The organism is Streptomyces sp. NPDC056169 (genome assembly GCF_042268445.1).
Lineage (GTDB): Bacteria > Actinomycetota > Actinomycetes > Streptomycetales > Streptomycetaceae > Streptomyces.
Window position 1 is genome coordinate 112,144 of sequence record NZ_JBHJUO010000021.1, and the last position, 57,671, is coordinate 169,814.

Genomic DNA, 57,671 nt, shown 5'->3' on the forward strand with positions numbered 1-57,671 from the left:
TGGCGAGGCCCGCCGCCGTGACCGGATCCCGGCCGTTCATCAGCAGCTGCCGGTGCCGGGTGATCAGGAAGAGCGCGTAGTCGATGCCGACGCCGATGCCGATCATCGTGGCGAGGGTGGGAGAGACGGTCGCGAAGGTCCACACGGAGGCGAGGAGCCCCAGCACGGCGAGGCCGCAGACGGCCGCCACCAGGGCGGTGATCAGCGGAAGCACGGCGGCGATCAGGCTGCCGAAGCCGATGATCAGCACGATGATCGCGACGCTGAACCCGATCGCCTCGCTCGTCCGGTCGTCGGCCTCGGGCCGGGCCAGTTCACCCAGCGACCCGCCGTACTCGACCTGGACCCCGGCCGCGCGCAGGGGCTGCACGGCGCTGTCCACCCCGGTCAGATAGCCGTCGCCCAGGGTGCCGGGCTGGACGTCGAAGCGGACGGTGATGTAGCCGGTCTTCCCGTCGGTGGACAGCGGGCCGACGTTGGGGGTGCCCGCGGGAGGGGGAGTCGGCTGCGTGCCGGACGCCGGCAGCGGGCTCGTGGCGTTCAGGACGTGCGGGAGCTTCTTCAGCGCGTCCACGGCGGACGAGACCTGGTCACCGGCGTCCGTGAGCGGCTTGGCCCCGTCGTACAGCACCACCTGGGCGCTGTAGCCGCCGGCGGCGGGCTCGTGCGCACGCAGCACGTCGAGCCCCTCCTGGGACTGGGTGCCCGGCAGCGAGTAGTTGTCGGAGTACTCGCCTCCGTACGCGTGGTTCAGCCCCACCAGGGCGCCCAGGGCCACGACCCAGGCGGCCAGTACGACGACGAAGTGACGGGCGCACCATTCGCCCGTTCTCCGCAGCAGGCCCTTGCCGGAGTGCCGGCCGGCCGGCACGGGACCGCCCGGCGCCGAACCGTCCGGTGCGGGACCACCCGGCGACTGCGGAAACGGCATGGCTACTCCCGTGGCGAGGGCGATGTGACCGGGCTGGCGGAGGCCCATACGACCACGTGGGGACGGGCGAGCGAGGGAGGCCGCCGACCAGGCCGCCCGCCGTCCACCCGATCGGGCGCGCTCGCCCTGTGATGCAGGTCACGGTGAATCAGTGGCCCGAACCCGCGTAATGATCGGCGCCGACCCCGCTCTCTGCGGGTGGACAAGGTGTCCGCACGCAGGAGAAGGAGGCCGTTGGCCATGACTGGTTCGGGGGCGGCCAAGGCCGCAGTGGAATGGCTGGCGTCGGTGGCACCGGATCCCGAGGCCTGCCGGTGGGAGTGGGAGCGCAACCCGCACGGGGTCGCGCTGCTGCCCGCCGGCAGGCGCTGGGACGTGCTGATCCTGCCGGGGGAGCTCGGCTACCCCACGCTCGACGTGCTGAGCCGCCTGGTCGACCGGCCGGGACCGGTCCTCGCCGACTTCGGCGACGCGCGGATCGGCTTCTTCGTCCCGCCGGGCACCGTCGCCCGCTGGCTCGGCACCGGGGTGCGCGGCGCGGGCTCCGGCACCTGGATCGTCGTCCCGTACCCGGGTCGCGTGACCGGTGGCGTCCGCTGGCTGGTGGCGCCGGACGGGATGGGCACCCTCAACGACACCTCGCTCCTGGAGCTGGCGATGCACGAGGCGGCGGGCCGACTGGCCAGGGGAGAAGAGGGGGCGGCCGAGGTCTGACGCGAGCCGCGGGCAAGCTCCGCACGAGACAGAGGTCTTGACCACTTGATTGGTCTGGACCATGCTGTGGCGCGCTCCACCTCGATTCCCCCACCCCCGGAGGCAGTTGTGGACCGCACCAGACCCCTCACCCTGCTGTTGGCGGGCGCCCTCGCCGCCGGCGGGCTCATGGCGCTCACCCCCGTGGCCGCCCAGGCCGCCGACGCCGAACTCGCCCGCAACGGCGGCTTCGAGGCCGGCCTCGACGGCTGGACCTGCACGGCGGGCAGCGGCGCCGCCGTCTCGTCGCCCGTACACGGCGGGACCAAGGCGCTCCAGGCCACCCCGGCCGGCAGCGACAACGCCAAGTGCTCGCAGACCGTCACCGTCAAGCCCAACTCCTCGTACGAGCTGAGCGGCTGGGTCCGCGGCAGCTACGTCTACCTCGGCGCCTCCGGCACCGGCACCACCGACGTCTCCACCTGGACGGGCTCCGCCCCCGACTGGCAGCGCCTCTCGACCCGGTTCACCACCGGCGCCTCGACCACCTCGGTGACCATCTACACCCACGGCTGGTACGGCACCCCCGCCTACCAGGCCGACGACCTCTCCCTCTTCGGCCCCGGCGGCGACCCGGTCCAGCTCCCGGCCGCCCCCACCGGCCTCGCCGCCGGCTCCCCGACCTCCACCACCGTGCCGCTCACCTGGACCGCGGTCTCCGGCGCCACCTCGTACAACCTCTACCGGGGCACCACGAAGATCCAGACGGTCACCGGCACCTCGGCCACCGCGACCGGGCTCACGGCCTCCACCCCGTACACCTTCCAGGTCACCGCCGTGAACAGCGCCGGCGAGTCCCCGAAGTCGGCCGCCGTGACCGCCACCACGACCAGCGGCGGCGGGGGCGGCACCCCCGGCCTGCCCGCGCACGCCCTCGTCGGCTACCTCCACGCCAGCTTCGCCAACGGCTCCGGCTACACCCGCATGGCCGACGTCCCCGACTCCTGGGACGTCATCAACCTCGCCTTCGGCGAACCGACCTCCGTCACCTCCGGCGACATCCGCTTCAGCCTCTGCCCCGCCACCGAATGCCCGAACGTCGAATCCGCCGCGGACTTCAAGGCGGCGATCAAGGCCAAGCAGGCCGCGGGCAAGAAGGTCCTCATCTCCATCGGCGGCCAGAACGGCCAGGTCCAGCTCGCCACCACCGCCGCCCGCGACACCTTCGTCTCCTCCGTCTCGAAGATCATCGACGAGTACGGCCTCGACGGCCTCGACATCGACTTCGAGGGCCACTCCCTCTCGCTCCAGACCGGCGACACCGACTTCCGCAGCCCGACCAGCCCGGTCATCGTCAACCTGATCCAGGCGGTCAAGACCCTCAAGGCCAAGTACGGACAGAACTTCGTCCTGACGATGGCCCCGGAGACCTTCTTCGTCCAGCTCGGCTACCAGTACTACGGCTCCGGCCCCTGGGGCGGCCAGGACCCCCGCGCGGGCGCCTACCTCCCGGTCATCCACGCCCTGCGCGACGACCTCACCCTGCTCCACGTCCAGGACTACAACTCCGGCTCCATCATGGGCCTGGACAACCAGTACCACTCGATGGGCGGCGCCGACTTCCACATCGCCATGACCGACATGCTGCTCACCGGCTTCCCGGTCGCAGGCAACACCGAACGCTTCTTCCCGGCGCTCCGCCCCGAGCAGGTCGCCATCGGCCTCCCGGCCTCCACCCAGGCGGGCAACGGCCACACGGCCCCGGCCGAGGTGAACAAGGCCCTCAACTGCCTCACGAAGAAGACCGACTGCGGCACTTACCAGACCCACGGCACCTGGCCCGCGCTGCGCGGCCTGATGACCTGGTCGATCAACTGGGACCGCTACAACCAGTGGCAGTTCAGCCAGAACTTCGACGCGTACAAGTGGAGCTGAACCGGCCGAGGATCAGTTGAGCAGCTCGGTGAACAGCCGGGCCGCGGCCCGCGAGGGCCCCGGCCCGGCGAGCTCACCGAGCACCGCCCGCAGATCCACCGGCACTGCCCTCACCCGCCCCGCCACCGGCCCGTCGAGCTCGCGCACGGCCACCCGGACCCGCCCCGCCGGCCGGTCGCCCGGATGCAGCAGCACACAGACGGGCGGCTTCCCCCCGGGGCTCCTGCCGAGCGTCCGCGCGTACAGGAACGCCTGGTAGAGATCCGCTGGAGAGAGCTTCTTCGCGTCGTACAGCTTGTACTTCACGTCCACCGGCAGCCGGAACACCTCACCGTCCCGCCGCCCCGAGACCAGCAGATCCGGCCGCACCTCCCCGTGGCTCCGCCCCGCCCGCTCGTCGAACAGCACCCGCCGCTGCCCGGCCTGCGGGGTCACGAGCAGCCCGGAACCGGCCGCGCCCCACTCGACGAGCCGGGTCACGAACGACTCGAACAGGCTGTTCATGTCGACGAGGAAGGCCCGCGCCGCGAGCGGCCCCGAGGCGAACAGCCCGTCGAGACCGCCCCCGCACAGCAGCAGCCGGGCCCAGCGGTGCGCGGGCCGGTAGTGCTCGTTGTGCCGGTGGTACACGAGCCCGGACAGCAGCGCCCCGACGTCCCCCGGCGGAGTCGGGGCGTGCGCCGCGAACGCGGCGGCGGCGCGTCGCGCGCGGGCCCGCACCCCGGGCGCGCGGGCCGTACGGGCCGCGAGCGCGAGAGCGGCGGCGCACAGCCGGTTGTCGGCGATGTCGGCCTCGTGCTCGTCGAAACGGCAGGCCAGCCGGTCGAGCCGGCCGTGGTGCCTCAGCAGCTGCCGGTCCGGCAGCAGTCGGCCCCGTACCACCCGCAGGTCGTCCTCGACGGTCAGATAGTCGCGGCGCACCCCGTGCCGCAGCAGCCGCTCGCCGTGCTCGACGACCATCAGACAGACCAGATCGCGGAGGTTCGGCGGCCCCTCCCGGAACTCCTGGACGGTGGGCAGCGGGTCGCGGGCCGCGCCCCACGCCAGATCGATCATCCGCAGCACGTCGAGCTCGGTGCCGAGGTACTTCGGCCGGACCCGGATCTCGCAGCCGTCGAGCCGCAGCGTCCCCACGTACTGGGTGGCCGTCACCTCCAGCTTCCCGCCGGCGAGTTCGCGCACCCGCAGCCGCGAGGCCAGGGCGCCGTCGGCGAGGAGCCGTCGGTCGGCGTCCGTCAGGCGCACCCCGCCGAAGACCTTCGTCCCGTACTCGCACAGCTCGTGCGCCGGACCGCCGCCCACCCGCGCCGGACCGCTACTCACCCGCGCCGACCTGGAGCTCCTCGTACAGCAGGGTGACGAGCCGCTCGTCGGCGACGTCCCTCAGGGTGTGCGTCACCGGGTCGACGAGCTCCTCGCCCAGGAAGCCCGCGAGCAGGGTGTAGTCGTCGTACGCGTACTCCTGGAGCAGCGGCAGGATCTCGCCCCGGATCACCGCCGCGAACTCCGCCGGGTCGGCGATCGGCACGCCCTCGGGCAGGAAGAAGGCGTGTCCGATCTGCTTCTCGCGGTCGAGGGTGCTCCGGATGCGCCGGTTCAGCTCGTCGAGGAAGGCCGCGAGATGCAGCTCCCCGACCCGCCGGTCGAGCAACGGGCCGGAATCGGGGAGGAGTTCGAGGAAGGTGAAGCGGCGGCGGATCGCCGCGTCGAGCATCCGGATCGAGCGGTCGGCGGTGTTCATCGTGCCGAGGATCCGGACGTTGGACGGCACCCTGAAGGGCTCGCCGGTCAGCGGCAGGGTGACGGGCAGTCCGCGTTTGTCCTTCTCCAGTACGGTGACCAACTCGCCCAGGATGCGCGGCAGATTGCCCCGGTTGAGCTCGTCGACGACGACGAGGTGCAGGCGTCCGGGGTTCGCCGCGGCGGTCTCGCAGACCCGCTTGAAGACGCCCGGGGCCGGCTCCAGGGCGAGCCCGGCGGCGCCCTTGACGGGGCGCAGCCCCTCGACGAAGTCCTCGTACCCGTAACTCGGATGGAAGGTGACCATGGTCAGCCGCTGTGACGCGGTGAGTGCGTCGAGGGTCGCCCGGAAGGCGGGCGTGCCGGGTTCGGCGAGCGGATCCACCCCGGGCAGGTCGTCGGAGAGCTCGCCGAGCCGCCGTACGGCGTACCGCAGCGCGTGGTACGTCTTGCCGGTGCCGGGCGGCCCGAACAGGACGGCCTGCCCGCGCCGTTCGAGGGCGTCGTCGATCTGCTGGAGGTCGTCCTCCAGCGGAGGGATCTCCACCGGGTCGGCGCCGTTCTCCGCCTCGGCCGACTCCGGTCCGGCCCCGGTGACGCCCGGAGCGGTCGCCGGCGGGGCGGTGGCCGGCTTCTGGATCCGGCGCCACAGCGCGGACGGCACCTCCGTGACGGTCCGGCCCGCCCACTCGGCGACCGGCTGGTCGAGACTCCTCGCGGACGACTCGTCCCACTCCACGCCGACCGTGTGCCGGTGGTCGGGCAGCTCTCCCCGCCACTGGTACCCGTCCCCGACGACCCGGCCGACGGCGAGGACGTCGCTGCGGCCGGTGGCCGCCACGACGCGGTCGCCGACGCGCAGTTCGAGCAGCTGCCACAGGTCCGCCGCCCGCCCGGCGGCCCGCTCCGCCGGAACCCCGCTGTCGGCGACGGCCTCGGCGTACGCGGCCTTGAACTCGTCCAGGTCGGCGTACCCGTGCAGGTCACCGGCCTCCTCGGCGTCGACGCCGATGCGCCCCTCCGCGCGGAACCGCTCCCAGTGCGCGGGGTCCGACAGACCGATCCGGACGACCCGGGCCGCGGTCCTGCGGACCGGCGCCCACCAGTCGAGGAAGTACCAGACGAGCTGCGGCTCCCAGCCGGCGAACCGGGGATCCTTGTCCAGCAGGGACTTCAGGACTTCCTTGCGGGTGAACGGCTGAAGCACCGCCGAGGCGCCGGGGAACGCCAGCCGGTCGAGGTAGTGCTGCGTGAAACTGTCCGCGTAGATCGGCAGGATCGCCTCGGGGGCGTACACGCGCAGCGTCTTCGCGACGACGGTGATGCCGGAGCGCACGGCCGGAAGGTCGTCGATGTCCCGGACGCGGCCCTCGCGCGCGGCGGTGACCGCCTCCACGATCCCGGAACGGACCGCCGTCCAGGCCTCGTCGAGGCTGCCGTGGCCCTTGTCGTACCACCAGCCGTGGTCGCGGCGGCTGTAATAGACCAGGTGCTTCATCGCCGAGCCGCCGGTGATGCTGCCGAGCGCCTTGCTGCCGTACTCCAGGGCGTGGCTGTAGACCTGACCGTCGGCGTCCGGCTGCCCGAGGGCGTAGCGCTCGACCGGCAGCGTGGGCCACTCCTCCCAGGGGAAGGCCGCCCGGATCGCCGCCGCGTCCCGGTCCGCCGCCTCGACCGCGGCCTGGTGACGGCGGCGGTCGAAGACCTTCAGGGCGTCGTCGACCGGCCAGTACGCGAGGGTCTCGGCGTGCGTCTCGGTCACGGGGCGCAGCGCGCAGGAGCAGACTCCCGTGACCGGCCGGCCCTTGCCGTTGAACAGCCCGGCCTCCGCGGCGAAGGCCGCCGGATCCTCCGCGTCGAGCACGCGGCGCCAGAGCAGGCCGTCGGGATCGGGGTACCTCGGGAGCGCCGCGGAATCGGTGAGGTGGCCGCAGCCCGGGTCGTGGTGGAGCTTGCTTCCGTGGCCGGGGAGGATGACCTCGCCGCCCGACGGGATCAGCTCGTGGGCCCGTCCTCCGACCGTGACGGCGTACCGCTGGTCCGCGTCCCCCATGACCCCTCCCTCTGCCGGGCGCCCGGCGCGGCACGACCGTACCGCGCGGCGTACACCGGCCACCGGAGAAGAGGGAGACAGAGCGCGACGCTCGCGAGGACGTCCAGGGGCCAGTGGTAGCCGCGCAGGATCAGGCCGGTGCCCGTGATCGCCGTCAGGGCGACGGCGACGGGGATCAGCCGGTTCGAGACGAGGAAGGCCGCGCCGACGTAGGCGACCATGGCGGTCGCCGTGTGACCCGAGGGGTAGTAGCCGGCGGCCCAGGGCTCCAGGGGGCCGGGCCGGGCCGTCCACTCCTTCAACGCAACCACCAGCAGCGGTACGAGGGCCATGGCCAGCCCCGCGCACAGGGCGGCGGCCCGCCGGCCGCGCCACACCGCGTACGCCATCGCGCAGCCGAGGACCGGAAGGGCGACCGTCATGTTGCCGAGGTCGGCGGCGAGTTCGCTCAGGGGGCGGGGGACCGAGTCCACCAGGGAGCGGGACACCCGCTCGTCGAGCCTGGCCAAGGGGCCGTGGACGAGCACCTGCCAGGTCACGACGGCGAGGGCGACGAGCGCCGAGAAGAGAGCCGGCCGCCCTGGAACAGGGGGGGTGGTTCCAGGGCGGCCGAGGGGATCGGGCTGCCGCGCGCCCCGGGGGGTGTGGGGCGGGCGGCCATCCGATCGGTGAGGAGTCCCGGAGCGTGAAGCTCCAGCGGTGTGCGCCAAGGCACGGTGTGGGCGGGGCTGGGGAGGCTCCGCCCGGGGTGTTTCTCTCATCTGCAGAAACCGTACGCCAGAGAAGAGGGGGCCGACAGCGGGAAAGGCATCCCGCCATCGGCCCCCCACAGAGTCTTCACACGGTGTGTGAGAACCGGGCCCTTCGGACCCGCTCCGCTCAGATCTGGGCGAACGCGTTCTCGATGACGTCGAGGCCCTCGTTCAGGAGGTCCTCGCCGATGACCAGCGGCGGCAGGAAGCGCAGCACGTTGCCGTAGGTGCCACAGGTCAGGACCAGCACGCCCTCGGCGTGGCAGGCCTTCGCCAGGGCGCCCGCGGCCTCCGCGAACGGCTCCTTGGTCGCCGGGTCCTTCACGAGCTCGATGGCGATCATGGCGCCGCGGCCGCGGATGTCGCCGATGATCGGGAACTTCTCCTGCATGGCGGTGAGGCGGGCCTTCATGACCTCCTCGATGCGCTGCGCCTTGCCGTTGAGGTCGAGCTCCTTCATCGTCTCGATGGAGCCGAGCGCACCGGCGCAGGCGACCGGGTTGCCGCCGTAGGTGCCGCCGAGGCCGCCGCCGTGGACGGAGTCCATGATCTCGGCGCGACCGGTGACGGCGGCGAGCGGCAGACCGCCCGCGATGCCCTTGGCGGTGGTGATGAGGTCCGGGACGATGCCCTCGTCCTCACACGCGAACCACTGGCCCGTGCGGCAGAAGCCGGACTGGATCTCGTCGGCGACGAAGACGATGCCGTTGTCGTTGGCGAACTTCACGATCGCCGGCAGGAAGCCCTTGGCCGGCTCGATGAAGCCGCCCTCGCCGAGGACCGGCTCGATGATGATCGCGGCGACGTTGTCGGCGCCGATCTGCTTGCTGATCTGGTCGATCGCCTGGGCGGCGGCCTCGGGGCCGCAGTTCTCGGCACCGGTCAGCCAGCGGTAGCCGTAGGCCACCGGCACGCGGTAGACCTCGGGGGCGAACGGACCGAAGCCCTGCTTGTACGGCATGTTCTTCGAGGTCAGCGCCATCGTCAGGTTCGTACGGCCGTGGTAGCCGTGGTCGAAGACGACGACGGCCTGGCGCTTGGTGTACGAGCGGGCGATCTTCACCGCGTTCTCGACGGCCTCGGCGCCCGAGTTGAAGAGCGCGGACTTCTTGGCGTGGTCGCCCGGGGTCAGCTCGGCGAGCGCCTCGCAGACCTCCACGTAACCCTCGTACGGCGTCACCATGAAGCAGGTGTGCGTGAAGTCCTGGAGCTGCGCGGCGGCGCGGCGGACGACGGCCTCGGCGGAGGCGCCGACGGAGGTCACGGCGATGCCGGAGCCGAAGTCGATCAGACGGTTGCCGTCGACGTCCTCGATGATGCCGCCGCCGGCCCGCTTCGTGAAGACGGGGAGCGTCGAGCCGACGCCACCGGCGACCGTGTCGAGACGGCGGGCCTGAAGCTCCAGCGACTTCGGACCGGGGATGGCGGTGACGACGCGCCGCTCCTGCGGGACAGCGTTCATGCGGGGCTCCTGGGGGTGTTCTGGACGCACTTGCGGGTTTCCTCCGCAGGCTAGGCGCGGGGGAGGGGGTGCGGCATGCGCCGATCGGGAGTGGTGGCGGGTGTGCCGTTGTCCGGGTTGGACATGGCGACTCCGTTTCCACCCCCCAGGGTGACCGTTTCCGCCACTCGGCGGCGATCGGCCGTACGGGTGCGCGAAACCCCTCCGGGGCGCGCCCGGCCCACTAGATTGACGAGGGCACAGAGGCGGCGACCTGGCTGGTCAGGGGGCAGGGGTAGATGGAGACCGACGGCACGTACGAGTCACGCGACACCAAGGGGGGCGCGGTTCCCCGCCCGGCGGGCCCGCCACCCGCCTCGGCACCGGTGGTTCCCCCGACGCCCCCGACACCCCCGGCCTACCGTGTCCACCCCGCCGCGCCCGCCTCCCCGCCGGGCGTCCCGTCCCCGGCGAGCGTTCCGCCCCCGCCGAGCGTCCCGCCGTCCCGGGCTCCCGGGGTCGTGGGAGCACCGGCCTCCGCGGCCGTCGTCGAGTGGCTGGACGCGCCGCGCCCCAAGGCCGGACTCGGCATCTGGCGGTTCCGGCACGTGCCGCCGCCGCAGGCGACCGCGCGACTCGCACCGGTCACCTTCGTCGGCATGCTGATCCCCATGGCCGTCGGACTGGTCATCTGGTCGGCCTGGCGGAACAACACCCTCCCGTACGCGGACGTCCTGCTGCGGACCCTCACCCCGAACGACTGGTGGTACGCCCTCACCACCTCGCCGAAGGACTGGCAGGGCGTCGCGGCCCACAGCGTCTTCGACGGCGCCCTCTTCCTCGTCCTCGTGTGGGCGATCGGCGCCCTCGGCTCCTGGGGCAAGGTCACCCGCCACTACCTCGGCCGCTGCCGCCCGCCCGTGCGCGCCGCGCTCGCGGCAGCGGGAGCCCTGATCGTCCTGGGGTTCGTCTTCTCCGAGACCCTCGGCCTCGGCTGGCCCCCGCTGCCCCTCGTCGACCCGCTCGCCTGCCTCGCCGCCCTGGTCACCGGCGGCTGGGACATCCCCGGTTCGCCCTTCTTCGTCTACCCCATGCGCCTGCTGGTCACGGCGGCGGTCCTCTGGCCGTTCGCCCGGATCGGGGAATGGGCGGTCCTCTTCCGGCAGGCGCGCGCCCGGTCGGCCTCCGGCCCGACCCCGGCGCCGGCCGGCCCGGCCCCCACCGAGACCCCCCGCTCCCAATGGCCCGAGCTCAGGGACGCCGGCGAGCACCGCGCCGCCGACCTGCTCGCCGGCGAACTGGTCACCGGCCGGATGAACGACGTCGACTGCGCACGGGTGCGCCGCACCTGGCAGAACAGCGGCCGGGACGCCACCCGCCGCACCGCCCTCGTCGACGCCCTCCTCCGCCAGGGCGCCGCGGCGGGCGCGCATCCGTCCGGCGACCGCGACCTGCCCGGCCGCTCGGCCACCCACGACCTGCTCCTAGGGCAGGTCCGCGTGGGGCGCTTCACGGCCGCCGAGCGCACCCCGCACGCCTACCACGGCGCCGGTCTCGCGCTCGACCCCGGACTCCTCGGCACCTCCCTCCTCGCCGTGGGCCCCTCCGGCGCGGGCAAGACCCGCTCGCTCGTCGCGCCCGTCGTCGAGTCGCTCACCCTCCAGGCGCTCACCGGAGCCTGCGCCGTCGTCGCCGTCGGCGCGGCCGGGGCACCGCTCGGCCCCGACGAGGCGTACGACGTCGTGGTCCGCCTCGGCGACCCCTCCTCCCGGTACGACCTCGACCTGTACGCGGGGGCCACCGACCCCGACGAGGCCGCCGCCTTCCTCGCCGAAGGGCTCGTCGGCGACATGGAAGGAGGGGAGACCCGGCGCGCCGCCACCGTGCTCGCCCAGCTCATCGGCCCGTACCGGGCCGCGTACGGGCGCTTCCCGACCGTGCCGGTCCTGCGGGAACTGCTCGAAGCCCGCTCCGAGGTCCTGGCGGCGCTGCTCGACCTGCTGCCGGCCGACGGCGCGCAGGCCATGCGCCGCGAGCTGGAGTCCCGGATGCGTCAGGTCGGCACCGCGACCGACGTGGGCCCCGTCCTCGCCGACCGGCTCACCGCCCTCGACCGGCCCGTCTTCGCCGAGTTCTTCGGCGGCGGCCGCGACGCGCGGCCCTTCTCCCTCCGGGCCGTCGCCCAGCACCCGATGCGGGTGCGTATCTGCCTGCCGGAAGGCGGCCACGAGGAGGCCGCGCGGCTGCTCAACCGGATGCTGCTCGCCCAGTTCCAGCAGGTCACCCGGGACCGCGCAGGGAGCGGGCACTTCGCCTGCCTGGTGCTCGACGACGCGGCGGGCGCGCTCACGCCGGGCACCGTCCGGGCCTTCCAGCGGCTGCGCCCGCAGAACGCGGGCGTCGTGCTGGCTCTCCGTACCCTCGCGGAGGTGCCCGCGGCCCTCCACGGACCGCTCCTCGCCGGCGTCGGCTGCCGGATGGCCTTCGCCGGGCTCCCCACCTGGGACGGCCGCGCCTTCGCCGAGGCGTGGGGCACCGAACGGGTGGAGACGACCGAGGTGGCCCACCACACCGTCTTCGCCGACCAGCCGATGACCCGGGCCTTCCACGCCCTGCGCAAGCTGGTGACCGGCAAGGCCGTGACCACCGAGGCCGTGACCGTACGGGAGGTCGAGCGCGAGCGGTGGTCCGCCTCCGACCTCGCGCACGCCGTGCCCCCCGGCCACGCCGTCCTCTCCCTCACCCATGTGCGCGGCGAACACACCCCACCGCTCCTCGTCGAGCTCCGCGGCTGAGCGAGGCTCTTGCCGCCCTGGCACAATCGGGGGCGCCGCTCGGCTGAGCGGCGCCCCCTCGCTCAAAGGTCCGACGGTCCCCAATGCCGCCCACCCTCGCCTCGCTCGTGCAGCACTCCGCCCTCAAGCTGGTCGTCCGCGCGGGTGAGGACCGCCTCGACACCCCCGTCCGCTGGGCCCACGTCAGCGAACTGGCCGACCCCGTCCCGTACATGGAGGGCGGCGAGCTCCTGCTCACCACCGCGCTCACGCTGGACGCGGAGGACCTGGAGGCGATGCGCCGCTACGTGCGGCGGCTGCTCGGCGCGGGTGTCGTCGGCCTCGGGTTCGCCGTCGGCGTCAACTACGAGTCCATTCCGACGGCCCTGCTCGACGCGGCGCGCGAGGAGCACCTGCCGCTCCTGGAGGTGCCGCGCAGGACCCCGTTCCTGGCGATCAGCAAGGCGGTCTCCGCGGCCATCTCCGCCGACCAGTACCGGGCCGTCACCGCCGGATTCGAGGCCCAGCGCGAGCTGACCCGCGCCGCCCTCGCCGAGGGCCCGGAGGCCGTCGTCGCCCGGCTCGCCGCGCACGTCGACGGCTGGGCCGCGCTGTACGACACCTCCGGCACGGTCGTCGCCGTCTCACCCGAGTGGGCGGCCCGCCGCGCCGCCCGGCTCACCCCCGACGTGGAGCGGCTCCGGGACCGGCCCGCGCCCGCGAGCGCCGTCGTGGGCGGTACGGACGACCGGGTCGAGCTCCAGTCGCTGGGGACCGGGCGGCGCGTGCGGGGCGCGCTCGCGGTCGGCACGGGCGCCCCCCTCGGGACGGCCGAGCGGTACGCGGTGCACTCGGCGATCGCCCTGCTCACCCTCACGACGGAGCGTTCGCGCGCGCTCCAGGCCGCGGAGCACCGGCTCGGCGCGGCCGTCCTGCGCATGCTGCTCGCGGGCCAGCCGGACCACGCCCGCGCGGTCGCGGGGGACGTGTACGGCGGGCTGCTCGACGCCCCCTTCCGCCTGGTCGTCGCCGAGCCCGCCGCCGGCGAGCCCGCGGGGGAGGCCCCGCTGCCGGTTCTCGCCGAGACCCTGGAGACGGCCGCCGCCCGGGCGGGCGAGGCGGTGCTCACCGTCCCGGAGAGCGAGGGGCGGCTCGTCGTCCTGGCCGGGGACGGGGGCGCGGTCGCCGCCGCCTGCCACGGGTACGCGGACCGGGAGGCGGACGAGGCCGGGGTCTTCGTCGGACTCTCGGCCCCGGCCGGTCCGGTCGCCGCGGCAGTCGCGTACAAGCAGGCGGAGCAGGCCCTCGCGGTGGCCCGGCGGCGGGGCCGCGCGCTCGTCGAGCACGAGGAGCTGGCCGCAGGTTCCGTGCTGCCGCTCCTCGCCGACGACGCCGTCCGCGCCTTCGCCGACGGCATGCTCCGCGCGCTGCGGGAGCACGACGCGACGGGCCGCGGCGACCTGGTCGCCTCCCTGCGCGCCTGGCTCTCGCGGCACGGCCAGTGGGACGCGGCGGCGGCGGACCTGGGCGTCCACCGGCACACCCTGCGCTACCGGATGCGGCGCGTGGAGGAGATCCTGGGCCGCTCGCTGGACGACGCGGACGTACGGATGGAGCTGTGGCTGGCGCTGAAGGCGACGGGCGAGGACACCCCGTAGGTCCTGCTCGCCGAGGGTGCCGTCACTCGCCGAGGGCGCCGTCGTCGCCGTTGCCCTGCCGCGTGCGGCTCCGCCGCTGGTGGTCGCGGACCACTTCCCCGCCGAGCAGGGTCGCCATGGCCACCCCGCGCACCCAGCGCGGGCCGCCCCGCGACGCCCACACGACGCAGACGCACCCTCCGACGGCAAGCACCAGCACGCCGATCAGGACCATCAGGATCATGTTCTTCCCCCATTCGCGTACGCGGTCGGGATCATCCTGCCACCCCGGCACCGAAGGACCTTTACCCCGCCGCGACCGTCCGAATTCCGGGATTCCTGCCCGAATCCGGGCAGTTTTCTTGTCGATCACCTCCCGGACTCCCTACTCTCCTGCACATGACAAGCCCCGCCGTCGATCCGGCCCCCGAGACGCAGCAGGCCGCCCCCGAACCCCGTACCGCCAAGCCCGCCGCGGTGGTGTCCGCCCGCCGGATCACCGGCGCCGTCTGGGCCGCGCTCGGCATCGTGTACGTCGTCTGGGGATCGACCTACCTCGGCATCCGGATCGTCGTGGAGACCGTGCCGCCCTTCCTCTCCGGCGGCGCCCGCTTCGTCACCGCCGGACTGCTCCTCGTCGGGATCATCGCCTGGCGGCAGGGCCCCGCCGCCCTCAAGGTGACCCGCAGGGAGCTCGCCTCGGCCGTCCTCGTGGGCCTGCTCCTCATCCTCGGCGGCAACGGCCTGGTCGTCCTCGCCGAGACCTCCATCCCGTCCGGTCTCGCCGCGCTCCTCATCGCCGTCGTCCCCGCCTGGGTCGTCGTCCTCAAGGCCGTCTCCGGCGAGCGCCCCACCCTCGGCGGCACCGCCGGCGTCCTCCTCGGCCTCGCCGGCCTCGCGGTCCTGACCCTCCCCGGACTCAGCGGCGACGTGCGGATCGGCGGCGTCCTCCTCGTCGTCGCCGCGACCCTCTGCTGGTCCGTGGGCTCCTTCTCCTCCTCGCGCCTGCCGATGCCGGCCAACCCCTTCACCGCCAGCGCGTACGAGATGATCGCCGGCGGCATCGCGGGCCTCACCGTCGGCCTGGTCCGGGGCGAGCAGCACGGCTTCGCCCTCTCCGAGGTCTCCACCCGCTCCTGGGCCGCCCTCGCCTATCTGGTCGTCTTCGGCTCGCTGATCGCCTTCACCGCGTACGCCTGGCTCCTCCAGGCCGCCCCGATCTCCCTGGTGGCCACCTACGCGTACGTCAATCCCGTCGTCGCCGTCGCCCTGGGCGCCCTCGTCCTGAACGAGGCGCTGACCTGGCCCCTCCTCCTCGGCGGCGCGATCGTCGTGGCCGGCGTCTGTCTGATCGTCTCGACGGAACGGCGCAGGTAGCGGCGGGCGGCGGTGCGGGCGGTGGTGCGGGCGGCGGTGCGGGTGAGGACGGGCGCGGGTGCGGACGGGCCCGGCGGCTCTTCGGCCGAAGCGGACAGAGCCTCCACCCCACTACTCCATACCGGACAAGCCCGCGCCCGCCGCCCCGGCCCTAACGTGTGACGAGAGCGATCGCTCGCACCCCCGATACGGAAAGGGCCGGGACGCAATGACGACCACCCACGCCTTCTGGCTCGCCGGCCGCGAGGCCACCGGCGAGGCCACCTTCGACGTCACGAACTCCTTCGACGGACGTCTGGTCGGCAAGGTCAGCGTGCCCACCGAGGCCCAGGTCGAGGAGGCCGTCGCCGCCGCGCACGCCGTCGTCGACGAGTTCGCCGCGACCCCGGCGCACGTCCGCGCCGCCGCCCTCGACCACGTGTCGAAGCGGCTCGCCGAGCGCACCGAGGAGATCGCCCTCCTGATCTCGGCCGAGAACGGCAAGCCCGTCAAGTGGGCCCGCGGCGAGGTCGGCCGTGCCGTCTCCGTCTTCCGTTTCGCCGCCGAGGAGGCCCGCCGCTGGAACGCCGGCGAGGCCCAGCGCCTGGACACCGAGGCCGGCGGCGCGGGCCGCCTCGCCCTCACCCGCCGTATCCCCAAGGGCGTAGTCCTCGGCATCGCGCCGTTCAACTTCCCGCTGAACCTCAGCGCCCACAAGGTCGCCCCGGCCATCGCCGTCGGCGCCCCGATCATCCTCAAGCCGGCCCCGTCGACCCCGATCTCCTCCCTGATCCTGGGCGAGATCCTGGCCGAGACCGACCTGCCGGCCGGCTCCTGGTCGATCCTCACCGTGCCGAACGACCGCATGCCCGCCCTCGTCAAGGACGAGCGCCTCCCGGTCATCTCCTTCACCGGCTCGGACAAGGTCGGCTACGCCATCCAGGAGTCGGTGCCGCACAAGCACTGCACCCTGGAGCTCGGCGGCAACGCCGCGGCCGTGGTCCTGCCCGACTGGTCCTCCGAGGCCGACCTGGACTGGGCGGCGAGCCGTATCGCCACCTTCTCCAACTACCAGGGCGGCCAGTCCTGCATCTCCGTGCAGCGCGTGATCGCCGACGCCTCGGTCTACGACCGCCTGGTGCCGAAGATCGTCGCCGCCGTCGAGGCGCAGGTCACCGGTGACCCGTCCGACGCCGCCACCGACGTCGGCCCGCTCGTCGACGAGGCCGCCGCCCAGCGCGTCGAGTCCTGGGTCGACGAGGCCGTCGCGGCCGGCGCCAAGCTCCTCGCCGGCGGCAAGCGCGAGGGCGCCACGTACGCCCCGACCGTCCTCACCGACATCCCGGCCGGCGTCACCCTGGCCCGCGCCGAGATCTTCGGCCCGGTCCTGACGATCGCCAAGGTCGACGGCGAGGCCGAGGCCTTCGCCGCGGTCAACGACTCCGACTTCGGCCTCCAGGCGGGCGTCTTCACGCACGACCTGCAGACCGCCTTCCGCGCCCACCGCGCGCTGGAGGTCGGCGGCGTGATCGTCGGCGACGTCCCGTCCTACCGCGCCGACCAGATGCCGTACGGCGGCGTCAAGCGCTCCGGCGTCGGCCGCGAGGGCGTCAAGTACGCGATGGACGACTACACCTACGAGCGCGTCCTGGTCCTGACGGGCCTCGCGCTGTAAGTCGTACGCCACGGCGTACGCCACGAGGCCAGACGGCCCGAGCCCACTGTGCGGGGGCTCGGGCCGTCTTTCGCGTGTCGGTCGGGTGCGTCTCACCGGAAGGACGCCGAGGCCCCCGGGGCCGCTCCGCTCCTCTTTCCGAACCCGCGGAAATCGGGTACGACGGACAGGAAACCCGAGGAGGTGTCCATGTCCGCACCCACCCAGCGGCCCAAGGTCACCGAGCGCGAGGCCCGGCAGACCGCCGAGGCCGCGCGCGAGCAGGACTGGCACAAACCGAGCTTCGCCAAGGAACTCTTCCTCGGCCGGTTCCGCCTGGACCTCATCCACCCCCACCCGCTCCCCGCCGACGAGGACGTCCGGCGCGGGGAGGCCTTCCTCGCGACCCTCCGGACGTTCTGCGAGAACCGGATCGACGGCGCCCGCATCGAGCGCGAGGCCCGCATCCCCGACGAGACGATCACCGGGCTCAAGGAGATCGGCGCGCTCGGGATGAAGATCGACCCGGCGTACGGCGGTCTCGGCCTCACCCAGCTGTACTACAACCGCGCCCTGGCCCTCGTCGGCTCCGCGAGCCCCGCCGTCGGCGCCCTGCTCTCCGCGCATCAGTCGATCGGCGTACCGCAGCCGCTGAAACTCTTCGGCACCCAGGAGCAGAAGGACGCGTTCCTGCCCCGCCTCGCCCGTACCGACCTCTCCGCCTTCCTCCTCACCGAGCCCGACGTCGGCTCCGACCCGGCCCGCCTCGCCACCACCGCCGTGCCGGAGGACGGGGGCGACACGTACGTCCTCGACGGCGTGAAGCTGTGGACCACCAACGGCGTCGTCGCCGACCTCCTCGTCGTCATGGCCCGCGTGCCCGCCTCCGAGGGCCACCGCGGCGGCATCACCGCCTTCGTCGTCGAGGCCGACTCGCCCGGCATCACCGTCGAGCACCGCAACGCCTTCATGGGGCTGCGCGGCCTGGAGAACGGCGTCACCCGCTTCCACCGCGTCCGCGTCCCGGCCGGAAACCGCATCGGCCCCGAGGGCAGCGGCCTGAAGATCGCCCTCACCACCCTCAACACCGGCCGCCTCTCGCTCCCCGCGGCCTGCGCGGGCGCCGGCAAATGGTGTCTGAAGATCGCCCGCGAATGGTCGGGCGTCCGCGAGCAGTGGGGCAGGCCCGTCGCCCGCCACGAGGCCGTCGGCACCAAGATCTCCTTCATCGCGGCCACCACCTTCGCCCTGGAGGCCGTCGTCGACCTCGCCTCCCAGCTGGCCGACGAGGACCGCAACGACATCCGGATCGAGGCGGCCCTCGCCAAGCTGTACGGCTCCGAGATGGCCTGGCTCATCGCCGACGAACTGGTCCAGATCCGCGGCGGCCGGGGCTACGAGACCGCCGACTCCCTCGCCGCCCGCGGCGAGCGCGCGGTCCCCGCCGAGCAGCTCCTGCGCGACCTGAGGATCAACCGGATCTTCGAGGGCTCGACCGAGATCATGCACCTGCTGATCGCCCGCGAGGCGGTCGACGCCCACCTCTCCGTCGCCGGCGACCTCATCGACCCCGACACCTCCCTCGCCGACAAGGCCAGGGCCGGTGCGCGGGCCGGCGGCTTCTACGCCCGCTGGCTGCCCGGACTCGTCGCCGGGCCGGGGCAGCTGCCGGGGGCGTACGGAGAGTTCGGCGACCTCGCAGGACACCTCCGGTACGTCGAGCGGACCTCCCGCAAGCTCGCCCGCTCGACCTTCTACGCGATGTCCCGCTGGCAGGGCCGCATGGAGCTCAAGCAGGCCTTCCTCGGGCGGATCGTCGACATCGGCGCGGAGCTCTTCGCGATGAGCGCCGCCTGCGTACGGGCCGAACTCCTCCGCACCACCGGCGACCACGGCCGGGAGGCGCACGAGCTCGCGGACGCCTTCTGCCGGCAGGCCCGGCTGCGGACCGAGGAGCTCTTCGGCCGCCTCTGGTCCAACACCGACGACCTCGACCGGCGGATCGTCGACGGCGTCCTCGACGGCCGGTACACCTGGCTGGAGGCCGGCATCGTCGACCCCGGCGACGACGGCCCGTGGATCGCGGACGCCACCCCCGGCCCCGCGACGGGGGAGGACGTCCACCGCCGCATCCCCTGAGCGCCCCGCCCACGCCGTCTCCGGCGTCCCCGCCGACGCCCTGCCCGCGCCGTCTCCGGCGTCCCCGCCGACGCCCTGCCCGCGCCGTCTCCGGCGTCCCGCCGACGCCCCGCCCGCGCCGTCGCCGAGCCCCGCCCGCGTTCCGCCATGCGGAACGCGGGTCCGCCCGGCGGGGCGGAACGGCAGGATGAGGGGCGTGACCGTCATCGACATCCCCGGCTCCAAGTCCGTCACCGCCCGCGCGCTCTTCCTCGCCGCCGCGGCGGAGGGCACCACCACCCTCCTGCGGCCGCTCGTCTCCGACGACACCGAGGGCTTCGCCGAAGGCCTCACCGCCCTCGGGTACGCCGTCCGCCGCGAGCCCGACGCCTGGCACATCGAGGGCCGCCCCGCGGGCCCCGGCGCGGACACCGCCGAGGTCTACTGCCGCGACGGCGCCACCACCGCCCGCTTCCTGCCCACCCTCGCCGCCGCGGGCCGCGGCACGTACCGCTTCGACGCCTCCGCCCAGATGCGGCGGCGCCCCCTCGCCCCCCTGACGGAGGCCCTGCGGACCCTCGGCGTCGACCTCCGGCACGGCGAGCAGGAGGGCCACCACCCGCTCGACGTCCACGCCCGCGGCGTGAAGGGCGGCGCGCTCACCCTCGACGCCGGGCAGTCCTCCCAGTACCTGACGGCCCTGCTCATGCTGGGCCCGCTCACCGCCGAGGGCCTCGACATCACCGTCACCGACCTGGTCTCGGAGCCGTACGTCGAGATCACCCTCGCGATGATGCGGGCCTTCGGCGCCGACGTACGCCAGGACGGCCGTACGTACCGGGTCGCCCCCACCGGCTACCGGGCGAGGACGTACGGCATCGAGCCCGACGCCTCCACCGCCAGCTACTTCTTCGCCGCGGCCGCCCTCGAACCGGGCCGCTCCGTCACCGTCCCCGGCCTCGGCACCGGCGCCCTCCAGGGCGACCTCGCCTTCGTCGACGTCCTGCGCCGCATGGGCGCCGACGTCGAGGTCACCGACACCGGCACGACCGTCCGCTCCACCGGCACCCTGCGCGGACTTACCGTCAACATGCGGGACATCTCCGACACCATGCCGACCCTCGCCGCGCTCGCCCCCTTCGCCGACGGCCCCGTCCGCATCGAGGACGTCGCCAACACCCGGGTCAAGGAGTGCGACCGCCTCGACGCCTGCGCCGAGAACCTCCGCCGCCTCGGCATCACCGTCCACACCGGCCCCGACTGGATCGAGATCCACCCCGGCACCCCCACGGGACCCGTCGAGATCGCCACCCACGGCGACCACCGGATCGTCATGTCCTTCGCCGTCACCGCCCTGCGCACCCCCGGGATCACCTTCGACGACCCCGGCTGTGTGAAGAAGACGTTCCCCGACTTCCACCGGGTCTTCGACGCGTTTGTCCACACCCCGTGAAGTCCGCACAGCGTTTGGGGCAAGAATGGGGGGCATGAGCGACCGCCCCTCTCCTCTCGCCGATCCCCATATCGCCTTCGACGTGTCCGAAGGACGCCGGGACATCGTCGTCCTCGGCTCGACCGGGTCCATCGGCACGCAGGCCATCGACCTGGTGCTGCGCAACCCCGACCGTTTCCGGGTCACCGCCCTGGCCGCCTCCGGCGGCCGGGTCGGACTGCTCGCCGAGCAGGCGCACCGGTTGAAGGTCGCCGCGGTCGCGGTCGCCCGCGAGGAGGCGCTGCCCGAGCTGCGCGAGGCGCTGAAGGCGCTGTACGGCTCCGAGCCGCTGCCCGAGCTCCTGGCCGGGCCGGACGCGGCCACCCAGCTCGCCGCCTCCGCGTGCCACACCGTGCTCAACGGCATCACCGGCTCCATCGGTCTCGCGCCCACGCTCGCCGCGCTCGAAGCCGGCCGCACCCTCGCCCTCGCCAACAAGGAGTCGCTGATCGTCGGCGGCCCGCTGGTCAAGGCGCTCGCCAAGCCGGGTCAGATCATCCCGGTCGACTCCGAGCACGCGGCCCTCTTCCAGGCGCTCGCCGCCGGCACCCGCGCCGACGTCCGCAAGCTGGTCGTCACCGCCTCCGGCGGCCCCTTCCGCGGCCGTACGCGCGAGCAGCTGGCGCATGTCACCCGCGAGGACGCGCTGGCCCACCCGACCTGGGCCATGGGCCCGGTGATCACGGTGAACAGCGCCACCCTGGTGAACAAGGGCCTGGAGGTCATCGAGGCGCACCTGCTGTACGACATCCCCTTCGACCGCATCGAGGTCGTCGTGCACCCCCAGTCGTACGTGCACTCGATGGTGGAGTTCACGGACGGCTCGACGCTCGCCCAGGCGACCCCGCCCGACATGGGCGGCCCCATCGCCATCGGCATCGGCTGGCCCGAGCGCGTCCCGGACGCGGCGCCCGCCTTCGACTGGACCAAGGCCTCCACCTGGGAGTTCTTCCCGCTCGACACCGAGGCCTTCCCGTCGGTCGGCCTCGCCCGGCACGTCGGCACACTGGGCGGCACGGCCCCCGCCGTCTTCAACGCGGCGAACGAGGAGTGCGTCGAGGCGTTTCTCGCCGGTCGGCTGCCGTTCAACGGAATCATGGATACGGTCACAGCGGTCGTCGCGGAGCACGGTGTTCCCGGTACGGGAACCTCCCTCACCGTCCCGGACGTCCTCGAAGCGGAGACCTGGGCACGGGCCCGGGCCCGTGAACTCGCAGCGAAGGCAACGGCGGAGGCGCGCGCATGACCGAAGTGCTCTTGTACACGCTGGGCATCGTGCTGTTCGCCCTCGGCCTCCTCGTCTCCATCGCGTGGCACGAGCTGGGCCATCTCTCGACCGCCAAGCTCTTCGGCATCCGTGTGCCGCAGTACATGGTCGGCTTCGGCCCCACGATCTGGTCGAAGAAGCGGGGCGAGACCGAGTACGGCATCAAGGCCGTCCCGGCCGGCGGCTACATCCGCATGATCGGCATGTTCCCGCCGGGCGAGGACGGCAAGATCGAGGCCCGCTCCACCTCGCCCTGGCGCTCGATGATCGAGGACGCCCGGGAGGCCTCGTACGAGGAGCTCCAGCCGGGTGACGACTCGCGGCTCTTCTACACGCGCAAGCCGTGGAAGCGCGTGATCGTGATGTTCGCCGGACCGTTCATGAACCTGGTCCTGGCGGCGGCGCTCTTCTTCGGCTCGATGATGACGCTGGGCATCGAGGGCCAGACGACCAAGGTCGCCGGCGTCCAGAAGTGCGTCATCAAGCAGAGCGAGAAGCGCGAGACGTGCGTGGCGGGGGACCCCGTCTCCCCGGCCTTCCGGGCCGGCCTGAAGGAGGGCGACAAGATCGTCGCCTTCAACGGCGCGCCGGTGGCGGACTGGGACACGCTCTCGGACCGCATCCGCGACACCATCGGGGCGGCGACCATCACCGTCGAGCGGGGCGGCCAGCGCGTCGACCTGCACCCGACGCTCGTCTCCAACAAGGTGCCGATGAAGGACGAGGACGGCCAGGTCGTCCAGCCGCTCCAGTACATCGACGCCGGTTATCTCGGCTTCGCCTCGAAGACCGAGGTCGGCGCACTCACGTTCGGCGAGACCACCGAACGGATGTCCGACCTCCTGGAGAACGGCGTCCACTCGGTCGTCGCCCTTCCCGGCAAGATCCCCGGCCTCTGGGACGCCACCTTCGGCGACGGGGAGCGCGCCTCGGACTCCCCGGTCGGTGTCGTCGGCGCCGCCCGGCTCACCGGCGAGCTCATGACCGTCGACGCTCCGCCGGAGCGGATCCTCGTGATGTTCATGAACCTGCTGGTGTTCTTCAACGTCTCGTTGTTCCTGTTCAACATGCTCCCGCTGCTGCCGCTCGACGGCGGACACATCGCGGGCGCCCTGTGGGAGTCCGTCCGCCGGCACACGGCCCGGATCTTCAAGCGCCCCGACCCGGGTCCGTTCGACGTGGCCAAGCTGATGCCCGCCGCGTACGTGGTGGCCGGTGTCTTCGTCTGCTTCACGCTGCTCGTCCTCGCCGCCGACATCGTCAACCCGGTACGACTGACATAGCCGCGGACGGAGCTCCGCAGGCAGCTCCGCGAGCAGCTCCCCCGGGGGGCTCGGACCCGCTGGTGTCCGGCCCCCCACCCCAAGGGCGGTAACCTCGGAGACCTGAGACCGCCGACGCACAACCTTGAGGTTGCACAGAAGATGACCGCGATTGCTCTCGGTATCCCGACCGTCCCGACCCGGCTCGCCGAGCGGCGCAAGAGCCGGCAGATCCAGGTCGGCAGCGTGGCCGTCGGCGGTGACGCCCCCGTCTCCGTGCAGTCGATGACGACGACCCGCACGTCCGACATCGGCGCCACGCTCCAGCAGATCGCCGAGCTGACCGCCTCCGGCTGCCAGATCGTGCGCGTGGCCTGCCCCACGCAGGACGACGCGGACGCGCTCGCCACGATCGCCCGGAAGTCGTCGATCCCGGTCATCGCCGACATCCACTTCCAGCCGAAGTACGTGTTCGCCGCGATCGACGCGGGCTGTGCGGCCGTCCGCGTCAACCCGGGCAACATCAAGCAGTTCGACGACAAGGTCAAGGAGATCGCGAAGGCGGCCGGCGACGCCGGCACCCCGATCCGCATCGGCGTCAACGCCGGTTCGCTCGACGCGCGGCTCCTGAAGAAGTACGGCAAGGCCACTCCCGAGGCGCTCGTCGAGTCCGCCCTCTGGGAGGCGTCCCTCTTCGAGGAGCACGGCTTCCGCGACATCAAGATCTCGGTCAAGCACAACGACCCGGTCGTGATGGTCGAGGCCTACCGCCAGCTCGCCGCCCAGTCCGACTACCCGCTGCACCTCGGCGTCACCGAGGCGGGCCCGGCGTTCCAGGGCACGATCAAGTCGGCGGTCGCCTTCGGCGCCCTGCTCTCCCAGGGCATCGGCGACACGATCCGCGTCTCGCTCTCCGCGCCGCCGGTCGAGGAGATCAAGGTCGGCATCCAGATCCTGGAGTCGCTGAACCTGCGCCAGCGCCGCCTGGAGATCGTCTCCTGCCCGTCCTGCGGCCGCGCCCAGGTCGACGTCTACAAGCTCGCCGAGGAGGTCACCGCCGGCCTCGACGGCATGACCGTCCCGCTGCGCGTTGCCGTCATGGGCTGCGTCGTCAACGGCCCGGGCGAGGCCCGCGAGGCCGACCTCGGCGTCGCCTCCGGCAACGGCAAGGGCCAGATCTTCGTGAAGGGCGAGGTCATCAAGACCGTCCCCGAGTCGAAGATCGTCGAGACCCTCATCGAAGAGGCCCTCAAGATCGCCGAGCAGATGGAGAAGGACGGCGTCGCCAGCGGCGAGCCGACCGTCGCCATCGCGGGCTAGCACGCGGAACCATCCACGAAACCCCTCCGCCCCACCGGGCGGAGGGGTTTCGCGCGTCCGGGAGCCCGTCACCCCCGGGCCGGCGAGTGAGCCGAAGGGGCGCGCCGGGCTCACGGCCCCGAGCGCGCGGAGCCCCCGACGAAGGAGGGGGCGAGCACGGTCGGGGCCGTGAGCCCGGCTGAAGCGCCCCGGAGGCGAACCGAGCCCAAAAAAACGCCACAGGGGTAAAGTGCGGAGACCAGCAGATCCGTACCGTGAGGCCCCCTCGTGTTGACAGAGACCACCACCCGGGTCCTCGAACCCGCCGATCTCGGTGCCGCCCTGGCCGTCCTGGAGAGCGCCCCCGTCGAGAACGCGTTCGTGACCGCCCGCGTCCAGGTCGCCGGGCTCGATCCCTGGCGGCTCGGCGGCGAGATGTGGGGCTGGTACCACGAGGGCCGACTCCGCTCGCTCTGCTACTCCGGCGCCAATCTCGTCCCCCTCTGTGCCACCCCCGAGGCCGTCCGCGCCTTCGCCGACCGGGCCCGCAGGATCGGCCGCCGCTGCTCGTCCATCGTCGGCCCCGTCGAGCCCACCGCCGAGCTGTGGCGGCTCCTGGAGCCCAGCTGGGGCCCGGCGCGGGACGTCCGTGCCCGTCAGCCCGTGATGGTCACCGAGGAGCCGTCCGTCACGGTCGCCCCCGATCCGCTGGTCCGCCGCGTCCGCAAGAACGAGATGGACGCGATCATGCCCGCCTGCGTGGCGATGTTCACCGAGGAGGTCGGCGTCTCGCCGCTCGCCAACGACGGGGGACTGCTCTACCAGGCCCGGGTCGCCGAGCTCGTCGGCGCGGGCCGCTCCTTCGCCCGCATCGAGGACGGCAAGGTCGTCTTCAAGGCCGAGATCGGCGCCGCGACCCGCCTGGCGTGCCAGATCCAGGGCGTCTGGGTCGCCCCCGAGCACCGCGGCAAGGGCCTGTCGGAGACGGGCATGGCCGCCGTCCTCCAGTACGCCCTCGCCGACGTCGCACCCGTGGTCAGCCTGTACGTCAACGACTACAACACCCCCGCCAGGGCCTCGTACCGCCGCGTCGGCTTCCGGGAGACCGGCGCCTTCATGAGCGTGCTGTTCTGAGCCCCCAGCCGCTTGTAAGGTGCGCCGCATGGATGACGCACAGGTCGTGATCGGACCGGTCAATCTCGCCGCCCGGGTGGACGAGGCCCTCGCCGTGCAGGCGGTCGCCTTCGGCCTGGACCAGGACGAGGTCGCCGTACGCCGCCACATCGTGCTGCGCCACCTCATGAGCCCCGGCGCCCGCGCCTACGGGGCCCTGACACCGGACGGCCGGCTCGTCGGCTTCGTGTACGGCATGCCCAACGACCGTACGCACTGGTGGTCCACCGTCGTGGAGCCGTACCTGCGCGCCACGGGCTCCGCCGACTGGCTCGACGGCTCGTTCGTCATCACCGAGCTCCACGTCCACCCCCACTTCCAGGGCCGCGGCGTGGGCCGCGAACTGATCACCACGATCACCGACACGGCCGCCGAGCCGCGCTCGATCCTCTCCGCGATCGACACCGACTCCCCGGCGCGCGGGCTCTACCGCGCCCTCGGGTACGACGACCTCGCCCGCCAGGTGCGCTTCCCGAGCGCCGCCCGCCCCTACGCGGTGATGGGCGCACCGCTGCCCCTCCTGCGACGGAACTGATTTCTCCGAGGCGGGGCGGCCCGGCTAACCTCGGGCCATCATCCTTACCCCGGCAGGAGTACGAGAACCATGGCCAACGCACCGGTCCAGCGCATGTCGAAGTTGATGGCGAAGACGCTGCGCGACGACCCGGCGGACGCCGAGGTCCTCAGCCACAAGCTCCTCGTCCGCGCCGGCTACGTGCGCCGCACCGCCGCCGGCATCTGGAGCTGGCTGCCCCTCGGCAAGAAGGTCCTCGCCAACGTCGAGCGCATCGTCCGCGAGGAGATGGACGCCATCGGCGCGCAGGAGGTCACGCTGCCGGCCCTGCTGCCCCGCGAGCCCTACGAGGCGACGGGCCGCTGGGACGAGTACGGCGCCGAGCTCTTCCGCCTCCAGGACCGCAAGGGCGGCGACTACCTCCTCGGCCCGACCCACGAGGAGATCTTCACCCTGCTGGTGAAGGACCAGTGCTCGTCCTACAAGGACCTGCCGGTCATCCTGTACCAGATCCAGACCAAGTTCCGCGACGAGGCCCGTCCCCGCGCCGGCATCCTGCGCGGCCGCGAGTTCCTCATGAAGGACTCGTACTCCTTCGACACGGAGGACGAGGGCCTGGCCCAGTCCTACGCCCTGCACCGCCAGGCCTACCAGCGGGTCTTCGAGCGCCTCGGCCTCGACTACCGCATCGTCGCCGCCACCGCCGGCGCGATGGGCGGCTCGAAGTCCGAGGAGTTCCTCGCCCCGGCCGAGGCCGGCGAGGACACCTTCGCCGACTGCCCGAACTGCGACTTCGCGGCGAACACCGAGGCGATCTCGTACGAGCTCAAGCCGGTCGACGGCTCGGCCGTCGCGGCCGCCGAGGAGATCCCCACCCCGGACACCCCGACGATCGAGACCCTGGCCGCCTCCCTCGGCGTCCCGGCCTCCGCCACGCTGAAGAACCTCCTGGTGAAGGTCGACGGCGAGATCGTCGCCGTGGGTGTCCCCGGCGACCGCGAGGTCGACCTGGGCAAGGTCGAGGAGCACTTCGCGCCCGCGACCGTCGAGATGGTCACCGAGGCCGACTTCGCCGAGCGCGCGGACCTCGTGCGCGGCTACGTCGGCCCGCAGGGCCTGGAGAAGGTGACGTACATCGCCGACCCGCGCGTCGCGCCGGGCACGGCGTGGATCACCGGCGCCAACAAGGCCGGGACGCACGCGAAGAACGTCGTCGCGGGCCGTGACTTCGAGGTCGACGAGTACGTCGACGTCGTCGTCGTGCTGGAGGGCGACCCGTGCCCCAAGTGCGGCACCGGCCTGAAGCTGGACCGCGCCATCGAGATCGGCCACATCTTCCAGCTGGGCCGCAAGTACGCCGACGCCCTCAAGCTCGACGTCCTCGGCCAGCACGGCAAGCCGGTCCGCGTGACCATGGGCTCGTACGGCATCGGCGTCTCGCGCGCCGTGGCCGCGCTCGCCGAGCAGACCGCCGACGAGAAGGGCCTGTGCTGGTCCGCCGAGGTCGCCCCGGCCGACGTCCACGTCGTCGCCGCCGGCAAGGCCCTCCAGACCGAGCTGGCCCTGGAGGTCTCCGACAAGCTGGCCGCCGCCGGGCTGCGCGTCCTGGTCGACGACCGCGCGGGCGTCTCCCCGGGCGTCAAGTTCACCGACGCGGAGCTCATCGGCGTCCCGAAGATCCTGGTCGCGGGCCGCCGCTCCGGCGAGGGCGTCGTCGAGCTGAAGGACCGCCGCACGGGCGAGCGCGAGGAGCTCACGGTCGACGAGGCGATCGCCCGCCTCACCGCGTAGGACCCACGACGGAGCGGGGGGCGGAGCCTGGTCGGCCCCGCCCCCCGCTTCGCGTCGCCCGGGCTCAGACCGGGGTGTCGTCCGTCTTCGGGGACGGCTCCACCGACGCGCCGGTCAGATCCTCGACCGCCTCCGCCGCGTCCACCAGCCCCTTCAGGAACGCCTCGCCGAGCGGCAGCACGGGCTCCGCGTCCACCGGCTCCGCGTCCGCACCCGCGGCCACCGGCTCGGCGTCCGCCACCGGCTCCGCACGCGTGGCCGCCACCGGCTCCGTACCCGCGGTCACCGGCGGGGGAGCCGCCACCGCCCCGGCCGCCGGAGGCGCCGGCGCGGCGCGCTCCAGGAACCTCAGCAGTTCCACCGGGATCGGCAGCACCAGCGTCGAGTTCTTCTCCGCCGACACCGCCATCACCGTCTGCAGCAGCCTCAGCTGGAGCGCCGCCGGCTGCGCGGACATCACTCCCGCCGCCTCCGCCAGCTTCTTCGAGGCCTGGAGCTCCGCGTCCGCGTTGATCACCCGCGCCCGCCGCTCCCGGTCCGCCTCCGCCTGCCGCGCCATCGAGCGCTTCATCGTCTCCGGCAGCGACACGTCCTTGATCTCGACCCGGTCGATGGCGACGCCCCAGCCCATCGCCGGGCTGTCGAGCATCAGCTCAAGGCCCTGGTTGAGCTTCTCCCGGTTCGACAGCAGGTCGTCCAGATCGCTCTTGCCGATGATCGACCGCAGCGACGTCTGCGACATCTGCGAGACCGCGAACCGGTAGTCCTCCACCGCCACCAGCGCGTCCGCCGCGTCGACCACCTTGAAGTACACGACCGCGTCCACCCGCACCGTGACGTTGTCCCGGGTGATGCCCTCCTGCGCTGGCACCGGCATCGTGACGATCTGCATGTTGACCTTGTGGAGGCGCTCGGCGATCGGCAGGATCATCGTGAATCCGGGCGAGCGCACCTCGTCGCGCAGCCGGCCGAAGCGGAACACGACTCCGCGCTCGTACTGCTTCACCACCCGGGCCGCCGCGCCCGCGTACACCGCGACCGCCGCACACGCCCCGGCCGCCGCCACCAACAGCTCTTGGATCATCACGGCCCCCTGGAATCGAGCCGAACGCTACAAAAAGGGTATTCCCCTACAGCCAGCTCGCGAACTCCAGAAGCAGCTCGGCGTCCTGCCGCCGCCCCGCCGTGAGCGCCCGCGTCCCCGACTCGACCGCGCGGAACAGGGTCCAGCCGCGCAGCCGCTCCCGGTCCATGTCCAGGGAGTCCGCCAGCTTGTTCACCCGCCGCCGGGCCGTCGAGGCGCCCGCCGACGCGCCCACCAGGTCCTCCACCCGGTCGCGGACGAGCCGGGCCAGGTCGTACGCGCGCTCGCCGACGAGCGGCTCGGGCCCGACGGCCAGCCAGGGCGCCCGGTCGCCGGCCAGCACCTTGCCCTGGCGGAAGCAGCCGTGCAGCAGCAGCGCCTCCTCCGGGGCGGCCACCAGCTCCTCGCGCGCGGCGAGCGCCGCCGCCGTCAGCTCACCGGTCGCCGGGTCCGCCCGGTACGGCTCCATCGCCGCGGCCTGCCGCCCGGTCCGCTCGGCCACCGACTCGAAGCCGTGCCCGGCCGGCGGCTCCACCCACAGCTTCCGTACGGCCCCCGCCGCCTCCAGGAGCGCCTTGGCCTCCGGCAGGGAGCGCAGCGACACCTCGGGGTGCAGCCGTTCGAGGACGAGTCCGCCGTCGGCGGTCTCGTCGAGCAGCCGGACGGCGCCCCAGCCGTTCCAGTGCGCCAGCGCGTCCCGCTCCAGGTCGGGGCGGGCGAGCGGCGGCGCGATCTTGAGGGCGGCGGGGGAGTCGTCGGAGCGCCGTACGAGGAGGACCAGACTGCTCCGCCCACCGGGGGCCATCACCCGCTCGGCGCCGAGCGACGCCCGGTCGAGCGTGGTCCGCGCGTGCTCCGGCAGCGGACCGAGCCACTCGGTCGCCGCGGTGTCCCCGTACGTCTCGCCGAGCGCCCGTACGAGTCGCTCCGGCGGTTCGAAAGCCATGCGTGCGTTGTCCTTCTGACGTTCGGTGGGCCCCCGGTCGGGGATGGACTCACACCCGCTCGGCGAGCCCAGGAAAGGTTACGTCGCTGCCGCGCCAGCGGACCGCGCGTACCGCCGCCTCCCGCAGCGCGGCGGCCGCGTCGCGCCGCAGCGGGCCCTCGGAGGCCCTGACGAGGTCGGAGTAGACCCCGGCCACCCGGTCCTCCAGGACGGCCGCGAGGCGCACGGCGCCCGCCGCGTCGGCGACCCGGAACGGCAGCTCGTAGGCGGCCGCCGCGACCACCGGCGCGCCGCCGAGATCCCGCACGGTGCGGCGCAGGGCGTCCCGGCGGGCCCGGTGGGCCTCGTACGCGGCGGTGGCCTCCGCCTTGCGCTCCGTACCGATCCGGCCGCCGACGACCCCGTACCCGTAGACCGCCGCGTGTTCGGCGGCCAGGGCCGCCTGGGCGGCGTCGAGGGCGCTCATGCCGGTGCTCCTTCGGTCAGCAGGTAGGCGTGCGCGGCGCCCGCCGCCGCGACGGAGGCGAGCAGTCGCGCGTACTCGGGCGGGGCCGTGAGCAGGGCGTTCGTGTGCTGCTCGGAGGCCTTGCGCTCGGCCGCCGCGAGCTCCTTGAGCGCCGCGCGGGGGTCGGCCGCGACGGGTACGGCCGATACAGAAGCCGACGCGGACGCGGACGCCGATGCCGATACAGAAGCCGGTGCCGATGCCGATACAGAAGCCGACGCCGACGGCGGTGTCGACGGGGCGGCCGTCGCGGGCTTCGCCGTCGTACCGTCCTCGCCCAGGGCCTTCGCGTGCGCCGCCACCGAGCGCCGCAGCGGCGTCAGCCGGGGCGCGAGGGCGGGATGCGCCGCGAGCGCCGCGTCGTAACGTTCCAGCAGGTCCCGCGCGGCGGTCACCGAGCGGAGTCGCAGCGCCGCCTCGGCGCGCGCCACCCGTTCGGCCTCCAGTTCGGCGGCGCTCGGCTTCCGCGGAGCCTCGCCGCCGCCGGAGGAGGTGCAGCCCACGAGAGCCGTCGCTCCCGCCGCCGCGCCCGCCTGGAGGAGTGCGCGCCTGCCCGTCGTCGTCACGCTCTCTCCCTCGTCCGTCGTCCGTCGTCGAAGATCGTCGAGATCACCGCAGGCGAGCGTACCCGCGGGCCCCGGGGCGGTGGACGGCAACACCCTCCGGGACCGGATACCCTTTGGTCTGACACGCGACGACACGCGACGAAACCACAACAGCACACGCGGCCGAGGAGTCACCCGGATGAGCACCACCCAGAGCGACAGGCTGCGCGGACTCCTTGAGCCGCTCGTCCACGCGAAGGACCTGGATCTGGAAGAGATCGAGGTGTCCCGGGCCGGCCGTCGTGGACTGGTGCGCGTGGTCGTCGATTCGGAAGAGGGCGTGGAGCTGGACGTCTGCGCCGAGCTGAGCCGTGAGATCTCCGAGAAGCTCGACGAGACCGACGTGATGGGCGAGGGCGAGTACGTCCTCGAAGTCAGCTCCCCCGGCGCCGACCGCCCCCTGACCGAGCACCGCCACTACGTGCGGGCGACCGGTCGGCTGGCCAAGCTCCAGCTCGTCGAGGGCGACGAACTCGTCGCCCGGATCCTCGCCGTGGACGAGGACGGCCTCGACCTCGAAGTGCCGGGTGTGAAGGGGCGCAAGCCCACCGCCCGCCGGGTCGAGTTCGCCGAGATCGCCAAGGCGCGTGTCGAGATCGAGTTCAACCGCAAGGACAAGAAGGAAGAGGAGGCGTAGCCGTGGACATCGACGTGAAGCTGCTCAAGGGCTTGGCGAATGAGAAGGAGATCTCCTTCGACCTGCTGGTCGAGGCGATCGAGTCGGCCCTCCTCATCGCGTACCACCGCACCCCCGACGCCCGCCGCCACGCGCGTGTGGAGCTGAACCGGCAGACCGGTCACGTGACGGTGTGGGCGAAGGAGGACCCCTCCGAGCTGGAGGAGGGCCAGGAGCCCAAGGACTTCGACGACACCCCGTCGGACTTCGGCCGGATCGCGGCGAGCACCGCCCGCCAGGTGATCCAGCAGCGACTGCGGGACGCCGAGAACGACGTGACGTTCGGCGAGTACGCGCGCCGCGAGGGCGACGTCGTCGCCGGTGTGGTGCAGCAGGGCAAGGACCCGAAGAACGTCCTCGTCCGTCTCGACGACAAGCTGGAGGCCATCCTCCCGGTGCAGGAGCAGGTGCCCGGCGAGGACTACGCGCACGGTCTGCGACTGCGCACGTACGTCGTCCGGGTGGCTCGCGGTGTCCGCGGTCCGTCCGTCACCCTCTCGCGCACGCACCCCAATCTGGTGAAGAAGCTCTTCGCGCTGGAGGTGCCGGAGATCGCCGACGGTTCCGTCGAGATCTCGGCCATCGCCCGTGAGGCGGGTCACCGCACCAAGATCGCCGTGCGGTCCACCCGTTCGGGCCTCAACGCCAAGGGCGCCTGCATCGGCCCGATGGGCAGCCGCGTCCGCAACGTGATGGCGGAGCTGCTCGGCGAGAAGATCGACATCGTCGACTGGTCGGACGACCCGGCCGACATGGTGGCGAACGCGCTCTCCCCGGCGCGGGTCTCCAGGGTCGAGATCGTCGACCTGGCCGCCCGGTCCGCGCGCGTGACGGTGCCCGACTACCAGCTGTCGCTGGCGATCGGCAAGGAGGGCCAGAACGCCCGCCTCGCCGCGCGCCTCACCGGCTGGCGGATCGACATCCGTCCGGACACGGAGCCGACCGGTCCGCAGGACTGAGACCGTTTTTGGCCAACAGCTGTTCGATTCTTGCCCCGAACGGGTGAGGTCGGTACGGGGAGGTAGACTTAATCGTGTCTGGCCGGACGCAAGCCCGCGTATGCCCTGAACGAACCTGTGTGGGATGTCGGGAGCGAGCGGCCAAGAGCGATCTACTGCGGATCGTGGTGAATAAGGACGAGTGTGTTCCGGATCATCGCGGTACGCTGCCCGGCCGGGGTGCGTACCTGCACCCCGCCGTGGTCTGTCTCGACCTGGCGGTCCGCCGCCGAGCGTTCCCGAGGGCCTTCAAGGTCCAGGGCCCGCTCGAAACCGCGGAACTCCGTCACCACGTCGAGCGGTCGGCACCGCAGTGAAGAAGTACGGCACGGATCACCGTGCGGTCAGGTACCTCGCGAGTTGGAAGTAGGTCGAGATTGCGATGAGCACTCGATGAGTACGCGATGAGTACGCCCATGAAGTAGCGACGGTCCGGCGGTAACCGGACCTAAAAGGAGCGATGTGGCTAAGGTCCGGGTATACGAACTCGCCAAGGAGTTCGGCGTAGAGAGCAAGGTCGTCATGGCCAAGCTCCAAGAACTCGGTGAATTCGTCCGTTCGGCGTCCTCGACTATCGAGGCGCCGGTCGTGCGCAAGTTGACTGACGCTTTGCAGGGTCCCGGCGGCAACGCCGGCAAGACCGCTGCCAAGCCCGGCGCGCCCCGCAAGGCAGCGCCCTCCCCCGCCGCGCCCAAGCCGGCGCCGGCATCCCCCGCGCCGTCCCCGGCGCAGGCTGTACGTCCCTCGGCCCCGAAGCCTGGAGCGCCCGCCCCGGCGGCGCCCAAGCCCGTGGTCGCGGAGAAGCCCGCCGCGGCGCCCACCTCGGGCTCGCGGCCCACCCCGGGTCCGAAGCCCCCGGCCCCGCAGAAGCCTGCGCCGGCCTCCCCGGCTCCGACGACTCCGGAGTTCACCGCGCCTCCGTCGGCTCCGGCCGCCGGTCAGCAGCGTCCCGCCGGCGCGACCCCGGGCCCGCGCCCGGCCGCCCGCCCCGCCCAGCAGGCCCCGCGCCCGCAGGGTCAGGGTCAGGGTGCCCCGCGTCCGCAGGGCCAGGGCGCCCCGCGTCCGGGCGGTGCCCGTCCGGCCGGTCCGCGTCCGGGCAACAACCCGTTCACCTCGGGTGGCTCCACCGGCATGGCGCGCCCGCAGGCGCCCCGCCCCGGTGGCGGCGCCCCGCGTCCGCAGGGCGGCCCCGGCGCCGCTCCGGGCGCTCCGCGTCCGCAGGGTGGCCCCGGTGGCGCCCCGCGTCCGCAGGGTCAGGGCGGCGCGCGTCCCACCCCCGGTGGCATGCCCCGCCCGCAGGCTCCCCGTCCGGGCGGCGCGCCCGGCGGTAACCGTCCGAACCCGGGCATGATGCCGCAGCGTCCCGCTGCCGGCCCGCGCCCCGGTCCTGGCGGTCGTGGTCCCGGTGGCCCCGGCGGCCGTCCGAGCGGTCCCGGCGGTGGCGGCGGCGGTCGTCCCGGCTTCGCCGGTCGTCCGGCCGGTCCCGGCGGCGGCGGTGGCGGCTTCGCCGGCCGTCCCGGTGGTCCCGGTGGTGGCGGCGGCGGTCGTCCGGGTGGTCCCGGTGGTGGCGGCGGCTTCGGCGGTCGTCCCGGCGGCTTCGCCGGTCGTCCCGGTGGCCCGGGTGGCCGTGGTGGCACGCAGGGCGCCTTCGGTCGCCCCGGCGGTCCCGCGCGTCGTGGTCGCAAGTCGAAGCGTCAGAGGCGCCAGGAGTACGAGGCCATGCAGGCCCCGTCCGTGGGCGGCGTGATGCTTCCCCGCGGTGGCGGCGAGGTCATTCGCCTGTCGCGCGGTGCGTCCCTCACCGACTTCGCCGAGAAGATCGGCGCCAACCCGGCGTCGCTCGTCGCGGTGATGATGAACCTCGGCGAGATGGTCACGGCGACGCAGTCCGTCTCCGACGACACGCTGACGATGCTCGGCGAGGAGATGAACTACACCGTTCAGATCGTCTCGCCGGAGGAAGAGGACCGCGAGCTCCTCGAGTCCTTCGACATCGAGTTCGGCGAGGACGAGGGCGGCGAAGAGGCTCTGGTCTCCCGTCCGCCGGTCGTCACCGTCATGGGTCACGTCGACCACGGTAAGACCCGACTTCTCGACGCGATCCGCAAGACGAACGTCGTCGCGGGCGAGGCCGGTGGCATCACCCAGCACATCGGTGCCTACCAGGTCGGTACCGAGGTCAACGGCGAAGAGCGTCGCATCACCTTCATCGACACCCCGGGTCACGAGGCGTTCACCGCCATGCGTGCCCGTGGTGCGAAGTCGACCGACATCGCGATCCTCGTGGTCGCGGCCAACGACGGCGTCATGCCGCAGACGATCGAGGCGCTCAACCACGCCAAGGCCGCCGGCGTCCCGATCGTCGTCGCGGTCAACAAGATCGACGTCGAGGGTGCCGACCCGACCAAGGTCCGCGGTCAGCTGACCGAGTTCGGTCTGGTGGCCGAGGAGTACGGCGGCGACACGATGTTCGTCGACATCTCCGCCAAGCAGGGTCTGCACATCGACTCCCTGCTGGAGGCCGTCGTCCTCACCGCCGACGCCTCGCTCGACCTCCGGGCCAACCCGGACCAGGACGCGCAGGGTATTGCGATCGAGTCCCACCTCGACCGTGGTCGTGGTGCCGTCTCCACCGTCCTCGTCCAGCGCGGAACGCTGCGCATCGGCGACACCGTGGTGGTCGGCGACGCGTACGGCCGCGTCCGGGCGATGCTCGACGACAAGGGCAACAACGTCGAGGAGGCGACCCCGTCGACTCCCGTCCTGGTGCTCGGTCTCACCAACGTGCCGGGTGCCGGCGACAACCTCCTGGTGGTCGACGAGGACCGTACGGCGCGTCAGATCGCCGAGAAGCGCGCTGCGCGTGAGCGCAACGCCGCCTTCGCCAAGCGCGTCCGCCGGGTGTCCCTCGAGGACCTCGACAAGGTGCTCAAGGCCGGTCTCGTCCAGGAACTCAACCTCATCATCAAGGGCGACGCGTCCGGTGCGGTCGAGGCCCTCGAAGCCTCGCTGCTCCAGCTCGACGTCGGCGAAGAGGTCGACATCCGTGTCCTGCACCGCGGTGTGGGTGCGGTCACCGAGTCGGACATCGACCTGGCCATGGGCTCCGACGCCATCGTCATCGGCTACAACGTCCGTGCGGCCGGCCGTGCCGCGCAGATGGCGGAGCGCGAAGGCGTCGACGTCCGGTACTACTCGGTGATCTACCAGGCCATCGAGGAGATCGAGGCGGCCCTGAAGGGTCTCCTCAAGCCGGAGTACGAAGAGGTCGAGCTCGGTACGGCGGAGATCCGCGAGGTCTTCCGCTCGTCCAAGCTGGGCAACATCGCCGGTGTTCTCATCCGCTCCGGCGAGGTCAAGCGCAACACCAAGGCGCGCCTCGTCCGCGACGGCAAGGTCATCGCCGAGGACCTCACGATCCACGGTCTGCGCCGCTTCAAGGACGACGTCACCGAGATCCGCGAAGGCTTCGAGGGTGGTATCAACCTCGGAAACTTCAACGACATCAAGATCGACGACGTCATCGCGACGTACGAGATGCGCGAGAAGCCCCGCGCCTGATCGCGTCCGATCGCAGCAGTGAGCCGGGGCCGGTCGGTGGAAGTAATTCCGTCGATCGGCTCCGGCCGTTGCGTGTACGGTTCTGGTGACCCTGCCGAGCGACGGCCCGGCAGGCCACCGAACCCGAACCGGCGGGACATCCGGCACCGCATGTACGTGGGGACTCTGTCCTTCGATCTGCTCCTCGGTGACGTTCACTCGCTGAAGGAGAAACGCTCCGTGGTCCGCCCCATCGTCGCCGAGCTCCAGCGAAAGTTCTCTGTGAGCGCGGCCGAGGTCGGCGACCAGGACCTCCACCGCAGAGCCCTGCTGGGCGTCGCGCTGGTGTCCGGGGACCCGGGGTTCGTATCGGACGTGCTCGACCGCTGTGAGCGGCTCGTCGCCGCGCGTCCCGAGGTGGAGCTGCTGTCGGTGCGCCGCAGGCTCCACACTGATGAAGACTGATTGAGCAAGGCAAAGAAGGAGAAGGACCAGTGGCCGACAACGCGCGGGCGAAGAAGCTGGCAGACCTCATTCGGGAGGTGGTCGCCGAGAAGCTGCAGCGTGGCGTCAAGGACCCCCGCCTGGGTACGCACGTGACCATCACCGACACCCGCGTCACCGGTGACCTGCGGGAGGCCACGGTCTTCTACACGGTCTACGGCGACGACGAGGAGCGGGCGAGCGCCGCGGCCGGCCTGGAGAGCGCCAAGGGCGTCCTCCGTTCGGCCGTGGGCCGTGCGGCGGGGACCAAGTTCACCCCGACCCTGACGTTCATCGCCGACGCCCTCCCGGAGAACGCCAAGACGATCGAGGACCTCCTCGACAAGGCGCGGGCCTCGGACGCGCAGGTGCGGGAGGCGTCCTCGGGCGCCGCCTTCGCCGGCGAGGCCGACCCCTACAAGAAGCCGGGCGAGGACGAAGCCGCCGAATGAGCAACGCAGCAAAGACGCCCGACGGCCTTGTCATCGTCGACAAGCCGTCGGGCTTCACTTCGCATGACGTCGTGGCCAAGATGCGCGGGATCGCCAAGACCCGCCGCGTGGGCCACGCGGGCACGCTCGACCCCATGGCCACGGGCGTCCTCGTCCTCGGCGTGGAGCGGGCGACCAAGCTCCTCGGTCACCTCGCGCTGACCGAGAAGGAGTACCTGGGCACCATCCGCCTGGGTCAGACCACGATCACCGATGACGCCGAGGGCGAGATCACGGCGTCGGTCGACGCTTCGAAGGTCACCCGGGAGCAGATCGACGCGGGCGTGGCCGAGCTGACCGGCGCCATCATGCAGGTGCCGTCGAAGGTCTCCGCGATCAAGATCGACGGCAAGCGGTCGTACGCGCGCGTGCGCGGCGGCGAGGAGTTCGAGATCCCGGCCCGCCCGGTCACCGTCTCCTCCTTCCAGGTGTACGACGTCCGCGAGGCGGAGGCCGAGGACGGCACGGCCGTCGTCGACCTCGTCGTCTCCGTCGTCGTCTCCTCCGGTACGTACGTCCGGGCCCTGGCCCGGGACCTCGGTGCCGGGCTCGGAGTGGGCGGTCATCTGACCGCGCTGCGCCGCACCCGCGTCGGCCCGTACAAGCTGGACGCGGCCAGGACCCTGGAACAGCTCCAGGAGGAGCTCACGGTCATGCCGGTCGCCGAGGCGGCCGAGGCCGCGTTCCCGCGCTGGGACGTCGACGAGAAGCGGGCCAAGCTGCTCCTGAACGGCGTCCGGCTGGAGATGCCGTCCTACCCGGCGGGTCCGGTCGCGGTCTTCGGACCCGAGGGGACGCTGCTCGCGCTGGTCGAGGACCAGCGGGGGAAGGCCAAGAGCCTCGCCGTCTTCGGCTGAGGCGGCCGGGGCGAGCGAAGCTCACCGCTGCGGGGCGGGCACGTGCTACGTGCCCGCCCCGCAGTGCTTTGCCTGAGATTCACCCCATCGGGGAGGCGCTCGGAGTGAAACGGGGAGCGCCGGGGGGCGCGTTTCCCGACTCGCTTCTCCGGGTGATCACCGGCGACCTACCGTCGACACCATGGGACGCGGGGACCTGGCGACGCTGGTGGAAATCTGTGATCCGGCAGGCCGGCCGCGCGGTACCGGATTCCTCGCCGACCATCACGGCACCGTCGTCACCAGTCATGAGGCAGTCGACGGGCTCGCGCGCATCGTCCTGCACGCCCCCGGCGACCTGAGCTGGCTCGCCGAGGCCGAGGCCGTCACCGCCCTGCCGGAGAGCGGCCTCGCGCTCGTACGGACCGAAGGGCTCGGCGTCCGCCCCGTCGCGCTCGCCACCCGCCCCGAGATCGAACCCGGTACGTACGTACGGATCGCCGCCCACGGCTGGCGCGAGGCGCGGGTCCTCGGCCCCGCCGCCGTCACGTACACCGCATCCGACCGCTTCCACGTCCTCGCGGACGCCCTCGAACTCGCCATCGGCACCGAGGGCGCCGAGGCGCTCCGCATCGGCGGCCGGGCGGCGGGCGGCCCCGTCCTCGACACCGCCACCGGCACGGTCGTCGCCGTCCTCGGCACCGCCCTGCACGGCGAGCGCCCCGCCGCCGGATACGCGGTGCCGCTGCGGCCCGACGGCCCGCTCGCCGCCCTCCTGCGGCGCAACGCCGCCACCGTCCCCGCCTACGGGCCCGACCTCAACCTCGCCGGAATCCTGGAGCTCACCGCCACCTCGACCGGACCCGCCAGGGAACCCGACCCCTGGCCCGAGCCCGTCGAACGCCCCGAGTGCGTCCGGGAGTTCGCGCGCTTCGAGGCCGGGGAGTCGCTCGTCCTCGCCGTCGTCGGCGCCCCCGGCACCGGCCGCACCACCGCCCTCGCCGCACTCTGCGCCCGCCGCGCCCGGGGCGTCGCCCCCGCCCCCACGGTCCGGCTGCGCGGCGCCGACCTGCGCGCCGAGGACCACTCCCTCGCCGACGCCGTCGGCCGCGCCCTGCGCCAGGCGGGCCGGATCGTCGCCGCCTCCGGGGCGCTCGGCGACACCGCGACCGCCACCCCGGAGCGGGCCGCCTCGCTCGCCCGGGAGGCGGGCCGCCCGCTCCTCGTCGTCCTCGACGGCCCCGAGGAGATGCCGCCGCTCCTCGCCCACCGCCTCGCCGACTGGACGACGGCCACCGAGCAGTGGCTGCGCGCCCACGGGGCACGCCTGGTCACGGCCTGCCGCCCCGAGCACTGGGCCCTCGCCGGCGCCCTCTACGGCCCGTGGGCCCTGCACCGGCCGGCGACACCCACCGGGGACGGCCTGCCCGCGGCCCTCGTGCTCGGCCCGTACAACGAGACGGAGGCGCGGGCCGTCCGGCAGGGGTACGGGATCGGGGAGACCGACCTCGCCGAGGCGGACGCCCGCCATCCGCTCGCCCTGCGGCTGCTCGCCGAGGTGCGGGCGGCGCTCCCGGGCGAGGTGCCGGGGCGGCCGGGCCGGGAGGAGATCTTCACGGCCCATCTGGACCTGATGTGCCTGCGCGTCGCCGTCCGGGTCGCCGCGGGCTCCCGCCCCCTCGTCCGGGGGACCGCCGTACGGCTGCTCACCGCCCGGGTCGCCGGCCAGGTCCACGAGGCCGCCCGCCGCTGTCTCGGCCCGGGCCACGGCGTCCTCGACCGCGCCTCCTTCGAGGAGCTGTTCCCGTGGCGCGAGGGCTGGGCCTCGGCCGTCCTCACCGAGGGCCTCCTCGTCCCCGCGGGCTCCGGCTACCGCTTCGCCCACGAGGAACTCGCCGACTGGCTCCAGGCCGCCCACCTCGACCTGGACACGGCCCTGCACGCACTGGTCCACAGCCGGGCGGAGGACCCGAACCGGGCGGGGCGGGGGAGGGGTGCGGGGCCGGCTCCCGAGTACGGCGCCGGTCCGGGCGCCGACGCGGGTGCGGGGAGTGGGCTCCTCCCGGGGCCTGGTGCCGCTTGGGGGTCGGGTGCGGCTCCGGGGCCGGGTGGCGCTCTGGGGGCCGGTTCCGTTCCGGGGCACGGTTCCGTTTCGGGGTTCGGTGCGGTGCCCGGGGGTGATTCCGGCGCGTGGGCCGACTTCGGTCCCGGCTCCGGTGGTGCGACCGTGCGGGACGTCGCTCCCGGGGGCGGTTCCGTTTCGGGAAGCGGTGCGGATCCCTGGGACGGGGGCCCGCCGGACGGGGCGCTCGTGGCCCTGGGGGGCGCGCCCGTCGCCGTACCCGACCGGGTCGGGCGCGTGCCCGTGCCCGTGCCGCCCGCGCGCGCCGCCGGTCCGGGGGCTTCTCAGGGGAGCGCCCCGGCCTCCGTCGACGTGCCCCGGCAGCGGACCGCCGCAGTCGCCGAGTCCGCGGCCGATCACCTCCCCGTGCCCCGGCACCGCATCGGCCCCGTCCTCCAGGCGCTGCTGCGCCTCCACCGCGAGCACGGGCCGGCCGCGCTCGCCCCGCGCCTCGCCGCGCTCGTCGAGTCCCTCGACCGGTTCGTGGACGGTGACGGTGACGGGAGCGGGAGCGGGGGCGGGGACTGGGACGGGGGCGGGGCCGCGGTCGCCGACGCCGCCTGGTGGGCGGGCCGCCTGTTCGGGGAGACCGTGCGCCGGGTGGGCGACCCGCGGCCGTATCTGCCCGTCCTCCGGTTCCTCGCCGACCGGATCGGCGACCGGCGAGCACGGCACCCGGTCTTCGCCGGCTTCGGCACCGCGTTCTGGCAGGGGCTCCCGCTCTGCGAGGACGAGCGGATCGACCTGCTGCGACGGCTCGTGCCCGCCGACCCGCCGCCGGGCGGGGCCGAGGACGGCGGCCGGTGCCTCGACACCGTCGCCGGGCTGCTCGTCGCCGACCCCCGGGGCGTCCAGCCGCTGCTGTGCCGCTGGTTCGGCGACGAACGCCCCCTGCCCGCCGCCCCGCACGCCACCGTCGCCACCGCCGCCCAGGCCCTCCTGCACACCCATCGGAGCCTCGCCGTCGACGACCTCTGCGAGGCGCTCGTGTCCACCGCCCACCCGCTCGCCGACGGGCTGCTCACCTCCCTCGCCGAGGACGAGCCCTCCGCGCTCTGCCGGGCCGTCGACCGCTGGGCCCACGACGACGGCCGCCCCGAGCGCCGGGTCGCCGCCGCCGCGTACGGACACCTCGTCGCCGGGCGCCTCACCGCCCCCGCCGACCGCGAGCTCCTCCGCTACGCCGCCCTCGCCCTGCTCGCCCGCCCCGCCGACCAGGCCCTCCACGGCCCCGCCCTCGGCCTGCTCGTCCGCGACCCGCACACCCGCGCCCGCCATCTGCCCCGCGCCATCGCCGAGCCCCGGGTGCCCGCGTCCGCCCTCGCCGAGGCCCTCGCGACCCACCCGGGGCCGGTCCTCACCGCCTTCAGGTCCCGGCTGCACGGCACGGGCGAGGAGGCCGCCGCCGCGCTGCGCGCCCTCGCCGAGATCGACACGCCCGCCCTCACCCGCCGCGTCGCCGCCCTCGTCCGCGACTACGTCGCCCGCCTGCCCGAGGGCGCCGGGCACGTGGCCCGCTACGTCGACCGGCGGTTCGAGGACGGCCCGGCCGCCCGTGCCGTCCTCTTCCCCCTCGTGTCGGGGCTGATCCGGGGCCGCCCCGCCGTGGTCCGCCGCGCCCTCGCCCCCGTGCTCGCCGCCCCCGGCACGGGCGCCTCCCGCCATCTGCGGGCCGAGCTGCTCGACGCCCTCCTGGAACACGAGCGGTACGAGGCCGAGACCGGCGAGCTCTCCGTCCTGGACGCCCTCCTGACGGCCGCGGCCGAGGGCGCCGGACGGCTCAGCGAGCCCCGCACCAGGGAGCTCGTCCACCGGGCCGCCGCCCTGTACACCCGTACCCCCGAAGGCGCCGGACGGCTCGACCGGGCCCTGGCCGGGCTCTCCCGCGAGCATCCCGGCTTCGCCGCTCTCCTCATCGGCTGGACCGTCGCCGTACCGGGGGAGTGGGCCCCGCTGCTCGGTCCCGAGACCCTCCGGGTGCTGCGGAGCCCCGGCACTTCCATGCCGATGCGTACCGACGGGCGTGGGCATGGCAGTCTTAGACCTGCGTAATCGGCGAACAGGCGGACGAGGAGCGGTCACAGTGCAGCGCTGGCGTGGCTTGGAGGACATCCCCCAGGACTGGGGGCGCAGCATCGTCACCATCGGCTCCTATGACGGGGTGCACCGCGGGCACCAGCTGATCATCGGGCGCGCCGTCGAGCGCGCCCGGGAACTCGGCGTCCCCTCGGTCGTGGTCACCTTCGACCCGCACCCCTCCGAGGTCGTGCGGCCCGGCAGCCACCCGCCGCTGCTCGCCCCGCACCACCGGCGAGCCGAGCTGATCGCGGGCCTGGGTGTGGACGCGGTGCTCGTGCTGCCGTTCACCGCCGAGTTCTCGCAGCTCTCCCCGGCGGACTTCATCGTCAAGGTGCTCGTCGACAAGCTGCACGCCAGGGCCGTCATCGAGGGCCCCAACTTCCGCTTCGGGCACCGGGCCGCCGGGAACGTCGCGTTCCTCGCGGAGCTCGGCGAGACGTACGACTACGAGGTCGAGGTCATCGACCTGTACGTCAGCGGCACGGCCGGCGGCGGTCAGCCCTTCTCGTCCACCCTCACCCGCCGGCTCGTCGCCGAGGGCGACATGGCCGGAGCGGCCGAGATCCTGGGCCGCCCGCACCGCGTCGAGGGCATCGTGGTCCGCGGCGCGCAGCGCGGCCGCGAGCTGGGCTTCCCGACGGCCAACGTCGAGACCCTGCCGCACACGGCGATCCCGGCGGACGGCGTCTACGCGGGCTGGCTGACGGCCGCGGGCGAGCGCATGCCGGCGGCGATCTCCGTCGGCACGAACCCGCAGTTCGACGGCACGGAGCGGACCGTCGAGGCGTACGCGATCGACCGCGAGGGCCTCGACCTGTACGGACTGCACGTGGCCGTGGACTTCCTGACGTACGTGCGCGGCATGCTCAAGTTCGACACCCTGGACGACCTGCTCCAGGCGATGGCGGCGGACGTGAAGCGGAGCCGCGAGCTGACGGAGACGTACGACCGCGAGAACCCGGCCTCCTAGGGCCTGTCCGGCGGATCATGGCCGGGGTCGCCGCCACCGGGCGACGGGGAGTTCTCGTCGGAGGCGGCGCCGTCGGGCAGGCCCGAGGCGCCGTCCGCCACACCGATAGGTGAGCCCGCGGGCTCAGACAGCCGCCTCCCGTGCCACCCAGTGGCACGCCACCGCCCGCGAGCCGCCGCCGTCGAGGACCGGCAGGCTCTCGCCCCGGCAGCGGTCCGCGACGTGCGCCGCCTCGCCCGAGGCGAGGACCTGGCAGCGGGCGTGGAAGCGGCAGCCGGACGGGATGCGGGACGGGTCCGGGGGCTCGCCCGTCAGCACCACCGGAGCGCCGTCGGACTCGGGCAGCACCGACAACAGCGCCCGGGTGTACGGATGTTGCGGGGCCGTCAGGACGGACTCCACCGGACCCGTCTCCACGATCCGGCCCAGGTACATCACCGCCACCCGGTCCGCGATGTTCCACGCGAGCCCCAGGTCGTGGGTCACCACCAGTGCCGAGAGCCCGAGTTCGTCCCGCAGGCGCAGCAGCAGCGCCAGGATCTCGCCCCGCACCGACGCGTCGAGGGACGCCACCGGCTCGTCGGCGACGATCAGTTCGGGTTCCAGGACGAGGGCGCCCGCGATGACCACGCGCTGCCGCTGGCCGCCGGACAGTTCGTGCGGATAGCGCAGGAAGAAGCGCTCCGGCGGCCGCAGCCCGGCCCGCGCGAGCGCTCCGGCGACCGCCTCCCGCTCGTCGCCCGCGTACCCGTGGATCCGCAGCCCCTCCGCCACCGCGTCGTACACCGTGTGCCGGGGGTTCAGCGAACCGCTCGGGTCCTGGAGGACCAGCTGCGCCCGCTTCCGGTAGGCCCTGAGGGCCTTGGAGGTGTACGCGAGCGGCTTCCCGTCGAAGGAGACCGTGCCCGACGTGGGCCGCACCAGGCCCAGGAGCGAGCGGGCCAGCGTCGTCTTGCCGCACCCCGACTCGCCCACGAGCGCGACGATCTCGCCGGCGCCGATGTCCAGGTCCACGCCGTCCACCGCGCGGGCGGGCGCGCCGCCCCGCCGCCCGGGGAAGACGACGTGCAGCCCGTTCGCCGCCAGCAGTGGCCCCGTACTCATGATGTGCTCCCCACGTGTACGCAGGCGGCCCGGCGACCCGCGCCCGCCTCCCGCAGTTCCTGGTCCTCCGTCGCGCAGGCGTCCACCGCCACCGGACAGCGCGGACGGAACGCGCAGCCGCCCGGCAGGTCCGCCGGGTCCGGCGGGTCGCCCGGCAGGCCGCGCGGCGCCCGCCGGGACGCGAGGTCCCCGATCCGGGGGAACGCCGAGGACAGCGCCCGCCCGTACGGGTGCTCGGCGGCCTCGTACACGGCCCGTGCCGGGCCCTCCTCGACGACCCGCCCCGCGTACATCACGGCCAGCCGGTCGCAGGTGTCGGCGAGGACGGCCAGGTCGTGGCTGATCATCAGGAGGCTGATGGACTGCTCGGCAACGAGCCCCTCGATCAGCCGCAGGATCTGCGCCTGGATCATCACGTCGAGCGCGGTCGTCGGCTCGTCGGCGACGATCAGCCGGGGGTCGCAGGCGAGCGCCATCGCGATCATCACGCGCTGCCGCTGCCCGCCGGACAGCTCGTGCGGATACGCGGCCGCGCGGGCGGCGGGCAGCCCGACGTGTTCGAGGAGCTCGCCCACGCGCCTGCGGGCAGCCGCCGGGGTCGCCCTGCCGTGCACGAGCAGCGGCTCGGCGATCTGGTCCCCGATCCGGTGCACCGCGTTGAGCGAGTGCATCGCGCCCTGGAAGACGATCGACGCGCCCGCCCAGCGCACGGCCCGCAGCCGCCCCCACGACATGGCGAGGACGTCCTCGCCGTCGAGCAGGACCTCGCCCTCGATCCGCGCCGAGGCCGGGAGCAGCCGCAGCAGCGCGAGCGCGAGCGTCGACTTGCCGCAGCCCGACTCGCCCGCCACGCCCAGCTTGCTCCCCGCCTCCAGGGTCAGGTCGACCCCGCGTACGGCGGGCACGGCGGCGGCCCCGGAGCCGTACGTCACCCGCAGGTCCTTGATCTCCAGCAGGCTCAACGCCCCACCCCCAGCTTCGGGTTGAGAACGGCCTCGACGGCCCGGCCGCAGAGGGTGAACGCGAGCGCGACCAGCGCGATCGCGATGCCGGGCGGGGCCAGGTACCACCAGTGGCCGGAGGAGACCGCGCCCGCCTCCCGGGCGTCCTGGAGCATCCCGCCCCAGGAGACGACCGTCGGGTCGCCGAGTCCGAGGAAGGCGAGGGTCGCCTCGGTGAGGATGGCCGTCGAGATGCCGAGCGTGGTCTGCGCGAGCACCAGCGGCATCACGTTCGGCAGGACGTGCCGGCTCATGACGTGTCCGTGACCGCCGCCGAGCGCGGTCGCCCGCTCGATGTACGGGCGGGACTCGACCGCGATCGTCTGCGCCCGCACGAGCCGGGCCGTCGTCGGCCAGGAGGTCACTCCGATCGCCAGGACCACCGTCCACATCGACCGGGACATGACGGTGGCGAGCACGATCGCGAGGACCAGCGTCGGCATCACCAGGAACCAGTCGGTGATCCGCATGACGACCGTCGAGAACCAGCCGCCGTAGTGCCCGGCGATGATGCCCACGAGGGTGCCGATGGCGACGGAGAGGGCTGCCGCGAGCAGTCCCACGAGCAGCGAGATCCGCGCGCCCCAGATCAGCAGGCCGAGCAGCGAGCGCCCGAACTGGTCGGTGCCGAGCGGGAATTCGGCGCTCGGTGACTCCAGGGCCGTACCCGGCGCCTGGGTCACGGACTGGACGTCCGCGCCGACGGTCAGCGGGGCGGTGAGGGCGAGGAGCGCGATGAGGGCGAGTCCGGCGAGGCCGTAGAGCCCGGCGCGGTGGGTGCGGTACTGCTTCCAGAAGCGGGCCACGGAGGCCCGGCGGCGCTGCCACACCAGCGACGTCGTGGCGGAGGGCGCCTTGGCGGCCTTCCGCTCGGTCTTCTCCCCGGTCCGCGCGGCCTTCTGTCCGGTGTCGTTCTCGGTGTCGTTCTCGGTGTCGTTCTCGGACGGGTTCTCGGACGGGTTCTCGGACTCGTTCTCGGTCTTCTTCGCGGTCGTCATCGGCCCACCCGGGGATCGAGCAGCGGATAGAGCAGGTCGGCGATCAGGTTCATCAGGATCATCGCCCCGGCGAAGACCACGAACAGACCCTGGACGAGCGGCAGGTCGGGCACGCTGAGCGCCTGGTAGAAGAGCCCGCCGAGCCCCGGCCAGGAGAACACCGTCTCCACCAGGATCGAACCGGCCGCCACATGGCCCAGGTTGATGAAGATCATGGTGACGGTCGGGAGCAGCGCGTTCGGCACGGCGTGCCGGCGCCGCACGACGTCGTCCCGCAGCCCCTTCGCCCGCGCCGTCGTCAGATAGTCGCCGCCCATCTCGTCGAGGAGCGAGGACCGCATCACGAGCAGGGTCTGGGCGTAGCCGACGGCCACCAGCGTGACGACGGGCAGGACCAGGTGATGGGCGACGTCGAGGACGTACCCGAAGCCGGTCTCGCCGGTCCCCGACTCCATGCCGCCGGTCGGGAAGAGCCCCGGGATCGGTCCGATGCCGACCGAGAACACGATGATGAGCAGCAGTCCGAGCCAGAACGACGGCACCGACCACAGGGTCAGCGCGAGCCCGGTGTTCAGCTTGTCGCCGAGACCGCCGTGGCGCCAGGCCGAGCGGGTGCCGAGCCAGAGCCCGAGGGCCGAGTAGATCACCACGGCGACCCCGGTGAGCAGCAGCGTCGCGGGCAGCTTCTCCGCGATCAGCTCCCCGACGGGGGCGCGGAACTGGAACGAGGTGCCGAGATCGCCGCTCAGCGCCTTCGCACAGTAGTCGGTGAACTGCTGCCAGAGCGGCAGGTCGAGCCCGAACTGACGGCGGAGCGTGGCGAGTTGCTCGGCCGAGGTGGGCACGCCGTGGGTCATCGCCTTCACCGGGTCACCGGGGATGATCCGGAAGAGGAAGAAGCTGGTGACCAGGACCGCGAAGAGCGAGACGAGCGCGCCGCCGACCTTCCCCGCCGCGTGGCGGAGATAGCCGAGGGAGGAACCGGTGCGGGGTGCGCCGTCCGTGGCGCGGGCCGTCTCGGCCCGCGCCACGTCGGCGGGGGTGCTTGCCGTCGTCACCGACTACTCGCGGTCGTCGGCGGTGGTGCGGCGACGCCGGGCGGCCCAGACGCCCGCGCCGACGAGGACGATCGCGGCGGCGCCGATCCCGATGATCAGGCCGGTGGACGAGCTGTCGTCCGCGTCACCGGACGCCGAGGCGGAGGCGGTGGGCACGGCAGACCACCAGCTCCAGTAGCCGTCCTGTCCCCACAGGTTGCCGGCGGCCTCCGGCATGGTCGTGATGGACTTGATCTGGTCCGTGCGGTACGCCTCCAGGGCGTTCGGATAGGCCATGACGTTCATGTACCCCGTGTCGTACAGCCGGGACTGCATCCGCTTGACCAGATCCGCCCGCTTGGCGGCGTCGTACTCCACCGCCTGCTGCGCGTAGAGCGTGTCGAATTGCTTGTCGCAGATGAAGTTGTCGGTGGCGCCGCTGTCCTTCGGCGTCGCCGGAAGGGTGCCGCAGGTGTGGATCGACAGGACGTAGTCCGGGTCGGGGTTGACCGACCAGCCGTCGAAGGCGAGGTCGTAGTCGCCCTTGACCCACGGGTCGGAGACGCTGTCCAGGCACTCGACCTTCAGCCCGATGCCGAGCTTGCCCCACCACTCCTGGAGGTACTTGCCGATCGCCTTGTCGTTCGGGTCGGTGGCGTGACACAGGATGCGGAAGTCCAGCGCCTTGCCGTCCTTGCCGACCCGCTTGCCGTCGGCGTTCTTCCTGTACCCGGCGGCGTCGAGGACCTTCTCCGCCCCGGCCGGGTCGTAGGCCCGCTTCTGCGCGGTCTCCGGCTTCCAGAAGTACGAGCCGAAGCGCGGCGGGATGTACCCCTCGCCCTCGACGGCGTGGCCCTGGAAGACCTTGTCGACGATGGTCGTCCGGTCGACCGCGAGGAAGAGCGCCTTGCGCACCGCCGGGTCGAGCAGCGCCTTGTGGCCGTTGCCGAAGGTCTTGCCGTCCTGCGAGCGGGCGCCCGGGTTGGTGGCGATGGCGAAGAAGCGCCGGCCGGGAGCGTCGTTCACCTTGACGTTCTTCTGCGTCTTCAGCGCCGCGGCCTGGGCGGGCGTCAGATTCGGTACGAAGGACACCTCGCCCTTCTGGAGCGCGGCGACGGCGGCGTCACCGTCCTTGTAGTACTTGAACACCAGCTCGTCGAACTTGGGTGCGCCCCGCCAGAAGGTCTTGTTGGGCTTCAGCTTGATGTACTGGTCGACCTTGAAGTCGGTGATGACGAAGGGGCCGTTGCCCACGATCGGGAACTGCTGGTCGTTGTTGAACTTCGAGAAGTCGCCGACCTTCTCCCAGACGTGCTTCGGCACGATCGGCACGTCGAGCGCCGTCATCGTCGCCTGCGGCTTCTTGAGCTCGATGACGAGCGTCTGCGGGTCGGTGGCGGTGACCTTCTTGAAGTTGGACGTGAAGCTGCCGTTCGCGGTGGCGGCGTTCGGGTCCGTCATCATCTTGTTGAAGGTCCAGGCCGCGTCCTCGGCGGTGGCCGGCTGCCCGTCGGACCACTTCGAGTCCTTGCGGATCGTGTACGTCCAGGTCAGCTTGTCCGCCGAGGGCGCCCACGCGGTCGCCAGGCCCGGGATCGTCCGGGCGTCCTTGGCGTCGTAGTTGGTGAGGTACTCGTACGCCAGTCGGTGGATGCTGGTCGAGGTGAGCTTCTGGGCGAGGAACGGGCTCAGCGAGTCGATGCTCTGCGAGACGGCCACCGTGAGGGTGGTGCCGCCGCTCTTGGCGTCACCGTCCGCGGACGGCGCCGCCTGTGCGGCCTGGGGGACGGCCGCGAGCGAGGTCGCGGCGACGCCGGTGGCGAGAAGCAGCCGGAGGAGTCTTCGGGGGGCGGCCGGACGGGAAGGGACCTTCGTGACCATGACCATAGGACGTGACCTCGTGTCGTGGATCTTGGGGGCGCCAACTGGTGAAGCGAAGGTCTATCAGCGGCGGCCGACGGCGTCAACGATGCCTCAAACCCCTTGTGGACTGCGGGAATGCCACGAGGCCCCGTATCGGACGACCGATACGGGGCCTCATTGGTCTATGCCTGTGACGCCTTACTGCTGAGGGGCTGGCGGAGCCTGCGGAGGCCCCTGCGGGTCGGCCTGCGGGGGCAGCGGCTGCCCGGGCTGGGGCTGCGACGGATCCTGCGGCGGCTGCTGCTGCCAGGCCTGCGGCACACCCGGGACACCGGGCGCACCCGGCTGTCCCGGCTGCTGCGGATAGGGCTGCGGGGCCTGCCCCGGATACGGCTGACCGGGTGCCGGCTGCCCCGGCGCGTACGCCTCGGGCGCGTACTGCCCCGGCATCGGCTGCCCCGGCATCGGCTGACCCGGCTGGGGGTACGCCTGCGGGGGATACGGCTGCTGCGGCTGGGCCGGGTACGGCTGCCCCGCCTGCGGCGCCTGGGGCGCGTACGGCTGACCCGGCGCCGGCTGCCCGGGCGCGTACTGGCCGGGCGCGGGCTGACCCGGCAGGGGCTGGCCGGGCTGCTGCGGGTACGGCTGGGGGGCCTGGGCCGGGTAGGGCTGCCCGGGCATCGGCTGCCCCGGGACCGGCTGCCCGGGCGCGTACTGCCCCGGCATCGGCTGCCCGGGAACGTACTGCTCCGGCATCGGCTGCCCGGGCGCGTACTGCTCCGGCGCGTACTGCTCGGGCATCGGGTGGCCCGGCATCGGCGGGGCCATGTGCGGCGGCAGCCCGCCCTGGCCGTCGCCGGTCCACAGCCCCTGCGCCTGCTGCGCGCGGGCGAAGTCCTCGGCCACCATCGCCGACAGGTGGAAGTACGCCTCGCGCGTCTTCGGCCGCATCATGTCGAGGTCCACCTCGGCGCCTGCCGAGAGGTGCTCGTCGAAGGGCACGACCACGACACCGCGGCAGCGGGTCTGGAAGTGCTGCACGATGTCCTCGACCTTGATCATCTTTCCGGTCTCGCGCACCCCCGAGATGACCGTGATGGAGCGCTGCACCAGATCCGCGTAACCGTGCGCGGAGAGCCAGTCCAGCGTCGTCGACGCGCTGGACGCGCCGTCCACGGAGGGCGTGGAGATGATGATCAGCTGATCGGCGAGGTCGAGCACGCCCCGCATGGCGCTGTACAGCAGACCCGTACCCGAGTCCGTGAGGATGATCGGGTACTGCTTGCCGAGGACGTCGATCGCACGCCGGTAGTCCTCGTCGTTGAACGTCGTCGAGACGGCCGGGTCCACGTCGTTGGCGAGGATCTCCAGACCGGAGGGCGCCTGCGAGGTGAACCGGCGGATGTCCATGTACGAGTTCAGGTACGGGATCGCCTGCACCAGGTCGCGGATGGTCGCCCCGGTCTCGCGCCGCACACGGCGGCCGAGGGTGCCGGCGTCCGGGTTGGCGTCGATCGCCAGGATCTTGTCCTGCCGCTCGGTCGCCAGCGTCGCCCCGAGCGCGGTCGTCGTCGTGGTCTTGCCGACGCCGCCCTTGAGCGAGATGACCGCGATCCGGTAGCAGGAGAGGACGGGCGTACGGATCAGCTCCAGCTTCCGCTGCCGCTCCGCCTCCTCCTTCTTGCCGCCGAGCTTGAAGCGGGCCGCGCTGCCGGGGTTCCGGCTCGACTTCGGCTTCTGCTTGTTGTTCCGGAGCAGCCGGTCGGAGGACAGCTCGACGGCCGCGTTGTAACCGAGCGGGGCGCCGGGCACGGACCGCTCGCGCTGGTCGTGCATCACGGGCGAGGGCCAGGCGGCCCCGGTCCGCGGGTCGACGGGCGGCTGCGCCTCCTGCGGAGGTACGGCGCCGGGGTGCGGGTAGCCGTACCCGTCGGAGCCCTGCGCCTGCGGCGGCACACCGCCGGGGCCGCCGGGCTGCTGCTGCGGGTAGCCGTAACCGCCCTGCGGCGGCTGCGGCTGCGCGGGCGTACCGGGGTGCGGGAAGCCGTAGCCACCCTGCTGCGGGGCCTGAGGGGCCTGCGGGACCTGCGGGGGGACGGCGCCGGGATGCGGGTATCCGTATGCACCGGGAGCCTGCGGCGGTACGGGCACGGGGGCGGCGGGCGCGGGTGCGGCGGGCGTCGCCTGGGAGGGCCAGGCCGCGGTGGGCGGCAGCGGCGCGGACTGGGGCGCCGGCTGCGCACCCGGAGCCGGCTGCGCGGGCCACTGCTGAGCGGGCGCGGGCGCGGCCGGCTGGAACGACGGCGGCAGCGGCGGCAGCCCGGCCCCACCCTGGGGGGCGACGGGCGGATAGGCCCCCGGGACGGGGGAGGGCTGGGGCGCGGCACCCGGGAACGGCCCCGGGGCCGCCGGGGCGAAGTCCGGCTGGACGGCGCCGGGGAGGGCCCCCGGAGCCGTGGTGTCGCCGGCCGCGGCGTCCTGGCCGTCCTGGGCGTCCTCGGCCGGAGCGGCGGCGACGCCGTGCTCCGTACCACTGTCCGCGTCGGCAAGGGCAACGGAATCGGTGTCGGAATCGGTGTCGCTGTCGGCCCCGGTGTCCGCCGCGGGAGCGGACGGGGTGTCCGCCGCCTCGCCGTCGGCCTCGGGCGCGGCCGTCTCCCCGTCGTCCGAGCCCGGCACGTCCGCCGTCACGTCCGCGTCGGCCGCCGTCGCACCGGCGGAGGCGTCGCCCTCGACGGCGTCCGGCGTCTCGGCACCGTCCGTGGCGGACGCCTCCGCGCCGGCGGCCTCGTTCCGCGCGGCCTTCGCCGCGGCCGAGCGCTCGGCCATCTCGCGCTTGAGCGCGCCGGGGGAGAAGCGCATGGTCGCGCCGCTCTCCACGTCGCCGCCCCCGAACGGCTCGCCGCCCCCGGCGGTCGCCGACACGGGAGTCTCGGCCGCGGGCGCGGGAATCGGCAGAGGTGCGGGTACGGGCGCGGGCACCGGCACCTGCGGCGGCATCGGCGCGGGCGGCACGACACCGGCCGGCGCCTCCGGCCCGGGGACGTGCGCGACCGGAGCGACGGGCGCGACCGGAGCGACGGGCGCGACCGGAGCCGGCGCAACAGGCGCACCAGGAGCCACAGGAGTAAACGGAGCGACAGGAACAACAGGAGCCACAGGAGTAACCGGAGCGGCGGGAACAACAGGAGCCACCGGAGCAACAGGGCTCACCGGCGGCACCGGCGCGGCCGGCTGCTGCGCGCCCCAGCCGGGCTCGTAGCCGCTCCCCGCGGGAAGTCCGGGCACCGCGACCGGCGCCCCGCTCGGCGGCGGGGGAGTGGCACCGCCCGCCGTCGCACCACCCGACGCGTTCTGCGTGTACCAGGCGGGCGGGGTGTAGTCGATGGTGAACTCACCCGTCATCTCGGCGGGATCCGCGTCGGACTGATCGTCGGCGGGCGGATTCCAACCCCCGTGGATCTCGTCGCGATCGCCGTTCACTTTGCCTCCTGGTGTGGTCGAGCACCCTTGTGCCGTTGTGGGCGGGGCTCTTCCAGCCTAATCGGCGCGGCATCCCGCGGGCAGGCCCGGCAGCCGCTCCGCGACCGCCGTTCCGACCGGGTCAGGCCCCCAAGTGACCCGGCCGCGTCGCAGAGTGAGAACCCCGACCGTTCAAAACAGTGCAAAAACGGACGTACTTGAACGACTTCGTGCCGCTCAGTCCATTCTGCGCGCGCCGCCCAACAATCCGGTCTCGGCGTCCGTCGCCTGGGTCATCACGAATTGCCGGTCGCTCTGGGTGCACCACAGGGTCACGCCGTCCGCGAGCGTCGACAGCGCCTCGTACTCGTGGCGCGGGAGGCCCATGATGCGGCCGATCTGCGCGGCCTCGTCCGGCGAGACCCGCTGGACGCCGACCAGCGAGGACTTCTCCAGGAGGCGGGGCGCGACCGGGCTCAGATACGGGAGCAGCGTCACGACCGACTGCCAGGGCGCCGACACGACACGGCCGCGCGGCGGCCGCATGCCGCAGTCGCGCACCACGACCACCGGGCTGCCCGCCGAGGCGCCCTGCGGCGGCACCCGGCCCACGTCGTGCAGCGAGACGCACGGCTGTCCGCCGCCCGCCGCCTGCGCGAGCGGGGTCCACGCCTGCGCGCGGCCGGTCTCGACGGCCACCCGCGCGCCCGTGGCGGCCGCGCGCAGCGCGAGCACCTGGGCGGTCCACAGGCCGCCGATGAGCGTGACGTCGTACGGGACGGGCCTGTTGATGCCGAGCACGGCCGGCCGGTTCTCGGCGTCCACGCCGATCACCACGCCGTCGTCACCGACGGGCAGGGCCAGCGCGTCGAGCTGGTCCAGGGGTACGGAGTGCCGGTCGCGGCGCGGCCCGACGAGCCCGAAACCGAACCGGGGCCGCCCGTCCCGCCCCGTACGCGCGGAAGAGCGCGCCGAGCGGGAGTCGCGGCGGGAGGACGACGGACCGGAAGGCGCCCCGGAACCCGACGACGTACCGAAGGAGGCGTGGGACATCAGCGCGCACCTCCCAGCGGCAGCGTCGCGAGCATGCCCGGCACCTGTTCGCGGTCGAGCCGCACCAGACCCGTCCGCACCCCGCGTGCCGCGCGCTCCAGTTCGTGCCGCGCCGCCACGAGTTCCTCGTCGCTGCGTCCGGTGATCCGTACGTGTCCGGTCACCGTCACCTCCTGCCGGTCCCCGCCGCTCAGCGTCAGGCTGAACGTCGTCGCGAGCGCGGGCAGCGAGGTCAGCAGGGCCACCAGCTGCGGCATCGAGGCGCCCGCGCTGCCGCCGGGACCGCCCAACTGGGGCCAGCGCCCCACCCAGTACGTCGTGTGCCGCCGGTCGTCGACCCGCCAGGTCCGCGCGGTCTCCTGCGTCCGCCGGGCCTGCGCCTGCCCCCGGCCCGCCTGCGCGATCGCCATCGGGCTCGCGCAGGTCGACGTCGCGATCGCCGAGGTCAGCTCCTGCTCGGTCAGCACGCTCGCCGAGAACCCGGCGCCCGCGAGGCGGCTCGCCAGCTGGTCCGCCGCCCGCACCACGCACTTCTGCGCGCCCGTCATGCCGCCGCCGCGCGCGGCGACCGCCTCCGGGCACAGCTCGGGGTCGAGCTTGAGCGCGATCCAGGTGATCCGCACCGCGGGCGAACCCGTCTGCGCCTGGAGCGGCCCGTAGTTGCGCGCGGCCATCGACTGCGCCGGCAGGTGCGGCGCGGGAGCGGGCTGCGTGTGCTGCACGATCTGCGCCGACTCCAGCCGGATGCCGTCCACGCTCAGGACGTCCCGCACGAGCCCGACGGGCAGCGGCCGCGCCCCGCGGTCCGGCCGCAGCGCCGAGCCGTCCGACTCGACCCGCAGCACCGCGGTCAGGAAGGTGCCGTCGCCGATCATCCCGACCGGCCGCCGGTCGCGGTCGCTGTACGCGTACGTCCGCAGCGCCGGGTCGCACTCCACGACCGGCGCGAGCCCCGGCTCCGTGCCCTCGGGCACCGCGAAGGACGCCGCCCGGCGCGACCGGGCGCGCAGCGCGAGGAAGGTGCCGAGCCACTCGGGCAGCGACCGCCGGTGACGGCGTACGAGCGCCAACAGGACGAGCACGACGGCGACGACGCCCGCGGGCACCAGCATCAGCCGGTCGACGACCCAGGCGACGGCGAGCAACGCCGCCGCCACCTCTATCAGTACGAGCTGTTGCAATCGGAACGAACCGAAGTGTCCGGGACGTGCCTGAAGCCTCGGTGAGACCGAGGAAACGGATCCCGTGGAAGGGGGTGCTGAAGCGGTGGCCGCGCCGGGCCGCGTCCGCGTCGCGGAAGCCATGATGGAGAATCCCCCTCAATTCGTCCCGATCGCCCTGGCCCGCCAGGGCTTTGGCGGCCGGATCACCCTACCCGCCCCACGAACCCCACGGGACAGCAGGCATAGTAGGGGGCCGGTCCGACAGCCGGGGCCCGGGTGTCACCTCCCCCGGACCTCGCGCGAAGACTGCGCCTGACGAGAATGGGGACTCATGGCATCGCGCCGGGACGAGCTGAACGCGTACACCTTTGCGAAGAAGCGCACGGTGGCGGCATTCCTCCAACCCTCGCCCTCCGGCACGGAGGAGGGGGCACCGCGGCCGCTGCGTGCGATCATCCCCGGCCTCATCGTCGGCGCGCTGGTGATGGCGGGTTTCGGCGCCTGGGGCATGTTCAGCCCGCAGGCCCCCAAGGGCTGGGACACCCCCGGCACCCGGGTCATCGTCGGCAAGCAGTCGACGACCCGGTACGTCGTCCTGGAGACCGGCACGGGCAAGGACGCGAAGACGCTGCTCCACCCCGTCCTCAACCTCGCCTCCGCCCGTCTGCTGCTCAACCCCGACCAGTTCCAGGTCGTGCAGGTCAGCGACAAGAAGCTCGACGAGGACAAGCAGCGCGGCCCGATCCTCGGCATCCCGTACGCCCCCGACCGGCTGCCCACCGCCGACGACGCGGGCGCGGAGAAGCGCTGGGCCGTCTGCGAACAGCCCGGCGGCGGCAAGGGTGCCAGCGTCCAGAAGGCGACGTTCCTCTTCGCCCAGCGCGACATCCCGCGGACCGAGGACAAGAACAGGCTCGACGACGGGGAGGTCCTCTACGTCAAGGGCCAGAAGGGCGCGGCCCAGTTCCTCGTCGACCACACCGGCACCAAGTACCCGGTGAAGGCCGACCGCGCCGGACTGGTCAACGCCCTCTTCGGCCGCAAGCAGCCGCAGGCCGTCACCGACGACTGGCTCGCCACCCTGAAGACCGGCGACGCGATCGACTTCCCGAGCCTCGCGGGCATCGGAGGCAAGATCGGCGACCCCGCCGGCGTCCCCGGCAGCACGCTCAACGGGACCGAGGACCGCGTCGGCCTGGTGCTCCTCGCCCAGACCGGCTCCGGGCCCCAGCACTACGTCGTGCTGCCCGGCCGGGTCCAGCCCGTCTCCGCGTTCACCGCCTGGCTGCTCATCAGCTCCCCGGAGACCGGCGTCCTCGACATGGACGGCAAGCCCACCACCGTCGACGCCTCCTCCTTCGTCCCGGACCCCAAGGTCTTCAACGAGGACGTGCGCTGGCCGCAGCGGCAGACCGCCGAGGTCGTCAACTCCGGCACCGGCGACGGCGCCCGCGACACCGTGTGCAGCGTCCTCAACGACGTCGACGAGAAGGGCGAGACCACCCTCACCACCTGGGCCGGCACCGAGTACCCCGCCGAGATCACGGCCGGCGGCACCAGCACGTACGTCACCCCGGGCAGCGGCCTGCTCTACACCCAGGTCCAGGGCCAGAGCGGGCAGAAGGCGCCCCCCGGCTCGCTCTTCCTCGTCACCGACACCGGACTGCGCTACGCCGTCCAGGCCAACGGCGACAGCGACTCCGACCACTCCGAGATCGGCACCGGGAACCAGGAGAAGCAGACCGACGGACGCCCGGAACCCTCCGAGGCCCAGAAGCGTCTGGGCTACGAGAAGGTCATGCCGGTCCTCGTCCCGATCGAATGGTCGGAGTTCCTGTCGAAGGGCCCGCGACTCGACACCAACAGCGCGCGTCAGCCGCAGGGTTCCTAGGGGGTGGCACCGGTGACGACGACGTACCGCACGGCGGCCGCCCTGCTCACCGCCGCCACCCTGACGGGCCTGCTCGCGGCGCCCGCCGCCGCGGCGGCGCCCGGACCGGAGACGCTCCGACCGCAGACGCCCCGGCCGGAGGCCTGGGCGCTCGACGGCAGCGGCGAGTGCACCTTCCCCATGAAGAAGCAGATCGAGGGCATCCCCTGGCCGCTCCAGCGGGTCCTCCTCGACGAGCTCTGGCAGCACACCAAGGGCAAGGGCGTACGGGTCGCCGTCATCGACACCGGGGTCGACGACGTCAACCCGCAGCTGCGCAAGGCCGTCGACGCCAAGGCGGGCAAGGACTTCCTCAAGCCCGACAAGAACAACCCCGGCTTCGGCGACGAGAAGCGCGGCAAGACCGACGGCACCGTCGACGAGGTCGGCCACGGCACCAAGGTCGCCGGCATCATCGCGGCCCGCCCCGCCAAGGGCACCGGCTTCGTCGGTCTCGCCCCCGAGGCGACGATCATCCCGATCCGCCAGAACGACGAGAAGAACAGCGGCAAGTCCGACACCATGGCCAAGGCGATCGACTGGGCCGTGGCCAAGGGCGCGGGCGTCATCAACATCTCGCAGGACACGACCCAGCCACTCGCCGCGGACTCGCCCATGGCCGTCTCCATCGCCAAGGCCATCGAGAAGGACGTCGTCGTCGTCGCCTCCGCCGGCAACGACGGCATGGACGGCAAGCTCAAGAAGACCTACCCGGCCGCGTTCCCCGGGGTCCTCGCCGTCGCCTCCTCCGACCGGAACAACGAACGGGCCGCCTTCTCCCAGGCCGGCACCTTCGTGGGCGTGGCCGCCCCCGGCGTCGACATCGTCTCCACCGTCCCCGGC

Annotated in this window: 43 protein-coding genes (2 of these 43 only partly in view); 25 read left to right on the forward strand and 18 right to left on the reverse strand. The window is 73.2% G+C overall.

Annotated features, from left to right (window positions below):
- On the reverse strand, nt 1-931 hold the 5' portion of the coding sequence (locus tag ACFC0G_RS31360; protein WP_376409653.1) for an MMPL family transporter. Its footprint begins 1,436 nt before the window's first position; only the first 931 of its 2,367 coding nucleotides appear in the window; it begins with the start codon at nt 929-931; its stop codon lies beyond the left edge, outside the window.
- A 240-nt stretch (nt 932-1,171) separates the two neighbouring features.
- Between ACFC0G_RS31360 and ACFC0G_RS31365 the strand changes: the two genes are divergently transcribed.
- Complete coding sequence (locus tag ACFC0G_RS31365) at nt 1,172-1,645, forward strand: hypothetical protein (RefSeq protein ID WP_376409656.1); 474 nt, start codon at nt 1,172-1,174, stop codon at nt 1,643-1,645.
- Between the two features lie 168 nt (nt 1,646-1,813).
- On the forward strand, nt 1,814-3,559 hold the full coding sequence (locus ACFC0G_RS31370; RefSeq protein ID WP_376409822.1) for a chitinase: 1,746 nt from the start codon (nt 1,814-1,816) through the stop codon (nt 3,557-3,559).
- 12 nt (nt 3,560-3,571) lie between these two features.
- On the opposite strand, the gene ACFC0G_RS31375 is transcribed toward ACFC0G_RS31370, so the two are convergent.
- The 4 genes from ACFC0G_RS31375 to gabT all read right to left on the reverse strand — a co-directional run bounded on the left by ACFC0G_RS31375 (nt 3,572) and on the right by gabT (nt 9,566).
- Nucleotides 3,572-4,882 (reverse strand): McrC family protein, encoded by a 1,311-nt coding sequence (locus ACFC0G_RS31375; protein WP_376409659.1) that lies wholly within the window; start codon nt 4,880-4,882, stop codon nt 3,572-3,574.
- Nucleotides 4,875-7,352 (reverse strand): McrB family protein, encoded by a 2,478-nt coding sequence (locus ACFC0G_RS31380; RefSeq protein ID WP_376409662.1) that lies wholly within the window; start codon nt 7,350-7,352, stop codon nt 4,875-4,877. The genes ACFC0G_RS31375 and ACFC0G_RS31380 overlap by 8 nt, the downstream gene beginning before the upstream one ends.
- Complete coding sequence (locus ACFC0G_RS31385) at nt 7,295-7,891, reverse strand: phosphatase PAP2 family protein (protein WP_376409664.1); 597 nt, start codon at nt 7,889-7,891, stop codon at nt 7,295-7,297. Before ACFC0G_RS31385 ends, ACFC0G_RS31380 begins: the two co-directional genes overlap by 58 nt.
- A 340-nt stretch (nt 7,892-8,231) precedes the next feature.
- Nucleotides 8,232-9,566, reverse strand: a complete 1,335-nt coding sequence (gene gabT, locus ACFC0G_RS31390) for a 4-aminobutyrate--2-oxoglutarate transaminase (protein ID WP_376409667.1) — start codon at nt 9,564-9,566, stop codon at nt 8,232-8,234.
- A gap of 278 nt (nt 9,567-9,844) precedes the next feature.
- Here gabT and ACFC0G_RS31395 point away from each other — a divergent pair, with 278 nt between their 5' ends.
- The gene (locus ACFC0G_RS31395) at nt 9,845-12,340 is read left to right on the forward strand and encodes an ATP/GTP-binding protein (protein ID WP_376409670.1); all 2,496 of its coding nucleotides are present in this window, start codon (nt 9,845-9,847) and stop codon (nt 12,338-12,340) included.
- An 83-nt stretch (nt 12,341-12,423) separates the two neighbouring features.
- Nucleotides 12,424-13,977, forward strand: a complete 1,554-nt coding sequence (locus tag ACFC0G_RS31400; RefSeq protein WP_376409673.1) for a PucR family transcriptional regulator — start codon at nt 12,424-12,426, stop codon at nt 13,975-13,977.
- A 22-nt stretch (nt 13,978-13,999) separates the two neighbouring features.
- Here the strand turns inward: ACFC0G_RS31400 and ACFC0G_RS31405 are convergent, their stop codons facing one another.
- Nucleotides 14,000-14,200 (reverse strand): hypothetical protein, encoded by a 201-nt coding sequence (locus ACFC0G_RS31405; RefSeq protein ID WP_376409676.1) that lies wholly within the window; start codon nt 14,198-14,200, stop codon nt 14,000-14,002.
- 155 nt (nt 14,201-14,355) lie between these two features.
- Between ACFC0G_RS31405 and ACFC0G_RS31410 the strand changes: the two genes are divergently transcribed.
- The 10 genes from ACFC0G_RS31410 to ACFC0G_RS31455 all read left to right on the forward strand — a co-directional run bounded on the left by ACFC0G_RS31410 (nt 14,356) and on the right by ACFC0G_RS31455 (nt 27,882).
- Nucleotides 14,356-15,333, forward strand: a complete 978-nt coding sequence (locus ACFC0G_RS31410; protein ID WP_376409679.1) for an EamA family transporter — start codon at nt 14,356-14,358, stop codon at nt 15,331-15,333.
- A 208-nt stretch (nt 15,334-15,541) separates the two neighbouring features.
- Complete coding sequence (locus tag ACFC0G_RS31415) at nt 15,542-16,987, forward strand: aldehyde dehydrogenase family protein (protein WP_376409682.1); 1,446 nt, start codon at nt 15,542-15,544, stop codon at nt 16,985-16,987.
- Between the two features lie 189 nt (nt 16,988-17,176).
- On the forward strand, nt 17,177-19,105 hold the full coding sequence (locus tag ACFC0G_RS31420; RefSeq protein ID WP_376409685.1) for an acyl-CoA dehydrogenase family protein: 1,929 nt from the start codon (nt 17,177-17,179) through the stop codon (nt 19,103-19,105).
- A 196-nt stretch (nt 19,106-19,301) separates the two neighbouring features.
- The gene (gene aroA, locus ACFC0G_RS31425; protein ID WP_376409688.1) at nt 19,302-20,537 is read left to right on the forward strand and encodes a 3-phosphoshikimate 1-carboxyvinyltransferase; all 1,236 of its coding nucleotides are present in this window, start codon (nt 19,302-19,304) and stop codon (nt 20,535-20,537) included.
- 34 nt (nt 20,538-20,571) lie between these two features.
- Nucleotides 20,572-21,822 carry a 1-deoxy-D-xylulose-5-phosphate reductoisomerase gene (dxr, locus tag ACFC0G_RS31430; RefSeq protein WP_376409691.1) on the forward strand — a complete coding sequence of 417 codons (1,251 nt, stop codon included), beginning with the start codon at nt 20,572-20,574 and terminating at the stop codon, nt 21,820-21,822.
- Nucleotides 21,819-23,126 carry an RIP metalloprotease gene (locus tag ACFC0G_RS31435; protein WP_376409694.1) on the forward strand — a complete coding sequence of 436 codons (1,308 nt, stop codon included), beginning with the start codon at nt 21,819-21,821 and terminating at the stop codon, nt 23,124-23,126. The genes dxr and ACFC0G_RS31435 overlap by 4 nt, the downstream gene beginning before the upstream one ends.
- 141 nt (nt 23,127-23,267) lie before the next feature.
- Nucleotides 23,268-24,425 (forward strand): flavodoxin-dependent (E)-4-hydroxy-3-methylbut-2-enyl-diphosphate synthase, encoded by a 1,158-nt coding sequence (gene ispG, locus ACFC0G_RS31440; protein ID WP_024755628.1) that lies wholly within the window; start codon nt 23,268-23,270, stop codon nt 24,423-24,425.
- A 267-nt stretch (nt 24,426-24,692) separates the two neighbouring features.
- Entirely contained in the window at nt 24,693-25,538 is an 846-nt protein-coding gene (locus tag ACFC0G_RS31445; protein WP_376409698.1) for a GNAT family N-acetyltransferase, read from the forward strand.
- A gap of 28 nt (nt 25,539-25,566) precedes the next feature.
- Entirely contained in the window at nt 25,567-26,112 is a 546-nt protein-coding gene (locus tag ACFC0G_RS31450; protein WP_376409701.1) for a GNAT family N-acetyltransferase, read from the forward strand.
- Nucleotides 26,113-26,181: 69 nt separating this feature from the next.
- Complete coding sequence (locus tag ACFC0G_RS31455; RefSeq protein WP_376409704.1) at nt 26,182-27,882, forward strand: proline--tRNA ligase; 1,701 nt, start codon at nt 26,182-26,184, stop codon at nt 27,880-27,882.
- A gap of 64 nt (nt 27,883-27,946) precedes the next feature.
- Here the strand turns inward: ACFC0G_RS31455 and ACFC0G_RS31460 are convergent, their stop codons facing one another.
- From ACFC0G_RS31460 to ACFC0G_RS31475, 4 genes are read right to left on the reverse strand one after another with little or no spacing between them, the layout of a single operon-like run.
- Nucleotides 27,947-28,966, reverse strand: coding sequence for a slipin family protein (locus tag ACFC0G_RS31460; RefSeq protein ID WP_376409707.1), 1,020 nt, complete (start codon nt 28,964-28,966; stop codon nt 27,947-27,949).
- Between the two features lie 46 nt (nt 28,967-29,012).
- Nucleotides 29,013-29,912 (reverse strand): aminoglycoside phosphotransferase family protein, encoded by a 900-nt coding sequence (locus ACFC0G_RS31465; RefSeq protein WP_376409710.1) that lies wholly within the window; start codon nt 29,910-29,912, stop codon nt 29,013-29,015.
- A gap of 49 nt (nt 29,913-29,961) precedes the next feature.
- A complete protein-coding gene (locus tag ACFC0G_RS31470; RefSeq protein ID WP_376409713.1) occupies nt 29,962-30,378 on the reverse strand; it encodes a ferritin-like domain-containing protein in 417 nt (138 codons plus the stop codon).
- On the reverse strand, nt 30,375-30,983 hold the full coding sequence (locus tag ACFC0G_RS31475) for a hypothetical protein (RefSeq protein WP_376409716.1): 609 nt from the start codon (nt 30,981-30,983) through the stop codon (nt 30,375-30,377). Before ACFC0G_RS31475 ends, ACFC0G_RS31470 begins: the two co-directional genes overlap by 4 nt.
- A 178-nt stretch (nt 30,984-31,161) precedes the next feature.
- On the opposite strand from ACFC0G_RS31475, the gene rimP reads away from it, so the two are divergent.
- The 9 genes from rimP (at nt 31,162) to ACFC0G_RS31520 (ending at nt 43,217) form a co-directional block, all read left to right on the forward strand.
- Nucleotides 31,162-31,659, forward strand: coding sequence for a ribosome maturation factor RimP (gene rimP / locus ACFC0G_RS31480; protein ID WP_376409718.1), 498 nt, complete (start codon nt 31,162-31,164; stop codon nt 31,657-31,659).
- A gap of 2 nt (nt 31,660-31,661) precedes the next feature.
- Nucleotides 31,662-32,657 (forward strand): transcription termination factor NusA, encoded by a 996-nt coding sequence (nusA, locus tag ACFC0G_RS31485; RefSeq protein WP_376409721.1) that lies wholly within the window; start codon nt 31,662-31,664, stop codon nt 32,655-32,657.
- Nucleotides 32,658-32,731: 74 nt separating this feature from the next.
- Nucleotides 32,732-33,013, forward strand: a complete 282-nt coding sequence (locus ACFC0G_RS31490) for a YlxR family protein (RefSeq protein WP_376409724.1) — start codon at nt 32,732-32,734, stop codon at nt 33,011-33,013.
- A gap of 145 nt (nt 33,014-33,158) precedes the next feature.
- A complete protein-coding gene (gene infB, locus ACFC0G_RS31495; protein ID WP_376409726.1) occupies nt 33,159-36,257 on the forward strand; it encodes a translation initiation factor IF-2 in 3,099 nt (1,032 codons plus the stop codon).
- A gap of 150 nt (nt 36,258-36,407) precedes the next feature.
- Nucleotides 36,408-36,701 (forward strand): DUF503 domain-containing protein, encoded by a 294-nt coding sequence (locus tag ACFC0G_RS31500; protein ID WP_125746257.1) that lies wholly within the window; start codon nt 36,408-36,410, stop codon nt 36,699-36,701.
- A 29-nt stretch (nt 36,702-36,730) separates the two neighbouring features.
- Complete coding sequence (gene rbfA / locus ACFC0G_RS31505; RefSeq protein ID WP_267046149.1) at nt 36,731-37,171, forward strand: 30S ribosome-binding factor RbfA; 441 nt, start codon at nt 36,731-36,733, stop codon at nt 37,169-37,171.
- Nucleotides 37,168-38,067 carry a tRNA pseudouridine(55) synthase TruB gene (truB, locus tag ACFC0G_RS31510; RefSeq protein ID WP_376409730.1) on the forward strand — a complete coding sequence of 300 codons (900 nt, stop codon included), beginning with the start codon at nt 37,168-37,170 and terminating at the stop codon, nt 38,065-38,067. The genes rbfA and truB overlap by 4 nt, the downstream gene beginning before the upstream one ends.
- 181 nt (nt 38,068-38,248) lie before the next feature.
- A complete protein-coding gene (locus tag ACFC0G_RS31515; protein WP_376409732.1) occupies nt 38,249-42,220 on the forward strand; it encodes a trypsin-like peptidase domain-containing protein in 3,972 nt (1,323 codons plus the stop codon).
- A 31-nt stretch (nt 42,221-42,251) separates the two neighbouring features.
- Nucleotides 42,252-43,217: a bifunctional riboflavin kinase/FAD synthetase gene (locus tag ACFC0G_RS31520; RefSeq protein ID WP_376409735.1), complete on the forward strand. Its 966-nt coding sequence runs from the start codon at nt 42,252-42,254 to the stop codon at nt 43,215-43,217.
- Nucleotides 43,218-43,340: 123 nt separating this feature from the next.
- Here the strand turns inward: ACFC0G_RS31520 and ACFC0G_RS31525 are convergent, their stop codons facing one another.
- From ACFC0G_RS31525 to eccE, 8 genes are all read right to left on the reverse strand, one after another.
- Nucleotides 43,341-44,321 (reverse strand): ABC transporter ATP-binding protein, encoded by a 981-nt coding sequence (locus tag ACFC0G_RS31525; RefSeq protein ID WP_376409737.1) that lies wholly within the window; start codon nt 44,319-44,321, stop codon nt 43,341-43,343.
- A complete protein-coding gene (locus tag ACFC0G_RS31530) occupies nt 44,318-45,283 on the reverse strand; it encodes an ABC transporter ATP-binding protein (protein WP_376409739.1) in 966 nt (321 codons plus the stop codon). The genes ACFC0G_RS31525 and ACFC0G_RS31530 overlap by 4 nt, the downstream gene beginning before the upstream one ends.
- A complete protein-coding gene (locus tag ACFC0G_RS31535) occupies nt 45,280-46,320 on the reverse strand; it encodes an ABC transporter permease (protein WP_376409742.1) in 1,041 nt (346 codons plus the stop codon). The genes ACFC0G_RS31530 and ACFC0G_RS31535 overlap by 4 nt, the downstream gene beginning before the upstream one ends.
- On the reverse strand, nt 46,317-47,378 hold the full coding sequence (locus ACFC0G_RS31540; RefSeq protein WP_376409744.1) for an ABC transporter permease: 1,062 nt from the start codon (nt 47,376-47,378) through the stop codon (nt 46,317-46,319). The genes ACFC0G_RS31535 and ACFC0G_RS31540 overlap by 4 nt, the downstream gene beginning before the upstream one ends.
- 3 nt (nt 47,379-47,381) lie before the next feature.
- Nucleotides 47,382-49,238, reverse strand: a complete 1,857-nt coding sequence (locus ACFC0G_RS31545; protein WP_376409746.1) for an ABC transporter substrate-binding protein — start codon at nt 49,236-49,238, stop codon at nt 47,382-47,384.
- A gap of 180 nt (nt 49,239-49,418) precedes the next feature.
- Entirely contained in the window at nt 49,419-52,703 is a 3,285-nt protein-coding gene (locus ACFC0G_RS31550) for an SCO5717 family growth-regulating ATPase (protein WP_376409748.1), read from the reverse strand.
- A 216-nt stretch (nt 52,704-52,919) separates the two neighbouring features.
- On the reverse strand, nt 52,920-53,735 hold the full coding sequence (locus tag ACFC0G_RS31555) for a hypothetical protein (RefSeq protein ID WP_376409750.1): 816 nt from the start codon (nt 53,733-53,735) through the stop codon (nt 52,920-52,922).
- The gene (gene eccE, locus ACFC0G_RS31560; protein ID WP_376409753.1) at nt 53,735-55,039 is read right to left on the reverse strand and encodes a type VII secretion protein EccE; all 1,305 of its coding nucleotides are present in this window, start codon (nt 55,037-55,039) and stop codon (nt 53,735-53,737) included. Before eccE ends, ACFC0G_RS31555 begins: the two co-directional genes overlap by 1 nt.
- A 190-nt stretch (nt 55,040-55,229) precedes the next feature.
- Here eccE and eccB point away from each other — a divergent pair, with 190 nt between their 5' ends.
- Together eccB and mycP are read left to right on the forward strand one after the other, a co-directional pair.
- Nucleotides 55,230-56,789, forward strand: a complete 1,560-nt coding sequence (gene eccB / locus ACFC0G_RS31565; RefSeq protein ID WP_376409756.1) for a type VII secretion protein EccB — start codon at nt 55,230-55,232, stop codon at nt 56,787-56,789.
- A 12-nt stretch (nt 56,790-56,801) separates the two neighbouring features.
- Nucleotides 56,802-57,671, forward strand: partial view of a type VII secretion-associated serine protease mycosin gene (gene mycP, locus ACFC0G_RS31570; protein ID WP_376409759.1) — the 5' portion only. The gene runs 420 nt beyond the window's last position; only the first 870 of its 1,290 coding nucleotides appear in the window; it begins with the start codon at nt 56,802-56,804; its stop codon lies beyond the right edge, outside the window.

Coding starts and splice junctions, on each gene's coding strand:
- ACFC0G_RS31365 (WP_376409656.1), top strand. CDS start 1,172: ATGACTGGTTCGGGGGCGGCCAAGGCCGCAGTGGAATGGCTGGCGTCG.
- ACFC0G_RS31370 (WP_376409822.1), top strand. CDS start 1,814: ATGGCGCTCACCCCCGTGGCCGCCCAGGCCGCCGACGCCGAACTCGCC.
- ACFC0G_RS31380 (WP_376409662.1), bottom strand. CDS start 7,352: ATGGGGGACGCGGACCAGCGGTACGCCGTCACGGTCGGAGGACGGGCC.
- gabT (WP_376409667.1), bottom strand. CDS start 9,566: ATGAACGCTGTCCCGCAGGAGCGGCGCGTCGTCACCGCCATCCCCGGT.
- ACFC0G_RS31395 (WP_376409670.1), top strand. CDS start 9,845: ATGGAGACCGACGGCACGTACGAGTCACGCGACACCAAGGGGGGCGCG.
- ACFC0G_RS31400 (WP_376409673.1), top strand. CDS start 12,424: ATGCCGCCCACCCTCGCCTCGCTCGTGCAGCACTCCGCCCTCAAGCTG.
- ACFC0G_RS31405 (WP_376409676.1), bottom strand. CDS start 14,200: ATGATCCTGATGGTCCTGATCGGCGTGCTGGTGCTTGCCGTCGGAGGG.
- ACFC0G_RS31410 (WP_376409679.1), top strand. CDS start 14,356: ATGACAAGCCCCGCCGTCGATCCGGCCCCCGAGACGCAGCAGGCCGCC.
- ACFC0G_RS31415 (WP_376409682.1), top strand. CDS start 15,542: ATGACGACCACCCACGCCTTCTGGCTCGCCGGCCGCGAGGCCACCGGC.
- ACFC0G_RS31420 (WP_376409685.1), top strand. CDS start 17,177: ATGTCCGCACCCACCCAGCGGCCCAAGGTCACCGAGCGCGAGGCCCGG.
- dxr (WP_376409691.1), top strand. CDS start 20,572: ATGAGCGACCGCCCCTCTCCTCTCGCCGATCCCCATATCGCCTTCGAC.
- ACFC0G_RS31435 (WP_376409694.1), top strand. CDS start 21,819: ATGACCGAAGTGCTCTTGTACACGCTGGGCATCGTGCTGTTCGCCCTC.
- ispG (WP_024755628.1), top strand. CDS start 23,268: ATGACCGCGATTGCTCTCGGTATCCCGACCGTCCCGACCCGGCTCGCC.
- ACFC0G_RS31450 (WP_376409701.1), top strand. CDS start 25,567: ATGGATGACGCACAGGTCGTGATCGGACCGGTCAATCTCGCCGCCCGG.
- ACFC0G_RS31455 (WP_376409704.1), top strand. CDS start 26,182: ATGGCCAACGCACCGGTCCAGCGCATGTCGAAGTTGATGGCGAAGACG.
- ACFC0G_RS31460 (WP_376409707.1), bottom strand. CDS start 28,966: ATGATCCAAGAGCTGTTGGTGGCGGCGGCCGGGGCGTGTGCGGCGGTC.
- ACFC0G_RS31465 (WP_376409710.1), bottom strand. CDS start 29,912: ATGGCTTTCGAACCGCCGGAGCGACTCGTACGGGCGCTCGGCGAGACG.
- ACFC0G_RS31470 (WP_376409713.1), bottom strand. CDS start 30,378: ATGAGCGCCCTCGACGCCGCCCAGGCGGCCCTGGCCGCCGAACACGCG.
- rimP (WP_376409718.1), top strand. CDS start 31,162: ATGAGCACCACCCAGAGCGACAGGCTGCGCGGACTCCTTGAGCCGCTC.
- ACFC0G_RS31500 (WP_125746257.1), top strand. CDS start 36,408: ATGTACGTGGGGACTCTGTCCTTCGATCTGCTCCTCGGTGACGTTCAC.
- truB (WP_376409730.1), top strand. CDS start 37,168: ATGAGCAACGCAGCAAAGACGCCCGACGGCCTTGTCATCGTCGACAAG.
- ACFC0G_RS31515 (WP_376409732.1), top strand. CDS start 38,249: ATGGGACGCGGGGACCTGGCGACGCTGGTGGAAATCTGTGATCCGGCA.
- ACFC0G_RS31525 (WP_376409737.1), bottom strand. CDS start 44,321: ATGAGTACGGGGCCACTGCTGGCGGCGAACGGGCTGCACGTCGTCTTC.
- ACFC0G_RS31535 (WP_376409742.1), bottom strand. CDS start 46,320: ATGACGACCGCGAAGAAGACCGAGAACGAGTCCGAGAACCCGTCCGAG.
- ACFC0G_RS31545 (WP_376409746.1), bottom strand. CDS start 49,238: ATGGTCACGAAGGTCCCTTCCCGTCCGGCCGCCCCCCGAAGACTCCTC.
- ACFC0G_RS31555 (WP_376409750.1), bottom strand. CDS start 53,735: ATGTCCCACGCCTCCTTCGGTACGTCGTCGGGTTCCGGGGCGCCTTCC.
- eccE (WP_376409753.1), bottom strand. CDS start 55,039: ATGGCTTCCGCGACGCGGACGCGGCCCGGCGCGGCCACCGCTTCAGCA.
- eccB (WP_376409756.1), top strand. CDS start 55,230: ATGGCATCGCGCCGGGACGAGCTGAACGCGTACACCTTTGCGAAGAAG.